At 37.3% G+C, this 57,671-nt stretch carries 50 protein-coding genes, 3 tRNA genes and 1 riboswitch (2 of these 54 only partly in view); of the genes, 6 read left to right on the top strand and 47 right to left on the bottom strand.

Annotation, left to right across the window (positions count from 1 at the left end; translation table 11 throughout):
• The 12 genes from IGL36_RS05655 to IGL36_RS05600 all read right to left on the bottom strand — a co-directional run.
• Nucleotides 1-550, bottom strand: partial view of a DUF4176 domain-containing protein gene (locus tag IGL36_RS05655; RefSeq protein ID WP_002398226.1) — the 5' portion only. It extends 95 nt beyond the left edge of the window; the window shows 550 of its 645 coding nt (coding positions 1-550); the start codon lies at nt 548-550; its stop codon lies off the left edge, out of view.
• A gap of 13 nt (nt 551-563) precedes the next feature.
• Nucleotides 564-836, bottom strand: coding sequence for a hypothetical protein (locus IGL36_RS05650; RefSeq protein ID WP_002398225.1), 273 nt, complete (start codon nt 834-836; stop codon nt 564-566).
• Nucleotides 837-855: 19 nt separating this feature from the next.
• Nucleotides 856-1,302, bottom strand: a complete 447-nt coding sequence (locus tag IGL36_RS05645) for a YwqH-like family protein (RefSeq protein ID WP_002357790.1) — start codon at nt 1,300-1,302, stop codon at nt 856-858.
• 12 nt (nt 1,303-1,314) lie between these two features.
• The gene (locus IGL36_RS05640) at nt 1,315-2,187 is read right to left on the bottom strand and encodes a DUF6232 family protein (protein WP_002385950.1); all 873 of its coding nucleotides are present in this window, start codon (nt 2,185-2,187) and stop codon (nt 1,315-1,317) included.
• Nucleotides 2,188-2,201: 14 nt separating this feature from the next.
• Complete coding sequence (essC, locus tag IGL36_RS05635; RefSeq protein WP_002398224.1) at nt 2,202-6,650, bottom strand: type VII secretion protein EssC; 4,449 nt, start codon at nt 6,648-6,650, stop codon at nt 2,202-2,204.
• Nucleotides 6,631-7,803, bottom strand: a complete 1,173-nt coding sequence (gene essB / locus IGL36_RS05630) for a type VII secretion protein EssB (RefSeq protein ID WP_002385952.1) — start codon at nt 7,801-7,803, stop codon at nt 6,631-6,633. Before essB ends, essC begins: the two co-directional genes overlap by 20 nt.
• Nucleotides 7,800-8,069: an EsaB/YukD family protein gene (locus tag IGL36_RS05625; protein WP_002357795.1), complete on the bottom strand. Its 270-nt coding sequence runs from the start codon at nt 8,067-8,069 to the stop codon at nt 7,800-7,802. Before IGL36_RS05625 ends, essB begins: the two co-directional genes overlap by 4 nt.
• Before the next feature lie 14 nt (nt 8,070-8,083).
• Complete coding sequence (locus IGL36_RS05620; RefSeq protein ID WP_002357796.1) at nt 8,084-8,581, bottom strand: hypothetical protein; 498 nt, start codon at nt 8,579-8,581, stop codon at nt 8,084-8,086.
• Between the two features lie 2 nt (nt 8,582-8,583).
• Nucleotides 8,584-12,060, bottom strand: coding sequence for a type VII secretion protein EsaA (esaA, locus tag IGL36_RS05615; RefSeq protein WP_002405190.1), 3,477 nt, complete (start codon nt 12,058-12,060; stop codon nt 8,584-8,586).
• A 27-nt stretch (nt 12,061-12,087) separates the two neighbouring features.
• Nucleotides 12,088-12,381, bottom strand: a complete 294-nt coding sequence (locus IGL36_RS05610; RefSeq protein WP_002357798.1) for a WXG100 family type VII secretion target — start codon at nt 12,379-12,381, stop codon at nt 12,088-12,090.
• Between the two features lie 405 nt (nt 12,382-12,786).
• Nucleotides 12,787-13,494, bottom strand: a complete 708-nt coding sequence (locus IGL36_RS05605; protein WP_002357800.1) for a GntR family transcriptional regulator — start codon at nt 13,492-13,494, stop codon at nt 12,787-12,789.
• Between the two features lie 206 nt (nt 13,495-13,700).
• Complete coding sequence (locus IGL36_RS05600; RefSeq protein WP_430609064.1) at nt 13,701-17,948, bottom strand: acyl-CoA dehydratase activase-related protein; 4,248 nt, start codon at nt 17,946-17,948, stop codon at nt 13,701-13,703.
• Between the two features lie 175 nt (nt 17,949-18,123).
• On the opposite strand from IGL36_RS05600, the gene IGL36_RS05595 reads away from it, so the two are divergent.
• Nucleotides 18,124-18,735: a TetR/AcrR family transcriptional regulator gene (locus tag IGL36_RS05595; protein WP_002357803.1), complete on the top strand. Its 612-nt coding sequence runs from the start codon at nt 18,124-18,126 to the stop codon at nt 18,733-18,735.
• A gap of 55 nt (nt 18,736-18,790) precedes the next feature.
• On the opposite strand, the gene IGL36_RS05590 is transcribed toward IGL36_RS05595, so the two are convergent.
• The 8 genes from IGL36_RS05590 to IGL36_RS05555 all read right to left on the bottom strand — a co-directional run bounded on the left by IGL36_RS05590 (nt 18,791) and on the right by IGL36_RS05555 (nt 25,314).
• The gene (locus IGL36_RS05590) at nt 18,791-18,970 is read right to left on the bottom strand and encodes a hypothetical protein (protein WP_002357804.1); all 180 of its coding nucleotides are present in this window, start codon (nt 18,968-18,970) and stop codon (nt 18,791-18,793) included.
• A 154-nt stretch (nt 18,971-19,124) separates the two neighbouring features.
• Nucleotides 19,125-19,196: transfer RNA gene (locus tag IGL36_RS05585), tRNA-Gln, on the bottom strand.
• 10 nt (nt 19,197-19,206) lie between these two features.
• Nucleotides 19,207-19,287: transfer RNA gene (locus IGL36_RS05580), tRNA-Tyr, on the bottom strand.
• Nucleotides 19,288-19,383: 96 nt separating this feature from the next.
• Nucleotides 19,384-19,617, bottom strand: a complete 234-nt coding sequence (locus IGL36_RS05575; RefSeq protein ID WP_002357806.1) for a DUF2969 domain-containing protein — start codon at nt 19,615-19,617, stop codon at nt 19,384-19,386.
• Nucleotides 19,618-19,763: 146 nt separating this feature from the next.
• The gene (locus IGL36_RS05570; RefSeq protein WP_002365565.1) at nt 19,764-21,233 is read right to left on the bottom strand and encodes a flotillin family protein; all 1,470 of its coding nucleotides are present in this window, start codon (nt 21,231-21,233) and stop codon (nt 19,764-19,766) included.
• Nucleotides 21,234-21,249: 16 nt separating this feature from the next.
• Nucleotides 21,250-21,783: a hypothetical protein gene (locus IGL36_RS05565; protein WP_002357809.1), complete on the bottom strand. Its 534-nt coding sequence runs from the start codon at nt 21,781-21,783 to the stop codon at nt 21,250-21,252.
• Between the two features lie 183 nt (nt 21,784-21,966).
• Nucleotides 21,967-24,603 (bottom strand): FtsX-like permease family protein, encoded by a 2,637-nt coding sequence (locus IGL36_RS05560; protein ID WP_010716967.1) that lies wholly within the window; start codon nt 24,601-24,603, stop codon nt 21,967-21,969.
• A gap of 9 nt (nt 24,604-24,612) precedes the next feature.
• Nucleotides 24,613-25,314: an ABC transporter ATP-binding protein gene (locus IGL36_RS05555; protein ID WP_002363831.1), complete on the bottom strand. Its 702-nt coding sequence runs from the start codon at nt 25,312-25,314 to the stop codon at nt 24,613-24,615.
• 160 nt (nt 25,315-25,474) lie between these two features.
• On the opposite strand from IGL36_RS05555, the gene IGL36_RS05550 reads away from it, so the two are divergent.
• Both IGL36_RS05550 and IGL36_RS05545 read left to right on the top strand, forming a co-directional pair.
• Nucleotides 25,475-26,134 (top strand): DNA/RNA non-specific endonuclease, encoded by a 660-nt coding sequence (locus IGL36_RS05550; RefSeq protein WP_002363828.1) that lies wholly within the window; start codon nt 25,475-25,477, stop codon nt 26,132-26,134.
• 13 nt (nt 26,135-26,147) lie between these two features.
• Entirely contained in the window at nt 26,148-26,534 is a 387-nt protein-coding gene (locus tag IGL36_RS05545) for a hypothetical protein (RefSeq protein WP_002357813.1), read from the top strand.
• 42 nt (nt 26,535-26,576) lie between these two features.
• Here IGL36_RS05545 and nagA read toward each other — a convergent pair whose 3' ends face one another.
• Together nagA and IGL36_RS05535 are read right to left on the bottom strand one after the other, a co-directional pair.
• The gene (gene nagA / locus IGL36_RS05540) at nt 26,577-27,725 is read right to left on the bottom strand and encodes an N-acetylglucosamine-6-phosphate deacetylase (protein WP_002357814.1); all 1,149 of its coding nucleotides are present in this window, start codon (nt 27,723-27,725) and stop codon (nt 26,577-26,579) included.
• A 100-nt stretch (nt 27,726-27,825) separates the two neighbouring features.
• Nucleotides 27,826-28,653, bottom strand: a complete 828-nt coding sequence (locus IGL36_RS05535) for a helix-turn-helix domain-containing protein (RefSeq protein WP_002381942.1) — start codon at nt 28,651-28,653, stop codon at nt 27,826-27,828.
• Nucleotides 28,654-28,830: 177 nt separating this feature from the next.
• On the opposite strand from IGL36_RS05535, the gene IGL36_RS05530 reads away from it, so the two are divergent.
• Nucleotides 28,831-29,007: a hypothetical protein gene (locus tag IGL36_RS05530; RefSeq protein ID WP_002357816.1), complete on the top strand. Its 177-nt coding sequence runs from the start codon at nt 28,831-28,833 to the stop codon at nt 29,005-29,007.
• Between the two features lie 65 nt (nt 29,008-29,072).
• On the opposite strand, the gene IGL36_RS05525 is transcribed toward IGL36_RS05530, so the two are convergent.
• The 12 genes from IGL36_RS05525 to mgtA all read right to left on the bottom strand — a co-directional run bounded on the left by IGL36_RS05525 (nt 29,073) and on the right by mgtA (nt 43,751).
• Nucleotides 29,073-30,290 carry a pyridoxal phosphate-dependent aminotransferase gene (locus IGL36_RS05525; RefSeq protein ID WP_430609062.1) on the bottom strand — a complete coding sequence of 406 codons (1,218 nt, stop codon included), beginning with the start codon at nt 30,288-30,290 and terminating at the stop codon, nt 29,073-29,075.
• A gap of 300 nt (nt 30,291-30,590) precedes the next feature.
• Nucleotides 30,591-30,674: transfer RNA gene (locus IGL36_RS05520), tRNA-Leu, on the bottom strand.
• Between the two features lie 68 nt (nt 30,675-30,742).
• Nucleotides 30,743-31,204 (bottom strand): SprT family protein, encoded by a 462-nt coding sequence (locus tag IGL36_RS05515; RefSeq protein ID WP_002365561.1) that lies wholly within the window; start codon nt 31,202-31,204, stop codon nt 30,743-30,745.
• 26 nt (nt 31,205-31,230) lie between these two features.
• Nucleotides 31,231-33,423 (bottom strand): Tex family protein, encoded by a 2,193-nt coding sequence (locus IGL36_RS05510; protein ID WP_002398219.1) that lies wholly within the window; start codon nt 33,421-33,423, stop codon nt 31,231-31,233.
• Between the two features lie 97 nt (nt 33,424-33,520).
• Entirely contained in the window at nt 33,521-34,255 is a 735-nt protein-coding gene (locus IGL36_RS05505; RefSeq protein WP_002360467.1) for a metallophosphoesterase family protein, read from the bottom strand.
• A 238-nt stretch (nt 34,256-34,493) separates the two neighbouring features.
• Entirely contained in the window at nt 34,494-35,663 is a 1,170-nt protein-coding gene (gene dnaJ / locus IGL36_RS05500) for a molecular chaperone DnaJ (protein WP_002357822.1), read from the bottom strand.
• 54 nt (nt 35,664-35,717) lie between these two features.
• Nucleotides 35,718-35,840: a hypothetical protein gene (locus IGL36_RS05495; protein WP_002357824.1), complete on the bottom strand. Its 123-nt coding sequence runs from the start codon at nt 35,838-35,840 to the stop codon at nt 35,718-35,720.
• 114 nt (nt 35,841-35,954) lie between these two features.
• Nucleotides 35,955-37,784, bottom strand: coding sequence for a molecular chaperone DnaK (gene dnaK, locus IGL36_RS05490; protein WP_002357825.1), 1,830 nt, complete (start codon nt 37,782-37,784; stop codon nt 35,955-35,957).
• 59 nt (nt 37,785-37,843) lie between these two features.
• The gene (grpE, locus tag IGL36_RS05485; protein ID WP_002357827.1) at nt 37,844-38,383 is read right to left on the bottom strand and encodes a nucleotide exchange factor GrpE; all 540 of its coding nucleotides are present in this window, start codon (nt 38,381-38,383) and stop codon (nt 37,844-37,846) included.
• A 54-nt stretch (nt 38,384-38,437) separates the two neighbouring features.
• Nucleotides 38,438-39,481 carry a heat-inducible transcriptional repressor HrcA gene (hrcA, locus tag IGL36_RS05480; RefSeq protein WP_002357828.1) on the bottom strand — a complete coding sequence of 348 codons (1,044 nt, stop codon included), beginning with the start codon at nt 39,479-39,481 and terminating at the stop codon, nt 38,438-38,440.
• Nucleotides 39,482-39,698: 217 nt separating this feature from the next.
• Complete coding sequence (hemW, locus tag IGL36_RS05475; protein WP_002398218.1) at nt 39,699-40,847, bottom strand: radical SAM family heme chaperone HemW; 1,149 nt, start codon at nt 40,845-40,847, stop codon at nt 39,699-39,701.
• A 243-nt stretch (nt 40,848-41,090) separates the two neighbouring features.
• The gene (mgtA, locus tag IGL36_RS05470) at nt 41,091-43,751 is read right to left on the bottom strand and encodes a magnesium-translocating P-type ATPase (RefSeq protein ID WP_002398217.1); all 2,661 of its coding nucleotides are present in this window, start codon (nt 43,749-43,751) and stop codon (nt 41,091-41,093) included.
• Between the two features lie 113 nt (nt 43,752-43,864).
• Nucleotides 43,865-44,035: riboswitch (M-box (ykoK) riboswitch) on the bottom strand.
• 252 nt (nt 44,036-44,287) lie between these two features.
• Here mgtA and IGL36_RS05465 point away from each other — a divergent pair.
• Together IGL36_RS05465 and IGL36_RS05460 are read left to right on the top strand one after the other, a co-directional pair.
• Nucleotides 44,288-45,163: a LysR family transcriptional regulator gene (locus IGL36_RS05465; protein ID WP_002382245.1), complete on the top strand. Its 876-nt coding sequence runs from the start codon at nt 44,288-44,290 to the stop codon at nt 45,161-45,163.
• A 23-nt stretch (nt 45,164-45,186) separates the two neighbouring features.
• The gene (locus IGL36_RS05460; protein WP_002357832.1) at nt 45,187-46,074 is read left to right on the top strand and encodes a LysR family transcriptional regulator; all 888 of its coding nucleotides are present in this window, start codon (nt 45,187-45,189) and stop codon (nt 46,072-46,074) included.
• Nucleotides 46,075-46,135: 61 nt separating this feature from the next.
• Here the strand turns inward: IGL36_RS05460 and IGL36_RS05455 are convergent, their stop codons facing one another.
• The 13 genes from IGL36_RS05455 to IGL36_RS05395 all read right to left on the bottom strand — a co-directional run.
• Nucleotides 46,136-47,284: an FtsW/RodA/SpoVE family cell cycle protein gene (locus tag IGL36_RS05455; protein ID WP_002357833.1), complete on the bottom strand. Its 1,149-nt coding sequence runs from the start codon at nt 47,282-47,284 to the stop codon at nt 46,136-46,138.
• Nucleotides 47,250-48,425, bottom strand: a complete 1,176-nt coding sequence (locus IGL36_RS05450; protein ID WP_010716963.1) for an FtsW/RodA/SpoVE family cell cycle protein — start codon at nt 48,423-48,425, stop codon at nt 47,250-47,252. The genes IGL36_RS05455 and IGL36_RS05450 overlap by 35 nt, the downstream gene beginning before the upstream one ends.
• A 158-nt stretch (nt 48,426-48,583) precedes the next feature.
• Nucleotides 48,584-48,844 (bottom strand): DUF2087 domain-containing protein, encoded by a 261-nt coding sequence (locus IGL36_RS05445; RefSeq protein WP_002360471.1) that lies wholly within the window; start codon nt 48,842-48,844, stop codon nt 48,584-48,586.
• A gap of 25 nt (nt 48,845-48,869) precedes the next feature.
• On the bottom strand, nt 48,870-49,211 hold the full coding sequence (locus IGL36_RS05440; protein WP_002357836.1) for a DUF1048 domain-containing protein: 342 nt from the start codon (nt 49,209-49,211) through the stop codon (nt 48,870-48,872).
• Nucleotides 49,212-49,214: 3 nt separating this feature from the next.
• On the bottom strand, nt 49,215-49,538 hold the full coding sequence (locus IGL36_RS05435; RefSeq protein WP_002357837.1) for a PadR family transcriptional regulator: 324 nt from the start codon (nt 49,536-49,538) through the stop codon (nt 49,215-49,217).
• Nucleotides 49,539-49,818: 280 nt separating this feature from the next.
• Nucleotides 49,819-50,415: a GNAT family N-acetyltransferase gene (locus IGL36_RS05430; RefSeq protein WP_430609061.1), complete on the bottom strand. Its 597-nt coding sequence runs from the start codon at nt 50,413-50,415 to the stop codon at nt 49,819-49,821.
• Nucleotides 50,415-51,365 carry a riboflavin biosynthesis protein RibF gene (gene ribF, locus IGL36_RS05425; protein WP_002363808.1) on the bottom strand — a complete coding sequence of 317 codons (951 nt, stop codon included), beginning with the start codon at nt 51,363-51,365 and terminating at the stop codon, nt 50,415-50,417. Before ribF ends, IGL36_RS05430 begins: the two co-directional genes overlap by 1 nt.
• A gap of 25 nt (nt 51,366-51,390) precedes the next feature.
• Nucleotides 51,391-52,311 carry a tRNA pseudouridine(55) synthase TruB gene (truB, locus tag IGL36_RS05420; RefSeq protein WP_002360476.1) on the bottom strand — a complete coding sequence of 307 codons (921 nt, stop codon included), beginning with the start codon at nt 52,309-52,311 and terminating at the stop codon, nt 51,391-51,393.
• A gap of 153 nt (nt 52,312-52,464) precedes the next feature.
• Nucleotides 52,465-53,589: an SH3 domain-containing protein gene (locus IGL36_RS05415; RefSeq protein WP_002398986.1), complete on the bottom strand. Its 1,125-nt coding sequence runs from the start codon at nt 53,587-53,589 to the stop codon at nt 52,465-52,467.
• 118 nt (nt 53,590-53,707) lie between these two features.
• Complete coding sequence (locus tag IGL36_RS05410) at nt 53,708-54,103, bottom strand: phage holin family protein (RefSeq protein ID WP_002357842.1); 396 nt, start codon at nt 54,101-54,103, stop codon at nt 53,708-53,710.
• Nucleotides 54,104-54,126: 23 nt separating this feature from the next.
• Nucleotides 54,127-55,896, bottom strand: coding sequence for a hypothetical protein (locus IGL36_RS05405; protein WP_002365555.1), 1,770 nt, complete (start codon nt 55,894-55,896; stop codon nt 54,127-54,129).
• Nucleotides 55,897-55,928: 32 nt separating this feature from the next.
• Nucleotides 55,929-57,386 carry a phage tail protein gene (locus IGL36_RS05400; protein ID WP_002365554.1) on the bottom strand — a complete coding sequence of 486 codons (1,458 nt, stop codon included), beginning with the start codon at nt 57,384-57,386 and terminating at the stop codon, nt 55,929-55,931.
• 12 nt (nt 57,387-57,398) lie between these two features.
• A protein-coding gene (locus IGL36_RS05395) for a distal tail protein Dit (RefSeq protein ID WP_002365553.1) crosses the window boundary here: on the bottom strand, nt 57,399-57,671 show its final stretch. 654 nt of this gene lie beyond the right edge of the window; 273 of the gene's 927 nt are visible here — the last part of the coding sequence; its start codon lies off the right edge, out of view; the stop codon is at nt 57,399-57,401.

Raw genomic sequence — 57,671 nt, 5'->3', positions numbered from 1 at the left:
CTGAAATAACTCGTTTTACCATGACCGAGTTAAAATAAATTGGCTCCACCTCTGCTTGTAATCCAAATGGCCATAAAGTTCCTACGTAATCAATCATCATTTGCGTTTCTGGAATGGTTAATTTTCTCCCTTGAACAGAAACAAATAAACCTAATTCATCTGTAGTAAAAAGCACTTTAACATCTTCGGTTAATAATTCTTCATCTAATTCGACAATGGTTCCAATTGGATAGATTTCTGTAAAAATTGTATCAACGAAACCCATAAATCGTTTAAATTGTGGCACGGTCAATACAACTTGTTTTTTTAACCAAGCAAAAGTGACTCTTTCCTCTTCATAATCAAAACTAATATGAATAATCGCGCCAATTCTTGGTTTATGTTCATAACTTGTGGTTTGATTGAGGAAACTTTGATAAATATTTTGAGCTAATTGGGGTTGACCGCCCAAAATTAAACCGAGTTCGTTTATGGTGTCCTTTGTTATTTCTCCAGTCAGGTTACTACTTTCTATAGTAGCCACCCACAACTCCTTTTGTTGTTGATTCATTTTTCTTCACTCCTTATTGACTAATTTTCATAGTAGCAGCTCCCGCTTTATCATCATTGACTTTATTTTTTCCGGCAGCAATCATTTTATTGGTGCTTCCTTTTGCAAATTCTTTGTAACTTTCTAGAGAAGAATTGATTTGCTCTATCATTGTTTTGAATTCTGTAAAAGGTCGAGCATTTGTTTGAGAAAAAGATACAGTTTTCATTTTGCCAATTCCTGAAATTGTGCTGTTTGCTTTATTGACAGATTGCGTCCATTCCGATAAATTTACACCGCTTTTCATTATTTTTTTCACTCCTTTATTAAGAATCCAAACTCATTGCTATTGATAATAGTGCCGAAATTTGTGAATTTAATGAACTGATTGTCATGGCTTCACGTTGCGCTTCTTCTTGTAAGTTAGATAATTTCCGTTGAAACGTTTGTAAATTTTCTTGATTTTTTGTGGCATATTTTGATAAATCACTATCTACTTTTCTAACTTTTTCATTATACTTATTCCGTCGTGTGCCTTTAAAATTACTTCCAGAAATACTCTTTAACTGACTAGAAACGGTTGATTTCAATTGATGAATACTAAGAATCTCTCGACTTAATTCACGAATTGCTTTTTCTAATTCTCGAATTTTCTGATCAATTTGATTTTTGTTGGCTTGTGCCATGTTGACCTGACTACTTAAATGACTGGCTTCAGCACGCTTTCCGGCTGCCAGTGCTCTTTTTTGCGCTTTTATTGCTTCATCACTCATGAGGTTCCTCCTTTACCGAATCCCTAAAATCGTTGAAATCACTTGAGCCAATACACCACTAGCGGTATTTAAAAATAGATTAGACGTAAAAATTTTCCGATTCATTTTAATGATTGTCTCAAATTGTTTTGCGTCTTTTTTTTCAACAGCTTTTAGCGCTTGCCTGTTGACTTGTTTTGTTTCGTCTTCATTTTTCAATGAAGTGATTACTGCTTTAAAATTAGCTTCAAGTACCGGCCAATCATAAACAGGTTGTTCATTTTTTTGATGATTCTGGTTGCCAAATGTCGAATGATGAATAGTACTATCTGTGATATCCCCAACAGTAGTTGACGAATGTTCTTCATGATTATTCGAATGCATTGTATTGCCTTGTTGAATCCCTGTGTTTAGGTTGGCCTGGTTGCCATGAATCACATGGTGATTTCCTTGAATAATTTTTTGTTCCGCAATATTGATTTCTGAATACATATTTTTGTGATTGAATGCTGCTTCAACTGCATTACGGACTTTGTTTAAAAATTCAGCATCTTGAAAATAAAGGGAGTAATTATCTCCAGAATTTAGTTGAAAGATTAAATATTCTTTATTACTTTGATGTCTTTGATAAACCATATAGATATACAATCCTGTCAATCCCATAATAATTAAACTAATCCAACGTAATCCTTCAAACCGAATAGTTCCAAAAGCTAAAACAAAAATGCTTATCGCCATCACAGGAATTCTCATCCGCTTAGTTCCAGCATATATTCTGGAAATGTTACTTAATTGTAAAGTTAAATGATCAAATCTTAAAATGTTATCTTTGATAATAAAATGATTTGTTTCAATTTCTTCTTCGCTCTTTTTCATATCAATTAATTTTGAGAATTCATTATTCATAATTCCACTCCTTTTTATTCACTTACTAACTTCACCCGCATTGCTGTTCGACCTTCAAAGAAATGAGATTCATCCAATTCCACGGCAGATTCATTATAATCACTTTTCGTTTTAACAAAGCTTTGGTCTGCGAGTCTGGTACCAACCATACCCGCTGGGATATTAGCACGTAATAATTTATCGGCATCATTAAAACTGTTTTCCAATAATTTTTGATTGGTTTGGAAAATAAAATACATCGCGACTTGGCTACCTTTTTTCAGTAGGATATTTAGGTTTTCAGCACTAATAAAGGATTTTTCAACAAATTGTTGTGCTTCGGGAATATAAATCAACATCGGTTCATACTCACTAATCATTTGTCGTTGTTCAATTTCCTGTAATAATTCATTGACAAAGCTTCCATATTCAGTTCCTGCAATCACCGTATCAAAGCTATCTGCATAACCGCCAAAACGGTCACTATGGTTAAAGATAATCCGTTCGGCACGCCCTCTAAAATGCTTCATGTCTTCGATAATCACTTTTTCAACAGATTCATTTTGTTGTGGTGTATCATCCCCAATCACAAAATAACCGTGTTCCGTTGGTTTGAAGCCCACTATGTTAGTCGTTTCTTTATCAAAGGCAATAGGAAACTCCATATTTTCCAGCATTTGTTGAGCGTGTGGATGATTGTATAGATTCGCCATAGCGATTGTTTTCGGTAACATTGGGATTGGTAGCGGTCGTTCACCGCCCCATTTTTGGCTCATCTTTTCAATTTCTTGTTCTAAACGGTTTAAACGAGCGATATCATTTTCCCCTTCTGTTGGTAGATAGATTTGAATTTCTTGCGGCTGTTCCAATTTCACTTGTGCACGTCCCATAATTTCTTGTGGAATCAAAGCTTCTCGTCCAACAACATCACGAATCGCATCTTCTTCTACTAAATACAAACCGATATGTGTTGGGATATTACTTGTCATACTCATTTTAAAGCTATTTGTTCTTAAGACCGTAATAATGGTATACAAGCCAACACTTGCTCCTTCTCGTAGCAATTGATTTAAAACAGATTCAATTGGATCTTCTAATGGGCTTTCTTTGACTGCATCAAACCCATCTACAATCGTAACAATCACTGGTAATTTCTGTCCTGATTTTTCTTCGTATTGATTTAAACTAGCAACACCGTATTCAGTAAAGGCCTCTTTACGCTCTTGAATTTCTTTACGAATTCGTTTTAAGAATTTAACTAATTTTTCCTCTTCTTCCAAACGGACTAAATCAGCAACGTGTGGTAATTTTTTCAATGGTAACAACCCATTTGTACCAAAATCAAACAAATTAAATTGAACTTGTTCTGGTGTATTTTTACGAGCAAAGTTCATTACTAGGGTTTGCAAAGCTGTTGATTTACCGAACCCCGGTGAACCATATAAGGCAGTATGATTTAATTCGTGCAAATCGAAATTGAAATTGACTTGTTCTTGTTTTGCTGGAATATCCATAAAACCAAAAGGAACAGAAAGTTCTCGTTGTTCTTGCCATTGCGTTTTAAAAAGTGGTGAAACAATTTCTGTTGCTAATGGAGGTAACCAAGGTTTCTCTGGTAAAGTTGCTTGACTTTCTTCCGCATGCTTGGCAATTTCTTCAACAATTGCGTCTAATTGTGTTAACTCTTCCTCCGTTTTAATAGAAACCTCTTCTTCTTCGGAAAGGTCGGTAGTTAATAATTCGTATTGTCCTAATTGATTAATTGACCAAATCCTTTCATCCACTTTTTCTTCTTTGGTAGCGAATGGATCATAGTTAGCACCACTCCAAGCAGATTGGAATAATTCGTAAATTTCATTATTCCCTACTTGCAAATAAGCACGACCCGGTTGAGTAATACTAGCAGCATCTGGGGTTTTAATAATCTCATTGGAATCATTGGCGTCAGCAACTTTTAAGGCCAGCTTAAACCGTGAGTTTGACCAGATTTGGTCATCCACTACGCCGCTTGGTTTTTGTGTCGCCAAAATTAAATGTACACCTAACGAACGACCAATCCGTGCAGTAGAGACAAGTTCTGCCATAAAATCTGGTTCATTAGCTTTTAATTCAGCGAATTCATCGCTGATTAAAAATAAATGGGGTAATGGCTCACTTGGATAGTTTTTCTTTTCTTCTGGGTCAGTAATTTCTTTTCCTTGTTTATATAATTTCGTATAACCATTGATGTGGTTAACCCCGTATTCTCCAAATTTTCGTTGCCGTTTTTGTAGTTCTGCACGAATACTTTGTAATGCTCTAGCTGAACTAGCTCCATCTAAGTTAGTAATCGAACCCAACAAATGAGGTAATTTTGCAAATAAGTTAGCCATTCCGCCTCCTTTAAAATCAATAGGTAAAAAACCTACATCTTCTGGAGCAAAATTAACAGCTAATGACAACATATAACTTTGAACGATTTCAGACTTACCAGAGCCAGTCGTTCCTGCGACAAGTCCATGCGGTCCATGGGCACGTTCATGTAGGTTCAAGTAAACAATGTCATCTTTGCCACGAACGCCAAGAGGAACTGCTAAAGACTTAGAAGTATCGGCTCTTTGCCAACGGTCTGTTACATTTAAATCCTTTATTTCCTTTACATCATATAATTCTAAAAAGTCAATTGCTTCAGGAATAGCATTTTTCTCCACTTCCACATGCTGCAAGTTCGCCAAGCGCTGAATCGCATAAGCAAGCGGATAAGCAGTCGGTAAATGATTAGGAACGAAGTTTTGGTTCACATATTTATTATTTTGATTGATTAAAGTCGCCGCTTCACTACTTTGATACTCAATCAGTGTAGTTGTCGTTTCTGGTAACATATTTAAAGCATCTTTTCCCCAAATAACTGTCACACCATATTGACTCATATCTTCAGCTAAAAATTCATTTAAGCCATGCCCTGACAACCAACTTTCCTCTAAAATCGACAGAATGTACTGTGGTTGAAAGTGAACTTTTTCATTACCGGCTTCGCGCACTTGTTGACGACGTTTCGTAATCATTTGATAGAAAGAATTTAAAACCATATCCCTTGTTTGAGGATCGTGAACAATCCCACGCAAATTCAGACTGCGGATTTTGACGTGTGGCAACCAACGCCAAGAATGCCAATCTTTCTGATAATCTTCCTCTGGTACTAAAGTAACAAACTCTACGTCACGATAGGAATGTAAAACAGACACTTGAAATAACAACGTTTGAATGGCTGTCCTTAAAACAGCAGGTGTTCCCGCCAATCCTAAGGTTTGTCCCATTAGTGGCACAACAATCGGCGCCTTTTCTAATTGCTTATATGGCCATACTAATTGTTCTTCAGCTTCTTGACTTAGTGAATCATCTTCCGTTGACTGATAATTTGTCGTAAAACTTGAAGAAATTTCACCAACTCCTAAGCGAACTGTCAAAAAATCTTCATTAGTCATCATGCGTTCATATATCCGCGCATGATACTCTTTTGTCATTAAGGCTAATTCATTCATGGCAGGATTCATATATTCCAAGGCCTCTTTTTGTTCTTGTTGCAGTATACTTAAACGAGCTTTCTCTTGTATTAAATATTGTTCGTAGCTATTTGTCCGTTCGATATTCTTTTGCTTTGTTTCTTTTTTATTGGTGAAATAACTAGAGACTGAAAAACCAGCCGTCAATAAACTCGCTCCGCCCATACTAAGCATCATAATTGGATTGCCCCCACTTAAAAAGCTTGTTGCGCCACTCAAAACGACCATTCCTAAAGGTGGGACAATCGTCCGTAACAGTTCATTTTTCCCTTCTGTTTGCTTGGCTTTTGGGGCAGCAATTTCTATTTGTTTTTTTGGCTCCTTCAAGTGAATCCGTGGGCTTCGTCGAAATGACGGGAAATCGACAGGATATTCTGGAATAACCTCCTCTTCTACAATTTGCCAAGGATTCAGGGAATATGTAGCTCCTAGACTTGTTAACTTTAATTGTTTTTCCCGGACTTCAATGATTAAGCCATTGACAACTAATTGATCACCGACTGTAAAAGCATAGCTTCCTTTTTCAACTAAATAATGATTGTAGTAAATCGTATCTTCTCCGGGATAAATCGTTGCTGTATATTCCCCAGTTTCTGGTGCCAGTGTAATATTGATGATGGCATCTGTTTCTAATGAAATCGCAGCATTTTTGGCAGAGGCAATTAAAAAATCTTTCTGCGGTTTATTGGTGGTGACAGTAATTAATTCTTCGTGGGGAAAAACAGAAAAATTTTCAGCAGAATCAAAGGTTTCACCATTACAGAATAATTCTTCATTTTCGTAAAAAAATAATTGTTGATTGATTGAAACACTTGGGTTTTTAGCCGTAATTTGACGGTGAAGAAGTTGGGGACCAAAATAAAAAATGTCAAAATAAATCATGCTAGATGTATGAATTTGATCATTCACAGAGACCAATTTTTTACTGATTTTCGTTGTCATCCGTTTTTCCTCCCAAGATTTTCATGTATTTATCAATTGCTTCTTCATATTTTGTTAACAATGCTTGTTTTTTCTCGCCGTTCATTTTGTTATTGGCTTTGGTTGCATCATATAATTTTGTATAGGCATGTAATATATATTGGTTATCGCCTAAATTTTGGGCAATATCTAATGATTTTTCAAAGTCTCCTTTGCCAATATAAATCCAATAAAGTAAGGTATTTTCACTAGATTTTTGAGATAAATTATTTAAAATTGCTGTTTTTTGTTCATTTGATAAATTATCTAGTTGGACAGAACTAACAGCAGCAACATACTTAGCTCCTATCGGCAATTCTTCTGGTGTATCTTCTTTTAATGTTTTCGTAACACTTGCATAGTCATTAGAAATATACTGCGCTTCTGCCAAACTCACTCGCTCTTGGGCTGGTAATTTTTTTAAGACATAAATCCCTGTTGTAGTTGCAAAAAGTAGCGTTAAAGCCAATAACACTAAGCTGGCCCATTTAAAGGTTAAATAACTTTTTTTACTCACTAATTTGGTTTCTGCTTCGCGCTTGGCTTTTTGACGAATGATTTGTTCACCAATGATTTGCTCAATTTCATTGATTGTTTTCGCCTCTTGTAATTGTTTAGATAGCGTATCTTTCAGGGTGCCATTCCCTTGAATCAATTGTTCATACTCATACTTTGGATGTAAGATTGCTAAAATCAGCGCTCGATATTGTTTAAAAAATTCTCTTTCATCTGCTGAATAAGGCACAATGACCTGCATAAAACCACGATGAGCAATTAATAATTCTTCTCCCAAGATATAGATGTTTTCTGGATGAATAAAGGGTTGGACCGGCGTACCTAAGAAATCAACCAAATAATGAACTCTTTGCGCTAACAATAATCGCTCATATTGATCCATTTTTTTTATCGCTTGTAAAATGGATTGCATATATTGATCCTTATGGTATTGAATCACTAACGCTTCTTCCGTTGCTTGTATTATTTTTCCCGATAAAAATCCACGACTTGATTTTAAAAATTGTTGAAACTGTTCTAGTCTTTCTAACTGATATTGATTTGCTTGTAATGTCACTTGAACATATTCTTTTGTTGCTTCTAACGTGATTGTCTCTGAAATATCCTTTAACTCGCTCATCCATGTGTCTCCTTTACAATTTCTTTTACTACTAGTTGGTCGCCATTCCCTAATGGATAATCTGCAATTAATTGATTGTCAGCTAAATGAATTGGTTTATTCAAAACAACCAATTCAAATGATGCTGGCAAACGGTTTGGCAACATCTCAAACGATTCGAGTAACAATTCTTTTAAACGTGCAACTGATACCTGATTAGGGATTTGCAAATCAATAATTTGATTCGACACATGTAAGCCGATACCAATCGATGTTCTTTTGTTCATGTTTCTTTCACTCCTTAATTTCCGCTTTGCGCACGATGATATGAAAAACGGTTTCCTAGAAAAACACCAACGAATAAAATAACTATACTTCCTAAAAAAATACCACTGTACAACCAAAAGTTTATGGATATTTCTCGTTGAACCTCAAGAGATTCAACGCTTTCAGGAGAAGTGACCGTTGCCGTCTCTTTGAACAGAAAAGGCCTTACCTTTTTATCAACTGCTAATGTTTTTGCATTCTGTTCTGTCCTAAATACATCATTTTTTGCTTCGTTGACAACCCTCGCTTTACTTTGATTGACTTCTTTTTCTCTCTCTGCTTTTATCGGTAAAAACAAATCTGGAATAATGAAATTCACTTCTACGTTTTTTTTCTGCTGATTATCTTGGTAGATCACTTGATTATTTATTTTTAAAGCGCCTACTTCTTCTGCTTTTGTTTTTGTTGATGACAATGACAAATAGAGCATATTAACACTTAAAACAATCACTATTTTTATTAATTTTCTCATGGCTATTCCTCCGGTCGTACAAATAAATTAAGGACAACACCTAAAACAAGTAAAACGATTAAAATAAGGTAACTAACCCAACTAATTTGTACGCCATTTACTAAAGCAGTAAAGCCATTTTGGATATTTTGAAGCGGCGATAAACGATAGAGCCAATTGCTTAATGAGCCTACCTTTGTTGCAATACCTAATAAAGGTGTCAACATGAAAAATAACCCCAGCATAGCTCCATAAACATATAAAGTAAGTTTTTTAAATTGGCGTAAACAAGCACAAACCAAAAGTGCACCGCTAGCAAATACTAAGAAACTATAGCTAAACCAAGCGAATCGATTTATTTGAGATACATTGAACACCAGTAGAAGTGAAAAGACACTCCCAAACAAAATAACCGTAATCAAGAGTAATAACAGATTTGGTATATTTTGCCAAACTCTGGTTGGTTCAACCAACGCATCCGCTACAGTAACTGTTCTTTTCTTCATAAAGCCTTGGAAAGTTAGCGCAATAACGAATGTCAAAATACTAACAATCAAGGTAGCGTAATAGGGAATTAAAGAGACTTGTCGGGTTTCGCCAAAGATCCCTTCTCCTTGAATTGGGCTCGCAAGGAAACTAAATACCCGTGGATTATCAGCACCGCCGTCTCTTGTATTAGCCAATACTTTTTCAAATGTTTTGGCATACTCTTCATTTTCTTTGGTTGTTTTCTTTGACTCATCAATTGAATCATTTAAGTTTGCTAAGATATTTTGCGCATGATCTTGAACTTTGGTTGTTGAGGCTTTCAATTCTTTGATAGTCTGGGCAACATCTTTGACTTTGGCTGCTGAATCAGCTGTTGTTAGACTAGTTTCTTTCGTTGTTTGCATTAACGTTTGCATCATTTTAACTAAATTTTCTGTTTCTACATCTAAAGTGCTGGTTTGACTTTCTTCTGGATGTGGATTTCTTTCATCAATTACAGAAGTAGCTCCCACTTTTCCAGCTTCTTGCCAAGTAGCATATGTCGCATTGACTTGTTTTGTTGCTTCATCAAACCATGTATTTAATTTCTCCGCTTCTCGTAATAATTTTTCAGGGACCGTCATTAAATTTAATGTTCCGTAAAGTGTTGTAGGTCGTCCGTCTGTATTTTGATCTGTCTCAGTACCAATTAATTGTTTTAATTGATTAATTTGTTCATCTGTTTCTCGATATAATTGATTTCCTGTTTTTTTATATTCGTCTAATAATTTATCTGTAATCATCATGGTTTGCTCGTTTTCAGTGATATTGTCGTACATCCAGTAAATGGATGTCTCACCTGCTAACTCTTCAATTGTTTTATCCTGATTTTCAGGAGCGGTTAACATTGCTGCATACTCTTGAATAGATAGACTTTGATTAGGCGTACCATATAAAGTCACAATTTGTTGTGATACAGTATCTAAAAGTTGAAATTGCTTCATGATTTCAGGAATATCGGTTACTAATGGTTGGTCCATTGCAATATACACAGCGAACGAACGTGCATTTTGAAGCTCATTATTTACCCACCAAGAATAATCAATCTGATTAAATGCTGTTTTTTGTTGTTCTGGTGTCAGTTGCCAAGACATTGGTAAGTCAATCGTTAAGGAAAGTTTTTCTGGAAGTGAGAGCAAATCATTTACTGGCTCAGTTACTTTTTCAGATTCATCTTCGGATTCTTCTGCCAACTCTTCTTGCGTATTTTCTTCGTCCACTTCATCATTCTCAGGAATCTCAGCTTGTATTTTGACTGGTTTGGTAATTGTTAGCTGTGTTGGGGTAATTGCTGAAATATCAATGCTGTAACCTGTACCTGCTAACTGCTGATTCAAAGATGTTTTAATTGTTTGAACTTTTGAATCATCTAAAAGAAATGACAATTCGCCATTTTGTGTATTGGTTTGTCGTAATGAAATAACCGACTCTTGATTTGTCGCTAGTGAAAAAGTTACTTTTTCTTGTGGAATCGCTATAGTATCTTCATGAAGTTGTTTAGGTTCCAAATACATAAAGCGGCTTGAATTGGTGAAATCAAGTTCATGTTGTTCTGCATATCGCTGAATAATTTGTAACTCATCACGGAAAAGATTGCCTTGTTCAACTGAAATCCTATTATTCATTTCTAATTCACTAACGAGTCTTTCTAAACTTACAAAAGAAATTTCACTTAGTGATTCTTCCAATCTTTCCTGATAATTTTTATCTAAGTTAGGTATATTTTCTTTTTCGTTCGTAATTAACTGAATAATCGCTTGCTTAATTTGAGTGTCTGTTGCTATCTCAGGTGTTGCTTCAAGATCATTATAATATGTAGCCGCAATTTGCTTTTTTAACTCAGTTAATTGTTCTACTTGCATATGTAGTTCTGCGATTTCTTTTTGTAGTTCGCCAATGCGATTACTTTGTGTTTCTTGAAATAATTTAGATTCTGATAAAAAGTCAGCATAAATCCCTGAGCTTCCTTGTTCACTTGGTGTGTAGAAGGAGCTAAACTGATTGATTACCATTCCATTTAGTTGATCGAATTGTTGTTTGTATACTGTCGTGTCACTTTCCCATTGATTAGTCAATTCTTGTTTTTGTCTCTCAAACTGTTCATTAAATTGTGCAATTGATTTTTTTATTTTTTCATTTGCTTCTTTCGAATACTCGTCCACTGATTTTTTCGTATCTTCCGTTGTCTTACTAGTTGATTCTAAGCTCCGACTGTTGCTTTCTAATAAGGTTTGTACTGATTTTACAAACGCTTCTTGCTCGTTTGTAAATAATTTATTGTCCTCATCTAAAATACTAGCCGTACTTAATACTGTCGTATAATTCATGGGAATTTCTTTAAATGGTTGCTGAATTGTTTCTTCTAATTGATTTTGATACAGCAACTGCGTATCAGTAATTTGGTTAACGTTTTGTTGTGCGATAACTAAATTTCCAACAATACTGGAAAAATACATCTGAATTACGCGTTGGTTAAAATCTTTCAAAATAGTATTTACTTTGTCTTGAATTGCTTGATTGGTCAATTCATTTTGTCCGTCTCGCACTTGGTATTCAACAGAAGCCTGCTCTGGACTAACAGCTTGTAGTGACAATAATTTCTCCGAAAAATCTTGCGGAATAATAATTTGAGCATCGAATTGTCCATTTTCAACCCCAGATGTTGCGATATTCCGAGTCGTTGTTTCCCATCGATTAGCTGTATCTTTGTTAATTAATGTGACAAAATCAGAACCTAATGCATAACGTTTTCCTTCAAAACTTGCGCCTTTATCTTCATTAACTAATGCGTACTGCATCTTTGTTGTCTGATCTTTGCTACTTCGAGTCACGTTCTCATCTTTAAACCCTAAATGAATGAAAAAAAGTAATAACAAGAAAGTTGCTCCAATTGCTAAGGCAAAAGGGATACCTTTTTTTATTTTCCCTTCCATTATCTTCTCTCCTTTAGAAAAAGCGCTAGTGCAATTCATTGCGCTAGCGCTTCAATCTTTGATCAATTAAAAGCCAAATGATCCTGCATCTTGACGGTCACGTTCTGCGACAGTGTCTGCATATTTGTTTAATTGTTGATTAATACTAATCAATAATTCTTCCATCTGTTTGACATTACCTTCCAATTGATTGTACTGTTCCAGATACGCTTGAAATGCTTGCCCTTTCCATTGTTGTGAAATTTGTTGGTTCATTGAATTCACTTTACGAATTGCATCTTGAATTTGAGACGATGCTTGCGAATATACTTTCGCTTGTGATTTCAGTTGTTCTGGTGTTACAGCAATTGATCCTGCCATAAGTAATCCCTCCACATTTTTTATAGTTTTATTACCTGTTACAAATATTATAACTATATATAAAAAATATAGTCAACAACTATTTAAAAATATACGTATTCGCATAAAAATAATTATAACAATAAAATAAACAAATAAAAACTCTTAAAAACAACATTACAAAACCATCCAAATCAATATTTATCAAAATAAAAACAAAAAATAACTGATAAATAAAAATTATTTAAAAAATATTTAAAAAATAAATAAATTCCATTAAATCGTTATTTTTTAACGTCAGATAAATTAATAAGTAAATATACATTTTATTAAAAAAACAATTTATTTCTTTAGCAAAAAAAAATTAAAAGATAGGAAAACTTATCACATTGATAAGTTTTCCTATCTTTTATTCATTCTTTTTCTCTACTTCTCTAAATAAAACTCAAATCGACTTCCTGCATACTGCGTACGAACATATTCAAAAGGTAGTCCGTTTTCAAAATAGGATACTTGGCGCACACGCAGAATCGCATCGCCTCGTTTAATCTCTAAATATTCTGCGATCTGTTCCGATGCTTGAACAGCAGAGATTGTTTGGTTAGAATGGCCAATTTTATGGCCAGATTTGGCTTCAAGTGTTTTATAAAAAGAGTTCGTGATTTCAGATTTGCCATATTGCGAGACCAATGAATAAGGAATGCTCGCCACCTCAAAACAAATCGGAATGTCATCCGCAAAACGAATTCTTTCCATTCGTAAAATTGAATCTTCTGGACCTAGTTGTAATTTTTCCATCTCACTAGAACTAGGTTTCGCTACAAAATAAGACACCGTCCGACTAGAAGGAACGCGATTTTGAGACAAGGTAATTTCTGTAAAACTAGTGGTACCTGTCATTGTTTCTTGAACTTTCTTACGTGCTACATATGTTCCTGAACCAATTTTTCGTTCTAAAATCCCTTCGTCTGCTAAAGTCTGAATGGCTTGGCGTAAGGTCATTCGACTAACATCAAATTTCAAGGCTAATTCTCGCTCAGAGGGCAAACGATCCCCGATACTCCAGACACCTTTTTCAATATCTTCTTTGATTTTATCGTGAATTTGAATATAAATTGGTATATTTTGAACCATTTACGCTTCCTCCTCTTCGTTCATCTCCTCTTCTATTATAACTGGTATAGACCGTGTAAACAACCAAAAAATGATAAATAAAAGAGGAATTGGAATTTTTATCAAAGTTGGTCTAGTTGCATGCTTTCTTTTTATAACAAAAACATTTGGCTTAGTCAGTAAAAAGTGACCAAGTCAAATGTTTTTAAACGAATTGCTATTAGTTATTATCTTTTTACATTTTCTTCTTTCAACAACTTGTTCGCTGTGGCCATCATCAAACGGATTCGGTTCAACTGATTGACCAAAGATACCCCTGGATCATAATCCACCGCCGCAATATTTGCTTGCGGATATTGACGTCGTAGCTCTTTCACGACCCCTTTTCCAACAATATGGTTTGGTAAACATCCAAACGGCTGCATACAAACGATGTTATTCACCTCGTGTTTTAAGAGCTCAATCATTTCAGCTGTTAAAAACCAACCTTCACCTGTATGATTACCAATTGATAAAATTTTACTTGCATCTGCTGCCATATCATAAATGGAATGAATACCATCAAAACGGACCGATTTTCTCAATGCCTTATCCATTGGTTTTTCTACCAATTCAATGATTTTTATCGCAAATTCTGCTAAACGTTTGCTTTGTTTTGACATGCCCATATTTTCGTATTTCCAAATTTGATTGTACAAAGAATAGTTCATAAAGCCAACAATATCTGGCACAACTGCTTCAGCACCTTCTTCTTCTAGCAAACGCACAATATCATTATTCGCTGTCGGCGAATATTTCACTAAAATTTCCCCGACCACACCGACTTTTGGTTTTTTTATCTCTTGTAAAGGAATTTCATCAAACGTCCGAATAATTTTTTTCATGAAGTGATTAAATTGTGTCAGCGAACCATTCCGGACATTGGCTTCCACTCTTTTTAGCCAATCTTGGTGCAGTTGATCCACCATTCCTTTTTCTGTTTCATAAGGTCTTGTTCGATAAACTACTCGTTCGAATAAGTCACCATATAAAAAGGCAACTACTAAGCGCTTGATCATTGGCAACGTAAATTTAAATCCTGGATTGGATTCGACTCCTTTATTGCCCATCGAAACTGAAACTACAGGAACTTGAGAAAAACCAGCATCATTTAAGGCTTTTCGTAATAATGGAATGTAATTCGTTGCGCGGCAACCGCCCCCTGTTTGCGTCATTAAGACACTGACATTATCCAAATCATATTGACCACTTTCCAAAGCTTCGACTAGTTGTCCGATAGAAATAATCGCTGGGTAACACGCATCATTATTGACATATTTTAACCCGACATTCACGGCTTCTTTATCCTGCGCAGGCAAACAGACAACATGATAGCCAGAAGCTTGTAATGCTACATCGACTAATCCAGATTGATGAATCGGGCTAAGCATTGGTAACAGTAAGGTATGTGTTTTTTTCATTTGTTTTGTAAACACAATTTTCTCTGGCTCTTCCATTTGCATATGCGGAACAAACTGTTGCTTCTCCCGCTCATTGACAGCCGCCTTCAAGGAGCGCAACCGAATACGAATTGCGCCCAAATTCGCGCCTTCATCGATTTTGAGGACTGTATAAATTTTGCCAGACCGATCCATGATTTCTTCTACTTGATCGGTTGTCACAGCATCTAAGCCGCAACCAAAGGAATTCAGTTGGACAAGTTCTAAATTTTTCGTCTTAGCCACTACTTTAGCCGCCGCATATAAGCGAGAATGATAGACCCATTGATTCACCACACGTAAATTCTGCACGTCTCCAAGATGCGAGATACTGTCTTCTGTCAAGACATGGAATCCTTCCTGTGTAATGACTTCGGCAATGCCGTGATTAATTTCTGGATCCAAGTGATACGGTCGTCCCGATAAGACAATTCCTCTCTGGCCTTTTTCAGTTAACATGGCTAACGTTTCTTCGCCTTTTTCTTGAATTTCTTTTTTAAAGGCTGCTAATTCTTGATAACCATGATGCAGCGCTGTTTGAATTTCTTCTAAGGAAATCCCTAAATCAGCAAAATTTTCAGCTAAAACTTTGGCAACTGCTGCTTCATTCGCTAAATTAAGATAGGGATTTCGATAATCTACTTGGCCCTCTCTGATGGCATCCACATTATTTCGAATGACATCTGGGTAGCTTTGCACAATTGGACAATTAAAATGATTATCCGCTTCCACTGTTTCTTGCTGTTCAAAAACGACACCAGGATAAAAGATAATTGGCACTTGCGCATCAATTAATGCTTGAATATGTCCATGCGCCATTTTCGCTGGGTAACAAACCGTATCACTGGGAATCGTTTCAAGGCCTTGTTCATAGATTTGCTTATTAGAACGTGGCGATAATTCGACCCGAAAGCCCAAGTCAGTAAAAAATGTATGCCACAAAGGATAATTTTCATACATGTTTAGGACTCTAGGGATACCCAAGCGCCCACGAAACGCTTTATTTTCCCGCAAAGGTCGGTACTTAAATAACTTGCGGTACTTATAATCAACCAAATTCGCTTTGCGTTCTTCTCGTTTAATTTTAATTCGTGCACCACGTTCACAGCGATTTCCCGTAATAAATTGGCGCCCATCTGAAAACACTGTGACCGTTAATTGACAATTGTTTTCACACAAGCCGCAATGAGTAAATTCCTTTTCAGAGGTAAATGCCGCTAACTCTTCTAAAGAAAGAAGCGTGGTTTCTTCCCCAATTTCATAAGCGTCCAAAGCAATCAGCGCTGCTCCATAGGCCCCCATCAAACCAGCAATAGATGGACGAACCACTTCACGACCGCTAATTTTTTCAAAAGCTCTCAAGACCGCTTCATTGTAAAATGTTCCTCCCTGGCAGACAATCTTTTCTCCCAACTCTTCAGGTCGGCGAACCTTAATGACTTTATAAATGGCATTTTTGATGACTGAATAAGATAGTCCAGCAGAAATATCGCCGACAGAGGCCCCTTCTTTTTGAACCTGTTTCACTTTTGAGTTCATAAAAACAGTACACCGAGAACCTAAATCAACAGGCGCTTGCGATTCTAAAGCCGCCAAAGCAAAATCCTTCACATTATATTTTAAAGATTGCGCAAAGGTTTCGATAAAAGAACCGCACCCAGAAGAACAAGCTTCATTTAATTGAATGGAGGAAAGCACGCCATTTTTAATGGTCATCGCTTTCATATCTTGTCCTCCGATATCCAAAATAAAATACACACCTGGCTGAAAATGGTTGGCTGCTTTGTAATGGGCCATCGTTTCAACTTCACCAATATCGACTTTTAACGCATTTTTTATTAGCTGTTCTCCATATCCTGTAACAGCCGCTTTTCCGATAAAAACTTCTTCAGGCAGTTGTTGATAAAGTGATTTCAGTACTGTCATGGTGGTTTCTAAAGGTTGCCCTTGGTTATTACCATAAAAAGAAAACAACAAATGACCATCTTCATCAATCAATGTGACTTTTGTCGTTGTGGAGCCTGCATCAATCCCTAAAAAGGTCACGCCAGTATGTTGAGATAAAGGTTTCTCCGTTGCTTGGGCTTGCGCATGTCTTTCTCGAAAATCTGCCAAATCTTCTGCGCTGTTAAATAACGGTGGTAACGTGTCGCTCGGCTGTAAATCAGTAGCCTGGCTGTTCACTAAGCGCTGAATTAATTCTTCCAATGTACATTCGGCTGCATCTTCTGAATAAAGTGCTGCACCCATTGCTACAAACAGTTGCGGTTGTTCTGGAAAAATAACATCTTCTGGCTGAATTGCTAAGGTTTCAACAAACCGTTTTCTCAATTCTGACATGAAAAATAAAGGTCCCCCTAAAAATGCTACTTTACCTTTAATTTTTCGACCAGCAGCTAACCCGGCGATTGTTTGATTAACTACCGCTTGAAAAATACTCGCCGCGATATCTTCTTTCGCTGCTCCTTCATTGATTAAAGGTTGAACATCCGTTTTGGCAAAAACCCCACAGCGGGAAGCAATCGGATAAATAGTTTGATAATTCTTCGCCAATTCATTCACTCCATTGGCATCCGTTTTAAGTAAAACAGCCATTTGATCGATGAAGGCGCCTGTCCCACCTGCACAACTACCATTCATTCGTTGCTCTAAAGCACCATCAAAAAAAGTGATTTTTGCATCTTCTCCGCCAAGTTCAATAGCAACATCCGTTTCTGGTATTATTGTTTCAACAGTTCGTGTACACGCGATAACCTCTTGAACAAAGGGAATCCCTAATACCTCAGCCAGCCCCATACCACCAGAGCCAGTTATGCTCATTGTCACAGGTTGGTCTGCACCGATCCTTGCTAGCCCTTCTTTTAAAATGCGTTCCGTTGCTGCTTTGACATCTGAAAAATGGCGTTCATATTTTGTAAAAATAGGCTGATTTTGCTTATTTAAAAATACTAATTTTACTGTCGTTGACCCAACATCAATCCCTGCTCTCATAACCATCAATTAAAATACCCCTTCATTTTTCAACAGTTTGTTGATTATTATACAAACTGTTTGTTATAATAGATATACCTATTTTAGAAAGGTTCTAAATGATTTGCAACAAGCAATTTACCCTATTTTGTGAGATAAACAACAAAGTTTCCGCGAATGTTGACTATCTCGAAAGGAATTTATGATGGCAAAGAAAACAGACCTTAGAGTACAACGAACCAGAAAAATGATTATTGAAGCTTTTTTTAAACTTGTAGAAACGAAAGGCTACGAAGCGGTGACGATTCAGGATATTGCTGATGAAGCTATGATTAATCGTGCGACTTTTTATGCTCATTTTAAAGACAAACAGCATTTATATGATGCAATCTTCACCTTTACGCTTAGTGCTTTTACCGCTATTCTTGATTCGCAACAACTGGTTAATGGCAACCGTGTCCGCGTGAAGCACATTGAAGAACTTCTGACGCAACTCTATATTAATATTCAAGAGAACAAATCTTTCTTCTTAACTATCATGGACAATAATTTCAACGAACACTTTCGAAAACGCTTAGCTGAAATTATCGAAGAAAAATATGCGACGATTTTTTCGCAGTTGCGTATTACCGAAAATGATATTGATGTACCGATAGATTTTGTTATTGAATACATGACCTCTATCTTCATCGGTACCCTTCATTGGTGGATTACTAGCGAGACGGATATGACACCCAACCACTTAGCCCAATTAGTTATCAAATTAGTTGGTAATGGTCATTTAACTGTCTTAGGCATCGAATTAGAAAAATAAAAACACCGGAGTAGACAATAATGTTGTCTGCTCCGGTGTTTCTGTTAAAGACGAGTTAGTTTTTTGAACGCCATTTGATATTGTGGGCTGTATTTCTTGAAGAAGTGACTTTAACACCACTTTTGATGTTACCTTTTTTACGAGGAATTAAGTCAACTTTGACATCATACTTACCATCGCGTGCTAAATCGTAAACATTTTCAACCATTTCTGTAATTTTTTCTTTAAAGTTCATTCTTATCAACTCCAGACTATTCTTTCTTAATACTTTAGCATATTCTTATATAAATGAAAACTTTTCTAGCCTGTACATGAGGAAAATCTTACCTCATTTTTGTTATATAATTATACAAAAAAAGAACATCTCTCTACCAGAAATGTTCTGAAAACTGGGGTAGCTGGATTCGAACCAACGCATGACGGAGTCAAAGTCCGTTGCCTTACCGCTTGGCTATACCCCAAAAAAGAAAATGGAGGAAAGTGGATTCGAACCACTGAACCCTAAGGAACGGATTTACAGTCCGTCGCGTTTAGCCACTTCGCTATTCCTCCAAAAAGTCATTGTCGCTGTAACGACCTGACTTAGTTATAATACAATCTTTTCCAGAAAAAAGCAACCCTTTTTTTAAAAAAATTGTTATTTATTTTTTATTCACTTAAATTCCATTGACGAATAATTGTTTCAAAGGCTTCGTCCAGATTTTTTGCTGTACCTTCTTGCTTGCCATCAATTTCAATGATGAATTTTTTATCATTTTGCGGAATGACACGACCGATTTCTTTTTTACCAATAAATAATTTGTTCATTAAAACATTTGCTCCATTGTATTGGGCTTTTTCTTCTTCAACACGTACTTCAATATCTTTATTCTTTTTTGACATCTCTATCCCTCCAAGAACTCTATGTTATCAGAATCTTTAAAACAAAACAAGCACCCGCTATTTCTCTGTCAGCTTGTTCGTTTATCGTTTCAATACAGCATTAAGGAGTAACGAAATGCGATTCGCTACTCCTTAAAGGCTGATTTCTATTCTTTTTCTGAACCTTCTGCTGCATGATAGTTCACGCTATTTGAGGTACCTTTTTTAGAAAAGTTTTCAATTAGCTCTTTCACGTCGAGGCCCGTTGTTTCTTTTAGTGTTTCTTGTGTACCAGCCAACAAGTTTGTTGCATAATTGGTAATACGGTTGGCGCCAGAATTTTCGCCACCTGCGCCTGTATCTACCACTGAAATCTTGTCGATGTTGCCCAGTGGTTGTGCTGCTTCTTTCATTAATTGTGGCAACATTTCCATCACCATACTTAACACAGCTGCTTCACCATATTCTTTGAAGGCATCAGCAATCTTTTGTTTGGCTTCGGCTTCCGCTGCACCACGAGCTAAAATAGCTTCGGCTTGCGCTTGGCCTGTTAAACGCGTTTTGTTGGCTTCCGCTTCGGCTAATGCTTCAACTTTGAAACGTTCTGCTTCGGCTTCTGCCACTTCGCGTGCTTTTTGAGCAAGAGCTTCTTGTTCGCGTGCATAACGATCTGCATCGGCTTTTTTCTTCACTTCTGAGTCGTATTGTTTTTCACGACGCGTAATTTCTTTTTCTTCTAACTCAATTTGTTTTTGACGTTCAACGACTTTGACTTCCATTTCTTGTTCCACCACGTGTTGTTGTGCACGCGCGCTTTCCAAGTTATAGGCTTGGTCTGCTTTGGCTTTGGCAATATCTTGTTCTTGTTTGTATAACGCTAATTTCAATTCTTTTTCTTTTGAAGCTTCTGCAATTTCTGTTTGACGTTGCAATTCCGCTTGTTGTGATTCTTTTTCTGCTTCCGCTTTTTTGATGCGAGTTTCTTTCAAGGCTTCTGCTTCTGCAATATCTGCATCACGTTTAACTTGAGCGATTCTTGGTTTTCCTAATGAATCCAAGTATCCATTTTTATCACGAACTTCTTTAATTGTGAACGACACAATAACTAAGCCCATTTTAGCTAAGTCAACACTGGCAACTTCTTGTACACTTTGGCTAAATTTATCACGGTTTTGGTAAATTTCTTCCACTGTCATTGAACCTAAAATCGAACGTAAATGTCCTTCTAATACTTCACGTGCTTCATTTTCTAATTCTTCCGTTGTTTTTCCTAAAAATTGTTCCGCTGCTGTCGCAATTTCTTCAACTGACGAACCAATTTTAATGATTGATGTCCCATCACACATCACAGGAACCCCTTGTTCTGTGTATACTTCTGGTGTAGAAACATCTAATTTACTTGAAAGCAAACTAATTCGATTTGAGCGTTGGAACACTGGTAAGACAAACGCACCACCGCCACGAACGATTTTAATTTTGTTGCCACCTTCGTCTACATGAACATTTTTAGAGCCTAGATAGCTCCCGCTGATAATTAACGCTTCATCAGGTTTGGCTGTCTGATATTTAGAAACAAACACAATTAATAACATTAATAATACTAAAACTGCAATAATAATCGGTAACAAAATCCCCATTTCCTTCTCTCCTACTCTATATTTTTAGACTGCCTTCGTAAGGAATGACATAACAAACCCGTTCTTTCAATTCAATAATCAATACCTCACTACCTCTTGGCGCAGCCACTTCTTGTGGCACATAAAATGCTGCTGGTCGACTTAACGAACCTGTGACACTCTTCAATTGAATCTCGCCCATTCCCCGGACAGGAATTGGGGTAATCACAGTAGCAACACGACCCTCCATGTCTTTTTCCGAAATAGAAATTGTGGCCTCCGAATTTTTCAAAGGGACCAACACATAAAAATTCAGGAAGAAAACAATAATGGTTGAAAGAATACCACTGACAATTAAAATAAGCCAACTATTCACCGCTGTTAATTCTTCCCCAAGGTACCCAAACAGCGAGGTAAAAGCAATCCATGGAATAATCAGCATTGGGTCCACCGGTCCATCAAAATTAAAAACATCCCCAAAAATAATTAGTAAAAAAGCGAGGACCGCGCTCCCCACTAATGCATAAAAATAAACCGTTTCCAATGGTAGACCTTCTAACACTTTTCCCACACTCCTTTCTGTGCTATAACCTAGTAATAGTGTACCAATTTTTAAATAAAAAGAGTAGTAATTTCCAAATAAATCTCAAAAGATACATCTTAAGACCTATTTTTTCTTAATAAAAGAAGCAACAATAAACGAGCAGCCCTAGAATTATCGAACTTCTACGGACTCCTCGTTTTTTAAAATGTGCTATTCATTTGATTTTAACGCTTCAATCATATTGATTTTCTTCAATTTTCGATGCATAATGACCATCACAAACAACGTGAAACACATGGTGATGACTGCGGAATATAGATAACTTGGCCAATGAATAATTGGCGAAAACATAATTAAATCAACTTCAACGGTTGCTAAAATATATTGATGCAAAATTTTCCCAAAGAAGCAGCCAACAATAATACCAATGAACGTTAAAATAATGTTTTCACGGTAAACATAGGTGGTGACTTCACGATCGTAAAACCCTAAAACCTTAATCGTGGAAAGTTCTCGAATCCGTTCAGAAACATTAATGTTGGTTAAATTATATAACACAATTAACGCTAAAGAACCAGAAACAGCAATTAGTACCCAAATGACAATATCAAGGCTTTTCAGCATATCATCAAACGAACCTTTCATCGCAGTTAAAAACGTAATGTTCAACACTTTCGGCTGTTTTGTCAACGCCTCTCCGATTGAGGTTTCTTGTTTTGAGGATAACTTTTTGTCAAAAAGTAGGAATTCTGTATTATACTCCGGCTTCTGTTTGGTCATCGTCTGGTAGAGTTTCGGCGTCATATAGACAAAATGACCCGTGTAGTTTTCTGCAATCGCGGCAATTTCCACGTGATAGGTTTGATTATCACTATTTTCTAAATTTAATTGATCTCCGACTTTATAGCCAAATAATTTAGCTAATTTTTCATTAATGATTACACCATCATCGTTGAGGGAATATTTTTCTCCAGTGACTCGATCATTAAATAATTGAAACTCAGCCATTTTCGAAGGATCTTGTGGCACATAAAGAGTAATATTTTGAGTTGGTGCGCCTTTGCCCTTCGTTTTAAAGATTTCTGAATATAACGGAATTGTTTTATTCAAACCATCCAGTTTGCGCAACGTTTCTTGATACTCTTTTGTCTCTTCAGGTGTTGTTTGCTCTTTAAAAGTCACGACTGCTTGGTAATGCCAGATTTTATTAAATTGAATTGTAGCGACATCCACAATTGAATCGCGTAAACCAAAACCAACAATTAACAGCCCCATACAACCAGCTATTCCGATAACGGTCATCAGCATCCGTCGTTTATAGCGGAACAGATTTCTAGCGGTCACTTTTTGAATAAAGCTCATGCGTTGCCATAAAGGGCGGATTCGTTCTAGTAAAATCCGTTGGCCTGCTTTCGGCGCTTTGGGTCTTAGCAAGGTAGCTGGGGTACTTAATAAATCGATTCTTAATGTCACTAAGGCCGCTCCCACAGTACAAGCTAAGGCTACAATGATGCCCCATAAACTGTAATTTAAGTACCACGGTGTAACTAAATCAGGAATATTGTACATTTGACCGTAGGCATCAAAAATTATTTTAGGGAATAGATAATAGCCAACTGCCAATCCTAATAATGCACCTGTTAGGCTAGCAACCGTTGCATAGGTAATAAAAATCGAAGCAATTTCACGATTACGATAACCTAAAGCTTTCAAACTACCAATTTCCATTCTTTTTTCTTCCACCATACGTGTCATGGTAGTTAAGCTGACTAATGCCGCAATTAGGAAAAAGAACAACGGGAACAGCGTGGCTAAAGAAGAAATCCGATCAGCGTTATCTTGATATTCAGAAAATCCTGGATTGTCTTCCCTGGTAAAATAATAATACGTTGGGGCTTTCAAATTGGCTAGCTCTGTTTCTTTTTCAGCCAACAGTTGTTCCTGTTTAGCCAATTCGTCTTTTTGCTTTTCAAGCATCTCAGCTGGAATTCCTGGTTGTTGCTCCAACTGCGCAAGCGCTTGTTTTCCCGTTTCCAGCGCTTGCCGACCTTGGTTAATGTCCGGCCGAGCCGAATCACGCAGAGCCGCAATCTGTTCTTCTGGCCGATTTTTCAGTGCCTCTTTTACCTGATTTAAGGCCTGCTCTCTTTTCTTTTCATAATCAGAGAAATACGTATTTTGATGTTTTAATGAACGAAATGAGATTAGCAATTCTGGATACCGTTGACTGTCAAAGGCTTTTTCCGAAACCACGCCAAAAAAGTTTAACGTTCCAGACCCGACCGTTGTGGTTCCCCTGGATGTATTATCAATATATTCTGGTGAATTGATAAATCCAACAACAGTAAAATGAGTTTGTTTCAGCCCTTTTTCTTTAATCGCTGCATCGTTTAAAGTGATTTTATCACCCATTTTATAGTCATATCTAGTTTTCGCTAATGTATCTAATGCAATTTCATTTGTTTGTTTAGGTAACCGACCGTCAACTACTTGATAGTTAACCGATCCTGCTTGATTTTTTCGATAGCCAAACAATTTTACTGCATTATTTTGCGGCCCAATCGTGGCATCTATTGTATAGCGCGGCACAACTGTTTCGACATCTTTTAAAGACTGTAGAGTTGTTAAATCTTTCTTTTCCAGTCCCATTGTAGAAATTATTCGCGCATCTGGAAGCTGCTCTTTCTGGTAATAATTATTCGCGGTTTTAATCATATCTGGTCCAGTAGCTTTCAAACCAACAAAAACCATTACACCAAGGAAAATAATCCCCATAATCGATAAAAATCGTGTAGTAGATTGTCTAATTTCACGTAAGCTTGTTTTAATTAGCGCTGTTTTCTTCATTTTAGGCACCTACCATTCAATTTCAGCAACCAATTTAGGCTGATCATTCACAGTCATTTCGCGAACTTTTGCATCATTAATTCGAATTACCCGATCGGCCATTTCTGCAATGGCTGAATTGTGGGTAATAATTAAGACGGTCGTTCCAGTTTCACGAGCAGTATTTTGCAAAATAGTTAAAATTTGTTTCCCTGTTTCATAATCCAGTGCTCCTGTCGGTTCATCACATAAAAGTAACTTGGGCTTTTTAGCAATCGCACGGGCGATGGTTACTCGTTGTTGTTCACCACCAGAAAGTTGCGCTGGAAAATTATCTAAACGTTCCCCTAAACCCACCGATTGTAAAACATTGGTCGAATCCAACGCATCCGCAACGATTTGCGAAGCCAATTCGACATTTTCTTTTGCCGTTAAATTTGGGACTAAATTGTAAAATTGGAAAACAAACCCGACATCATTGCGTCGATAAGTGGTTAATTGTTTCTCTGAAAACTGAGCGATATCTGTTCCATCAATAATAATTTCCCCTTCATCACAGCTGTCCATTCCACCAAGAATATTTAAAACAGTTGATTTTCCAGCACCGCTGGGGCCTAAAATAACCGCTACTTCTCCTTTTTCCACTTCAAAAGAAATGCCGTCATTCGCAGTAATAGTTGTCTCTCCCATTTGGTAACGCTTGTATTCATTTTTGACTTCAATATAGGCCATCCACTATCCCTTCCCTTCTACATTAAAATAGTAACATATCTGAGAATACAAGTCTTTCAAAGAAAAGCCTTTTTTGATTTTTTAGCAAATTTACGTATAATAGAAAAGATGGTCCACTTAAATTTGGACTATTGCAAGTATAAAATTAGAGGAGCACGTTATGGCAAACAGAAAGAAGAAACCACCATTTAATTCAACCATCATGCTGATTGGCGCATTAATCATTTTAATTTTAGGCGCGGTTGGCGTTAAAGTTCCTGATGCTTTACAAGATTTATTTAATGTTCAACCACAAACAACCACCCCCTCAAGCACACCAGCACCAAAAGGAGATAATCCTGGACCCATTGAAAATGGTAAAGCCACATTTTCAGCAGAGGAATTAAAGGATAGCTCAAACGGCTGGATTACTTATCATTCTCTAGATCGTCTAAAACGAGCGACAGGCGCTGATGCGCTATTAAAACCCGCAATGGTCAATACAGGAACTTCCGCTAATAAAGATATTCGACCAGCTGGTTTCATTTCAGGAAAAGCTAATCATTCGCGTGGCCACCTAATCGGCCGTCAAATGGGAGGCAGTGGTGATGATCCACGTAACTTAACCACCTTGTATCAGAATCCTGTCAACACTCCTTATATGACGAAATATGAAAATCAGATTCGGGCAGCTCTTGATCGCGGCGAAACCGTTCGTTATCGCGTGACACCTGTATATAACGGAAACGATTTGTTGGCTGAAAAAATCATCTTAGAAGCCAAAAGCCTTAAAACAAATTCACCCATTGATTTTTCAGTAACTATTTTAAACAAACAATAAGGAGGAACTTTCATTGGATTTTGAACAGCTAAAAGAAACATTACCCGATGCAAAACCACAAACATTTTTGCAAGCAATCCTCTCTCAACCTCAAGAAGAGGATGCTGAATTAACTTTCAGTGAAGAAATTGATGAACAGTTTGTCGAAAATTGTAAATTTTTAGCCTCTCCGGAAACCATTTCTGAAACAGATGTGGAACATTGGCGCGAACAAGAATTTTTAGTTGTCGCCCAAAGTTTAGATGGCGATTATCTAGCAGGCACCCTAGAGCAAACCTTTGTGATTCCTAGCTCCCTTTACAAAGAGGATATTGAGCAATTTGACAAGCAATTAATCGATTTTTTTATTGCCTATGAAAACAAAGAAATCACTTCTGCGATTTTACCAAAAGAATTATAAAAAAAGCTTGCGGATAAATTTCCGCAAGCTTTTTCTTGTGTCTTATGCTCGATAACGTTCTACGCCATCTAAATAAGTGGCTGCTAATTCCATGGTTGGTTCTAATACGATAAAGTCAGCATCACGACCATTTGCAATCATGCCGCATTGATCATCAATTTTACAGCTGATCGCAGGAACTAATGAAGCCATCATAATTGCTTGTGCAGGTGTTGCAATACCCCAATCAACTACATTTTTAATTGCTTCTTTTAGTTTTAAAATACTACCTGCTAAGTTCCCAGTATCCAAACGAGCCGTTCCTTCTGCTACCACAACAGGAAATTCACCTAAATTGTAGTTGCCATCTGGCATACCGCCAGCCATCATGCAGTCTGTAATTAACGCAACGTGATCATGGCCCGCTTTTTCCATCAATACTTCAGCCGCTTGCGGATGTACATGGTGTCCATCACAAATTAATTCAGAGAAAACGTGTTGTAACGTTAACAATGCACCAACCATCCCTGGTTCACGGTGATTTAAGCCACGCATCCCATTATATGCATGAACAAAAACGCTAGCGCCTGCTTCAACTGCCACATCAGCTTCTTCTAAGGTCGCATTACTATGGCCTAAAGCAACAACGACACCTTCATCTGTAACGGTTTCAACAAATTCTTTCACACCATTACGTTCTGGTGCCAACGCAATTTTCTTAATAATTCCGCCTGAAGCTTCTTGCCATTCGTGGAATGTATCAAGGTCTGGATCTCCAAAATAACTTGGATTTTGTGCGCCTTTATGTTCTTCAGTAAAGAAAGGTCCTTCAAAGTAAATCCCTTGAATTTTTGCACCAGGTACTTCTTGGTAGACTTGACCAATCGTACGTGCAACGTCTGTTAAACGTTCTTTACTTGAAGTTAATGTTGTTGGTAAAAATGAAGTTACACCACAAGATAATAAGCCTTCAGACATCACTTTAATGCCTTCTGCATCGTTATCCATTACGTCATGATTCATGTAACCATGAATATGAGTATCGACTAAACCTGGGGCAATCCATTTGCCTTCCTCACGAATAATTTTTACGTCCCCTTGCGGTTCATCTTTTGTATAATTACCAAAGATACCATCCGTGATTTCTAAATAACCAGGTCCTTTAACATCGCTTTTTAAAAAGAACTTGTCTGCAAAGATAAATGTTTTCATCTTCATCCTTCTTTCTTTATTTTACTTACTTCAAAAGTACTCTTAATCAGTACAAAAGTCAAGAAATGGTGTAGACCTTTTAAGCAATTCTGAGGATTTTTTAAAGATTGCCACTTTCCACATTTTTCATTTGTTGTGCTAAGTTCAGATAACGTTCTGCTTCTTCATGTTTATTCTTTCTCATTAAAACTAAATATTTTAGATTTAATAATTCACTTAAATAATAATAACTATTTTTTTTGCGGGCCCAAGTAATTCCTTGATCCACATAAATTTCGGCATCTTTTTCTGTATAATTTTTGAATAAGAAATCAGCATAATTAAAAAATATTTTCGTTAATTCTGCATTACTGCGTTCATTTGGCAATTGATTAAAATAATGAATACTCAAACTTAAAAATCGTTCTGCTTCTACTCGATTGCCCATGTAACCATAAGTGGCACCTAGACAACTAATTAATTGAATCTCTAAATCAGAAACATTTAACTTATCAGCTTTATAGGTGAAAGATAACCCTTTACGCAAGCTAGCAATAGCTTTTTCATAATCATTTAGAACAAACAATTCACAACTACCTAAATAATAATAATATTTTTGCCAGTCCGTATCTAAATACAATTGTTCTTCAATACGATTTTCCTTTAAATAATTTAATAATAATTGATATTTTTTATGGCGAAAATATTCAGCCATTTTTTCAAATGAATACGTAACAACGTGCACATCACCAGATTTATAACGCATAATCTGGTCAACAGTCACACCTAAACGATCACAAAGTTGTTGCATTACGAGAACGTTTGGCAACTCTTCATTGTTTTCAATGCGACTTAAAACACTTTGCGAACAGATGTCTTCTGATAACATTTTCTGTGTCAATTTTCTATTTTTTCTAATTTCTTTAATAACTGCACCTAAAGAATTCATCACAATAGCTCCTATTTATATCGGCCATTTTCCTTGCAAAATGGGGATTTTGTCAAAATATGCGAATTCGCATTATGCTTTTATTGTACTTTATTGCATAATATACTGCAAGAACATTATCTAAGGTTTTCTTAGAAAATAAATAGGTTCATTTTTATTAAAAAGGAGTGTTATTGTATGGCCGAAGAGAAAAAGGTTCACTTCATTTGGGAAAAAACAAATTATTCAGGCTTTGTGGAGAAGGAGTATGAAAATTCTTATCTCATCGTAGTAGCAAATCCTAGTCCTGATATGGAAGAAAAATATACCAACCGAATGATTATTAGTAAAAAAGCATGTGAAACCGCAGAATAGTATTGTTGATAAAACAAGAACTACCAAAAAATAGCTTCGTTAGAGGCTATTTTTTGGTAGTTCTTTTATTTTTGTTTGTAGGTACTTAAAAATTCACGCATTTTATCTGCTGTAGTTTTTAAGTCTTCCATCTTCGGTAAATAAACAATACGGAAGTGATCTGGTTGTTGCCAGTTGAAGCCACCACCATGGACTAATAAAATATGATGTTTGTGTAAGAAATCTAAAACAAATTTTTCATCATCATAAATGTCGAATTTGGCCGTATCAATTTTCGGGAAAATATAGAAAGCTGCTTTAGGCTTCACGGCTGATAAACCAGGAATATCATTTATCGCATTGTAAATAAATTCTCGTTGTTCGTAAATTCTGCCACCTGGTAAAAGTAAATCATCGACACTTTGATAGCCGCCTAATGCGGTTTGAATGATTTGTTGTGACAACACATTCGAGCATAACCGCATGGAAGCAAGCATATTTAGCCCTTCGATATACCCTTTTACTCGTGATTTATCTCCACTTAACACCATCCAACCGCATCGGAAGCCTGCCACTCGATGTGATTTTGACAAACCATTCAATGTTACGACAAATAAATCAGGTGCTAATGTAGCAATCGGTACATGAACCAAACCGTCCATGACCAAACGATCATAAATTTCATCGGAGTAAATAATTAAATCATTTTGACGTGCCACTTCGACAATTTCTAGTAATAACTCTTTCGGATATAAAGCACCAGTCGGATTATTGGGATTGATAATAACGATTGCTTTTGTATTCGAAGTTATTTTTGATTTTATATCATCAATGTCTGGATACCATTCTGCTTGCTCATCACAAATATAATGAACGGGCGTACCGCCCGCCAAAGAAACAGATGCAGTCCATAAAGGATAGTCTGGCATTGGCACAAGTACTTCATCGCAGTTATTTAACAAGCCTTGCATACACATGGTAATTAGTTCACTCACGCCATTACCAGTGTAAATATCATTAATCGTTACATTAGGAAATTTTTTTAATTGGCAATATTGTTCAATCGCTTTTCTTGCAGAAAAAATACCTTTTGAATCGGAATAACCTTCTGAATCGCGAACATTTACAATCATGTCGCGCACAATTTCATTTGGGGCATCAAAACCAAATGGCGCTGGATTCCCTGTATTTAATTTCAAAATACGTATGCCCTCTTCTTGCATGCGTTCTGCTTCTTCTAAAACAGGACCACGGACATCGTAACTTACGTTATTTAATTTATCAGATTTTTTAAAATTTCTCACACGGACTCCCTCGCTTCACAAATTTATACTCTAAAGTTACGCCAACTATAATGAAAAAGCAATAATAAATATCAGAATTTAATAAAAAATTGATGGTTTTTCCGTAATAAACAAGAGCGTGGGACAAAAATCACTTTGGATTTTCGCTCCACGCTCAAAAACTGATAAACGGCGGGAACAGAAGCAACTTCTTCGGAAATAAGCCGAAATTCTCCAAAAATTATAGAACAATTTTCGGAAATTCCTTCTTATTTCTCGGAGTTAAACACTTCTGTCCCGACCTCTTGTTATACTAGTTGATGCAGATGATGGGACTCGAACCCACACGGACATCTGTCCACATGACCCTCAATCATGCTTGTCTGCCAATTCCAACACATCTGCATTTTAAGAGCACTTATTTATCCTAAAATAATTACTGGTCTTTGTCAAGATAACAAAGACCAGAATCGTTAGATTTGTTCTTTTTTCGCTTGCCAGGACAAACGCCCATGACATTTTCCGCAGACATATCGTGTCGTATCAATTCGTCGTTTTCTGAGGATGACTTCTCCACAAGACTGACATTGGTACTGATGAAAAACTGCTTTTTTCCGTTCTACTAGAGGCGGTGCGTAACGGGCACCGCCAGTCTTAGCCAATAACTCTTTAAAGTCCTTATCTTTATGCTGATAGCCTTTGCCAGCTAAATGTAAATGATAGTGACATAACTCATGCTTAATGACTTTTTCCAGTTCCTCTTGTCCATACTTTAAAAAGACAGTTGGATTAAAATCCAGGTGATGCGAAGCTAAATGATAGCGACCGCCCGTAGTTTTTAACCGCCGATTAAATGTAGCTTGATGCAGAAAAGGTTTCTGAAAAAATACGATTGAAATTTTTTCCACTAGCGTTTGAAGCGCTTGATCTGTCATCAAGACTGGTTGAGACTCTTTCATTGCTACTCTTTTCTATCAGCCCGAGGCAACATAGTTAAACTAATACGCCCCTTTTTCAAGTCAACATCTTCTACCCAAACTGTGACTACATCCCCCACCGCAACAACATCCGTTGGGTGCTTAACAAATTTAGTACTTAACTTAGAAATGTGGACTAAGCCATCTTGCTTCACACCAATATCGACAAACGCGCCAAAGTCAATTACGTTTCGAACAGTCCCTTGCATTTCCATTCCTGGTTTCAAATCTTCCATTGTCAACACGTCTTTACGTAAAAGTGGTGCTGACATCTCATCGCGCATATCACGACCTGGTTGGATTAAACTAGCAATAATATCCGTGAGTGTTTCTGAACCTACTTCTAACTCAGTAGCTAATTGATTCACTGGTAACTGTTTCAATTTTTCGATAGCTTCTGCTGTCCCTAATTCTTTAGAAGCAATCTCTGCTTTTTCTAAAATTGCTTGTGCTACTGGATAACTTTCTGGGTGAATGCCAGTGTTATCTAACACATTTTTGCCATTAGGAATTCGTAAAAAGCCAATTGCTTGTTCAAATGCTTTTGGTCCTAAACGAGGTACTTTTTTGACTTGATTTCGTGCTGTAAAGACACCATTTTCATCACGATAAGTGACTAAGTTTTGCGCCGTTGTTTTATTTAAGCCAGAAATATGTTGTAAAAGTTGAGCACTCGCTGTATTCACATCAACACCAACTTGGTTTACCGCAGTTTCTACAACAAAATCCAATTGCTCGGCAAGACGTTTTTGCGATACGTCATGCTGATATTGACCGACCCCGACTGCTTTGGGATCAATTTTTACTAATTCTGCCAACGGATCTTGTAAACGACGTGCAATGCTGACCGCACTTCGTTCTTCGACTTGTAAATCAGGAAACTCTTTACGAGCCACTTCACTCGCAGAGTAAACGGAAGCCCCTGCTTCATTAACAATCACGTAAAAGACGTCCCGCTTCACCGCTTTTAATTGCTCTGCCACAAACAATTCAGATTCACGACTTGCCGTTCCGTTTCCAATAGCTACCATGTCCACTTGATAGTCTTCAATGATCTTTTTAAAGGCTGGACCAGCGGCTTCACGTTTCGCAGCAGTCGCTGGTTTATGTGGATAAATCACTTGAATTGCTAAAACTTTACCAGTTTCATCGACAACTGCTAATTTACAGCCTGTCCGATAAGCCGGGTCAAATCCTAGAACAACTTTTCCTTTAAGTGGTGACTGTAATAATAAATTACGTAAATTTTCACCGAAAATTGCAATCGCTTGTTCATCAGCTTTTTCTGTTAATTCATTGCGGATCTCCCGTTCAATCGCTGGTCCAATAAATCGTTTATAGCTATCTAAATAAGCAGCCTCAATGTATGGAGCAGCAAAACTTGTTGCTTGTTTGCCGATTAGTTGACGTTGGAAATGATCATTAATTTTTGTTTCATCAGCGACAAGGGAAACCTTTAAAATGTCTTCTTTTTCACCACGATTCGTTGCTAAGACACGGTGCGGCACCATTTTGCTAACTGGTTCTGCAAAATCGTAATACATTTCATAGGTCCGCTTTTCGTCTTTTTCTTCGTCCTTAACTACGCTAACGTATTGCGCATGTTTAACCATATAATCACGTAACCATGTTCGGTATTTTGGTTCATCGCTAATACGTTCTGCTAAAATTTCATGAGCACCTTGCAAGGCTATTTCAGCGGTTGCAACTTCTTTTTCTTCATTAATAAAAGTAGCCGCTTTAGCTAAGATATCCGCGTTTTCAGGTAAAGAGAGCAACCAATCTGCTAATGGTTCCAACCCTTTTTCTTTCGCGATAGTCGCTTTAGTCCGACGTTTTTGTTTATATGGTCGATATAAATCTTCCACTTGTTGCATTTTTACTGCTTTTTGAATATCTGTTTTGAGTTCTTTTGTTAGTTTTCCTTGCTCTTCAATTAAACGGAGAACTTCTTCTTTCCGCTTTTTCAAGTTTTGTAAATAATGATAACGTTCTTCTATTTCACGGATTTGGACTTCATCTAAACTTCCAGTCATTTCTTTCCGGTAACGGGCAATAAAAGGAACTGTATTTCCTTCATTTAATAAAGTTAAAACCGTTGTTATTTGTTTTGAACGATACGTTGTCAATTCTTTTTGAAGTAGCGCTACTACTTCTTCGTTATAAGCTTCTGCCATTAACTAGATACCTCTTTTCTTATGCATACTTATCTATTTTAGCATATTTTTGCTTCTAAATATAGAAGTGAGGTAACTGATTCATGCGATTAAGGAATCAAAATTCTGGTTGCCACGCAGGGGTGCGTTTTTGATATTCGATATCTTGGACAATGCCTTTTTCATTAAAAATCACACCATGTACAGAGCCGCCAAAAATAGCACCACCATCTATCCCAATTTTTCCATCACTTTGCCAAAGGTCCGTGGTCTGCATATCACCATGTAACATCGGAGTAATGGTATGACCAAAAACAATGGTCTTGCCTGTATTATTTTTCCCTTGATGAAAGGGTTCGCGAATCCACAAAAAATCCTTAGGTGCTGTTTGCCGCCAATCTTCCATCGTTAAATCAACCCCAGCATGCACAAATAAGTAATGCTGCCATTCAAAATAAAGTGGTCGTTTTGTTAAAAAATCAATTAACTCTGGATAGCGACTACGGATCATTAAGGCCATTTCTGTTGGTGAGTATTCTGCAGTAGCTCCTGGATGCAAGAGGCTTTCAATTGTTTCCTTGCCACCATTGCGAATATATCCTGCAAACCAGTCCTCTGGATTTTGAAGAAACTGCAAAAAATATTCTTCATGATTGCCTCGTAAATAAACAGCGCCGTGTTGCTCGACAAGTTCTTTTCCTTTGAGAAAACAGGCTTTAGAATCCGGACCACGGTCGTTTAAATCACCAATTAAAACTAGCTGATGCTCAACTGGGTCATAGTCTGTAAGTAAGGCATCAAACAAATCTGCTTGTCCATGAATATCACTGATTACATAAACATATGGTTTCATAAATAAGCCCTCCTAACTTGCTTATATTAAGTATACGCTAAATTTTAAAATATTCTCGTAAAATGTTTGGAAATAAAAAACGAAAATAGGACATAAGTCAAAACGACTTATGTCCCACTCTCTAAATCTTAAAATAATCAGCTAAACAAAAGCAGTATCTGCAATTACTCGTTGCAATTTAGCTTTCAAGAGTGATGAACACTTGGAGCTAACTACTTTTGTCTCTGACTCGATTGGTTTATTTTTTCTTCTTACCGCCAAACGCATCTTTCATTTTATCAAAGAAGCCTTCTTCTTGTTGTTCAGTTACATTTTGTCCGCCAGCTTTTGCAAAAGCTCGTAGGGCATCCTTTTGTTCTTCATTAAGATTTTTTGGTGTTATTAATTTCACTTTCACGTGTTGATCACCATTGCCCCCACCACGTAAACGTGGCGCACCTTTGCCTCTTAAGCGGAAGTTTGTGCCAGTTTGTGTTCCAGCCGGAATTTTTAATTTCACGTCACCATGAACAGTTGGGACAGTTACTTCGTCCCCTAGAGCCGCTTGGACGAAACTTACTGGTAAATCGTAGTAGATTTCTGCGCCATCTCGATCGAAAATATCACTATCTTCAACACGAAAGACTACATATAAATCACCATATGGTCCACCATTGGTACCCGCTTCTCCTTGGTTAGCTAAGCGCATTTGTTGGCCGTCTTCTACTCCAGCAGGCACATTTACTTTGACAGTATGTGCTTTTTTCTCATGACCTGTGCCATGACAAGTTGGACATGGTTCTTTAATTTCTTTCCCTGTGCCATGACACACATCACAAGTTTGACGACTCATCATACGACCTAATGGCGTTTGACGTTCAACATTGATTGTTCCAGAGCCATGACATTTATGACAAGTTTCTGGGTGTGTGCCTGGTTTGGCGCCATTACCGCCACAGGTTGCACAAGTATCTTCTCGATTGTACTTAATCTCTTTTTCGACACCGAAAATAGCTTCTTCAAATTTCAATTGAATTGTATATTGTAAATCGGCGCCTTGTCTTGGTGCATTTGGATCAACAGAACGGCCACCGCCGCCACCAAAGAATGAATCGAAAATATCTTCGAATCCACCAAAACCACTACTGCTAAATCCGCCGCCACCGAAACCGCCAAAGCCACCAGCGCCGCCACCGTAATTAGGATCAGTTCCTGCATGGCCATATTGGTCATAGGCCGCTTTTTTCTGTGGATCACTTAATACTTCATACGCTTCAGAAACTTCTTTAAATTTTTCTTCCGCATCGGCTTCTTTGTTAATATCTGGATGGTACTTTTTGGAAAGTTTGCGGTATGCTTTTTTAATTTCATCATCTGAAGCACCTTTTGCTAATCCTAGCACTTCATAATAATCTCGTTTCGTCGCCATTGACTTCCCTCCAACTTTCTTCAAACTTTACAATGTGTTTAGAACCAGCCAAATTCATCGATTGCTTTCGGTCTCTCTGGTTGGATTATCTGTCACACCTTGAATCAGTGTTACTAGCTGTGAATAGGTATTTTCAGCTTGTTTAACATCGTTGTAATCATACCACAGTTCTTTCAAAACCTAAATAGTTTCTTGCTAACTTGATTGTGGTTGATTTTCTCACAAAAGACAAGGGACTGGGACATTAGTCATTGTACTAATGATCCAGTCCCTAAAATCAATTGTTATTGATTATTTGTCATCACCATTTACTTCTTCAAAATCAGCATCAACAACATCATCAGCGCCACCTTGGGCAGCTTCAGGATTTTCTTGTGCTTGTTGTTGCGCAGCTTGTTCGTAAAGTTTTACTGTTAAGTTTTGGACGATTTCATTCAATGAATCACGTTTTGCTTTCATTTGTTCGATATCGTTTGCTTCGATGGCTGCTTTTAATTCATCACGCGCATCTTCTGCTTTTTTCACTTCTTCAGCGTCTACTTTGCCTTCTAATTCTTTCAATGTTTTATCAACAGTGAATAATAAAGCATCTGCATCGTTACGTAAGTCAACTTCTTCTTTACGTTGTTTATCTGCTTCAGCGTTTGCTTCAGCATCTTTCACCATACGTTCGATTTCATCATCAGATAAACCTGAAGAAGATTTAATCGTGATTGTTTGTTCTTTTTGAGTGCCTAAGTCTTTCGCACGAACATTTACAATCCCGTTTTTATCAATGTCAAAGCTTACTTCAATTTGTGGCACACCACGAGGAGCTGCAGGAATATCTGTTAATTGGAAACGACCTAATGTTTTATTATCAGCGGCCATTGGACGTTCACCTTGTAAAACGTGAATATCAACAGCTGGTTGATTGTCAGCAGCAGTTGAGAAGACTTGTGATTTACTTGTTGGAATCGTAGTGTTACGATCAATTAATTTTGTAAATACGCCACCCATTGTTTCAATCCCTAATGACAACGGTGTTACGTCTAATAAGACAACGTCTTTAACATCACCAGTGATTACGCCACCTTGGATTGCAGCACCCATTGCTACTACTTCGTCAGGGTTAACTGATTTGTTTGGTTCTTTGTTTGTTTCTTTGCGAACAGCTTCAACTACAGCTGGAATACGTGTTGAACCACCAACTAGGATAACTTCGTCGATTTCAGAAGGATTTAAACCAGCATCTTTCAAGGCTTGACGTACTGGTACTTTTGTACGTTCAACTAAATCACTTGTTAATTCATCAAATTTTGCACGAGTTAAGTTCATTTCTAAGTGCAATGGTCCTGCTTCGCCAGCAGTAATAAATGGCAAGCTGATTTGTGTGCTTGTTACACCTGATAAGTCTTTTTTCGCTTTTTCAGCAGCATCTTTCAAACGTTGTAATGCCATTTTATCGTTAGCTAAGTCAATGCCATTTTCTTTTTTAAATTCTGCAACCATGTAGTCAATGATTTTATTATCAAAGTCATCCCCACCTAGGTTGTTATCACCGGCTGTTGATAATACATCGAAAACGCCATCGCCTAATTCAAGGATTGACACGTCGAATGTACCACCACCAAGGTCAAAGACAAGAATTTTTTCATCTTTGTCTGTTTTATCTAAGCCATAAGCTAAAGCTGCTGCTGTTGGTTCGTTAACGATCCGTTCTACTTCTAAACCAGCAATTTTACCAGCATCTTTTGTTGCTTGACGTTGCGCATCGTTGAAATATGCAGGAACTGTAATAACTGCTTTTTCAACTTTTTCACCTAAATAGTCTTCAGCAAAACCTTTTAAATATTGTAAGATCATTGCAGAAACTTCTTGTGGTGTATATGATTTTCCTTCAACATCAACTTTGTAGCCAGCTTCACCCATGTGACGTTTAATAGATGAAATCGTGTTAGGATTTGTAACAGCTTGACGTTTTGCTACTTCGCCCACTTGAATTTCACCGTTTTTGAATGAAACGACCGAAGGAGTTGTGCGGTTACCTTCTGGGTTTGCAATAATTTTCGCTTCGCCGCCTTCTAGCACTGCGACAGCTGAGTTTGTTGTTCCTAAGTCAATACCAATAATTTTACTCATAGTGAATATCTCCAATCTGTATTAGTTTTCTATAATAATATATTTTTAATTAACGTTTGTTATTGTGCAACAATGACCATTGATGGTCGTAACACACGATCTTGTAATTTGTACCCTTTTTGTAGAACTTCAACAATGGTATCTGCTGGGGTTTCTTCAGAAGCAGGGACTGTTTGAACGGCTTGATGTAAATTTGGATCAAAGGTTTCACCCATTGCTGGGATTTCTTCAATTCCTTCTTCTTTTAAAGCCACAGTAATACTTTCTAGCACCATCGAAATACCTTTTTTCAAGCTTTCGCCTTGTTCATCTGATACTTCAATGGCCATTGCTCGTTCTAAATTATCAATGGATGGTAAAATCTTTTTACCTAAATCTTGTGAGCGGTAACGAACTAATAATTCTCGTTCGTTTTTATTTCGATTGCTCATATTAGCAATTTCGGCTCTTGCCCGCAAGAACTTGTCTTCCATTTCGGAAAGCTCTGCTTTAAGATTTTCAATCTCTGTTGCTTCAACTTCTACTTCAGAAACGCCAGCAGCATCAACAGCTTCCATTTCTTCTTGTAATTCTTCTTGCTTCTCTTCTTTTTTACTCACTTCAGCAACTTCCTTTCTCTTTATGCATCTACTTCTTATCCTAACAAGGTTTGCTTAATTACCTAAAAAACGGTAATAGTCACCTAGTTGTGAAGCTAGCTCATGTCGAAACGTGTCTACCAAACCGAATATTTTTGAATACGGCATACTGGTTGGTCCTAGCAGGGCAATTGTTCCTTTGCCATGTCCTGATACTTCATACGTAGCAGTGATCATGCTCATATCTTCTAAGAGATTGTTGCCAATTTCTGAGCCGATACGAAAAACAATTGGATTTTCTGTTGTTGCAGAACCATTTAATAAATGCGTCAGCTCATCAGAATTTTGCATAAAGGAATAGACAGATTTCAATTGTTCAATATCTTGTTTGATGCCAAAATCTAACAAATTCATGCGACCACCGACAAAGACTTTTTCTTCAAAGGCATGTCCTAACATCTCATCGAATAAGTTCATCATTCCTTCTGGCGTTTGGAAATAGCGATGTAAAATCATCGGAATCTCCGTCCGCAAACGATGATAAACGGTCAACAAAGGTTGTCCAACCAACTTATCATTGATGATTTGTGTCATTTTTTCAAGATCTTGGCTAGAAACAGCGGCAGGAATGGCAAATACTTGGTTTTCAACATTGCCTTTATCTGTCACTATAATAGCAAGGACTTGCCGATCATTCAAAGGAACCATTCGAAAGCCGGTTAATTTCCGTTCTTTCACTTCAGGTCCTAATGAAAAAGCAGTATAACTTGTCAATTCTGATAGAATTTCAGCTGATTGTCGAATAATATCATTAATCTCATGAAATTCTTTTCCAAAAGATTGACGGATTCTTCTAAGTTCGTTCTCTTCTACTTGTGTTGGTTGTAAAAGATGATCCACGTAGTAACGATAACCAGCCATTGAGGGAATTCGCCCTGAAGAAGAATGAGTCTTAGCTAATAAGCCGTATTCTTCTAATGCTTTCATATCATTACGAATTGTGGCAGAACTAGAGGCAATGCCATCCTCCATCAATTTCTTAGAACCGACAGGTAAGCCCGTGTTCGTGTAATTTTGGATGATAAGTCTCAAGATATTTTGTTGTCTTTCTGTAATCATCGTTATTACCACCCTTCATTAGCACTCTTAACATCTAAGTGCTAACTACATATACTAATATAACAAGTCCTTACCTTTTTGTCAAGGGAAATACGCAACTTTTTAGCACTCTTCACGCAAGAGTGCTAATCGCTGCAAATCACCTTCAAAAACCATCAATACCAACTTTTGCAATAAAAAAATCATCGAAATGCTTTGTCACACTTCGATGATTTTTTTACTCTTTTTCACTTAACAAAAATGCTTCAAAAACATTATTCCCCACAAATAGTCCTTTTTTCGTTAAGCGTAAGATATCTGCTTCTTCAATTAATAATTCTTCTTTGATTAAGCGTTGAATGACCTCTCCATAAATTGCTTCAATTGGTTCCTGAAATTTATGTTGGAATTTTTGTTTAGAAATGCCTACTTTTTTACGTAAGCCTAAAAATAACTCCTCTTCTATTTGATTTAGACGAGTTAATTCTTCGGTCTCCACAATTGGCAATTGATTTTCTCGCAAGGGTTTCAAATAATGTTGGATTGGGCCATGATTTTTGTAACGAGTTTGCCCAAGATAGCCGCTGGCACCTGCGCCAAATCCATAGTAGTGGTCATTATTCCAATAAGCCAGATTATGCTGGCTTTCTTTTCCTGTTAAAGCAAAATTACTGACTTCATATTGATGACGTCCTTTTTTATCCATTGCTTCAATCGTTTCGTCAAACATCTGTGCTTCGATTTCTTCTTCAGGCAGCTGTAACCGTCCTTGACGAACCCAGTTCATGAACATTGTTTTATTTTCAAGAATTAATGAATAAAGCGAATAGTGCGGCAAGTCCAATGCTAAGGCTCTTGTCAAAGTATCGCGAAAACTTTCCAATGTTTGTCCAGGTAAAGCATAGATTAAGTCAATACTGACATTGGTAAAATTTTCTTTCTCTAAAAATTTCATTGTTTCATAAACATCTGCGGCGGTGTGCTTGCGACCGATTTTTTTGAGCAAACGATCATCAAATGTCTGAACGCCCATCGAAAGACGATTGACGCCATAGTTTTTCATGACTTGTAATTTTTCTTGGGTTAAATCACCAGGGTTTGCTTCCACCGTAAATTCATTTCGGTCATCAAACGTTAGCTGTTCGCGAACCCCTTTTAGTAGCACATCTAACTGTTTCGCTGATAATGAAGTTGGCGTGCCTCCGCCAATATAGATGGTTTTCATTTCTTGTTCTGGATACAATGCTTGCGTAAGTTGAATTTCTTTTAATAAACTCTGAATATATTCATCAACTGGTTGTCCTTCTAAAAAGACCTTGTTAAAATCGCAATAATAACAAATATGCTCACAAAATGGAATATGAATATAGGCCGACCGATCGAACATCGGCGTTGAAGTTGAAAGTTGGTTTGTTTTGGTCATTAGCTCGTTTTATCTCCTTATTACCAAAAAGCTCGTTCTTTTTGGAAAGTCTCTACTAGCCATACTAACTGTAAATGACAAATAAATCCATAAAAAAATTCGCACAGTCACTTAAAACAACAACGAGGAGCTGTCATAAAAACCGACACCTCCTCAACCTTGAAAGAAAAGTAAAAAAATTTTTCTATATATAATAGTACAAATCAGTTACAGTAATTGACCGTAACGTTTGACGTATAAAACTTTAATGAACGCAACCAGTGCTAAATAAGCAACAATTGTCGGGATTAAATACAAGAAATAGCTTGGTGATAAACCGACAAATCCTAGTTCTGCACCGAAAGCGGTAAAGGGTAAAACAGTTCCGAGAACAATCCCTGCTGTAGTCACTAACGCCATAATTCCAGAAGCACTACTTTGAAGGAAAGGCATTTTTTCTGTTCGTAGGAAATGCAAGACGAGCATTTGGGACCATAAGGACTCAATGAACCACCCTGCATGGAAAATACCGATAAAGAGCAATTGATCTGCTCCATTTAATTCAAAGAATGAGCCACCTAGGATAGCCGGACACACAATGAAATACATAAATAAATAGGTAACAATATCAAAAATAGAACTCGTTGGGCCAAACCAACGCATAAAATTACCAATTGATTTTGGTTCCCATTTTTTTGGTTTTTCTACGTATTCTTCATCTACTTTGTCCCAAGGAACTGACATACACGAAGTATCGTAAATTAGATTTAATAATAGCGATTGAATCGGAGCAATCGGTAAAAATGGTAAAAAGATACTTGCTGGGATCACGGAAAAAACATTGCCAAAATTAGAACTTGCTGTTAATTTGACGTACTTCATCGTGTTCGTAAACACGCGCCGTCCAGATAAAATCCCTTTTTCCAAAACCATTAAATCTTTTCTCAATAAAATTACATCCGCCGATTCTTTCGCCACATCGACAGCTGTATCAACAGAGATTCCTACATCAGCAGCACGCATTGCTCCAGCATCATTTATTCCATCACCTAAAAAGCCAACAGTTTGACCATTTTCAGTTAACGCATTTACAATACGAACTTTTTGGTCAGGCGTAATTTTGGCGAAAATATTATACGCTTGAACGGTTTTTCTTAATTCTTCTTGGTTTAATTGTTGAAGTTCATTTCCTGTAATAATTTTTTCGCCAGCCAGACCAACTTCTTTACAAACAGAATGCGTCACATACTGATTGTCCCCCGTTAATACTTTCACAGCTACATTATGTTGATGCAAGGCGTGAATAGCTGCCGCTGCTGTTTCTTTTGGCGGATCCAAGAAGGCAAGATAACCTTGTAAAATTAACTCTGATTCATCTTTAGTTGTATACTCCCATTCAGCCGTTTCGACTTTTTTATCGGCAATTGCTAGAACGCGCAAACCATCTCGATTTAAAGCTTCAACGTCTTTGGTAATTTTTTGACGCAGCGTCTCTGTTAAGGGCACAATTTCGCCATCTAAAAGTACCTGTGTGCAGACCAAGAGCATTTCTTCAACCGCACCTTTGGTAATTAAGCGTGTTTCTCGCGTTTTAAACTCTTTGATAATCACGCTCATTCGACGTCGATTGAAATCGAAAGGAATTTCATCTACTTTATAAAAATCATCTGATTGTATATCACTTTCTTGTGTCGCCGCTTGAATAACGGCGTTATCCATTAAATTACGCAAACCTGTTTGAAAATAACTGTTTAGAAATGCTAAATCCAAGACTTTTTGATCTTCTTGGCACCCAATATTATAGTGGTATTCTAAAATTACTTTATCTTGTGTTAAGGTACCTGTTTTATCCGTACAAAGTACATCCATCCCGCCAAAATTTTGAATGGCATTGACATTTTTCATAATCGTGCCTTCTTTAGCCATTTCTCGAGAACCTTTGACTAAATTGGTTGTTACAATCATAGGTAACATTTCTGGTGTCAAGCCGACAGCTGTGGCAATCGCAAACATTAACGCTTCCACCCAATCACCTTTTGTTAACCCATTAATTAGAAAAACAGTTGGCGTAATGACCAACATAAAGCGAATCAGCACCCACGTTGTTTTATTAATTCCTGTTTCAAAACTCGTCTGCTGCTGCTCTTCTCCGTTATCAGAAGCCATCCTTCCGAATAAAGTTTGATTACCAACTTTAATGACAATGCCCAAACCAGTGCCACTAATGACATTTGTTCCTAAAAACAAAAGATTGTCATATTCTGTATCAATTTGATCACTATCTTTTTGATGAGTCGCGTGTTTTTCAATGGGAAAACTCTCTCCAGTCAAGGATGATTGGGAAACAAATAAGTCCTTAGATTGGATTAAACGTAAATCGGCTGGAATCATATCGCCAGCGGATAGTTGGACCAAGTCGCCACACACAACTTCCTCAATAGGAATTTCCATTTGCTTCTTGTCACGAATGACTGTCGCTGTAACTTTAATCATATTTTGTAATTTTTCAACTGCATTGCTTGATTTGACTGATTGAACAAAACTCATCGTGCCGCTTAAGATGACCATCGCTAACATAATTAACACGCCAGTAACATCTTTTTCCTCTGGCGCAGCATAGACATATTCTGTAAAAAATGAAATCGTGGCTAGTGCTAATAACACCAAAGTAAACGGCGTGATATACGATTTTATAAAAAGTCGCAGCCGTGAAGCTTTTTTTTCATTCATAATTTTATTGCGGCCATAACGTTCTTGTAATTCTTCAATATCTTGGTGTTTAATGCCATCCCAAGTTGAGCCGAAACGTTGTAAAACTTTTTCTACTTCTGAATGGGCAAACTTTTTGTAACTATAGTCATGGCCCAAGTGACGCATTTTCTTTTCCATTTTCTTTCACCTCATTTATCTGTTGTTGACTTGAATTGACGATCGGTTCATCTTCCATTTTCCTCACCCTTTCCACAAAAAAAGACACGCTGAAAACTCAACGTGTCAAAGAATAATCGTTCTTATCGTTGAGCTTTAGCACTATACAACGTAAAAAGCGATTGCTTTTAGCTACCTTAAGAAAAGCCTTCATTCGACAGTTCCTGTTCTACCCATTGGCGTCTCTCGACATTTTTGGGCAGTAGCCTATGTTTGTATAGGAGCCTCACCTAACAAATCTTATTTAATTACAACAGCAAGTATAATTCTTCCTTGAAAAAATAACGATATAGAAAAAGTTTTTAGCAGATAACTTTTTGTCCATTCAGTAACAAAAAGAAAAATAATCCGCTTATTTACTATGGTTTTCTGGTATGATTCGTATTTATTCATAGAATCATAACTGGTTAAATTAATCTAAAGACCGTCAGATAGCCTTGTCGAGAAGCTTTTCTTCTGCTATTTTTTGTATAGTTAAAGAAACGGCGGTGAGGAAAATGAAATTACAACAACTAGAATATTTTATGGCAGTTTCAAAGTATGCGAGTTTTACTTTAGCTTCTCAAAAGCTCCATACGAGTCAACCTTATTTAAGTACCCAGCTCAAGGAGTTGGAACGTGAATTAGGTGCTTCATTAATTTTAAGAGACAAGAAACATTGTCGGCTTTCTCCAGCAGGCGAAGTCGTCGCCAAGCGAACAGAGATGATTTTTGCACTCATTAAGGAAGCACAAGAAGAGATTAATGAATTAGTGACCCAAGGATCGACAACGACCATTCGGATTGGAACAAACTTAATTGATATAGATAAAGCATTTGGAGAAGTCTTGTTGTTATTTAATCAATCCTATCCGTATGTAAGTATTGATTTTAAGTATTATTACGATCTTGAAACAGCCTTGGAAACAGATTTAATTGACATTGGGATTGGGATATTTTTGGATACCTCGATTCCATTAGAGAAAGAATTAATTTATACAGAAAGCTATCTCCTTTGTGTCAATAAAAATCATCCTTTAGCCCATGCCGATAGCGTAACGATTGACGAAATTCGTTCTTTACCTTTTGCTGCATATTCCGATCAAGTATATGAAAAAAAAGTGTTTAAACGTTGGGAACGTAAAATCAATTGGGAAAATCGGCAAATCGTCATCGAACTCCCTTCTCTTCATTTAGTCTTAGACATGGTCCAACGAGAAAAAGCCTGTAGCATCCTTCCCTATTCACTCACTGATGAACTAAACAGACGTAACTTAGTTGGTATTCCTCTGGAAGATAGTCCAGAACGAGCCATCTATTTAGTTCAGAATAATCATCACGGACATTGTGAAGCACACCGTTATTTATTCGAACAATTACGTTATTTATTCTAGGAATAGAAAAAGGAGGAATTTCCATGGAACTATTTCGTTTGCATTATTTTTTAGAGTTATGCAAAGTGAAACAATTTACTAAAGCAGCCGAAAATTTAGCAATTTCTCAAGCTGCCCTAAGTAAGCAAATAAAAATTCTTGAAGCAACGTTAGGCGCTGAACTTTTTAATCGCCAAGGTCAAACTACCACCTTAACACCGGCTGGATTAATTTTAGAAAAATATTGTTGGCGCATCACCAATGAGTTGGTCTCAATTGAAGAAGAGCTAAAAGAAATTAATCATTCTTCCAACCATATTTATGTAGCCACTTATCTCTGTGATTTAGAATATAAATTGAATGACTTACTAATGACAACATTAACGGATCGTTCATCCAACTTACAAGTCCACACTATTATTACAGAAAATATTCTTCAATCCTTGGAAACAATGGATGCAGATTTTGGTATTTCCTTTGCTGACTTACCATTACCTGAACATATTGGTAAAATTGATTTATTTACAGCAAATTATCAATTCATTTTAAGAAATGATCATCCAGCTTTGGCCAAAGCCACGACGGAAGAAATTTTAAAAGAACTAACAATGTACCCCTTCGTCCGTTTAAATACCGAATTTTCCGAGCAAAACAAATTAACCAATTGGCTAGATACTACGTTTTCTAATTTTTCTCCAGAGAAAGTCATTCAAGTGGATACTCTTTCACTTATTACTCACTTGGTGTCTCATTCCGATAGTTTCGCTATTGTCCCCGAATACACAAATATTCAACTTTTAGACAATTCGATTCATACACTGACTTACCAAGAACTACCTAAACGAAACATGGCAGTTTATTATTTAAAAGAACGTTACATGAGTCGACAACTTCAACAACTTTTGGCTGAATGCCAAAAACAATTCCAATAGTAAAAACCAAGACTAGAGCTTGTCGGCAAGCGAGTTCCAGTCTTGGTTTTTATTTGTGTTTTCAGGTAGCGGCTTCTCTTCCTTTAACAAATCCTAAAGAAGTGATAGCCATCACTAACGAAGTGCCTCCTTGACTTAAAAACGGAAGAGGAATACCTTTTAACGGCAACAGTCCAATCACCGCACCGATATTCTCCACCGTTTGAAAGACCAGCGAAAAAATGAGGGCGACACAGATGTACATACAAAAACGCGAATTGCTCCGCAAGCCAGCTACTAAAACTTGATAAAACAAGTAAAAATAGAGAAAAACAACGGTGGCACTGCCCACAAAGCCCCAGGCTTCCCCGATAAAAGTAAAAACCATATCAGACTCACGAACAGGGACATACACTTCAATCCCATGTACACCCTTACCAAATAAACCACCCGAACCGATTGCCAATAAGCCTTGCACTTGTTGATAGGAGATTTTATCGACATAATCATAGGGATGAATCCATGCTAAAATTCGATCCAATTGATATTGTTTAAAATGTAAAAAGAAGAGTACTTTGTGCCCCCACTCTGTAAAGACTAACAGAATCAAGACCACGCCTAACGTTGCTAAAGCACTGAAAATAATGATTAAAATTTTGCGATCAATTCCTGAAATAACTAAAAGAGATAGAATAATCGTTACGAAAACAAGGGATGTTCCAAAATCTTTTTGTACCGCCATCAAGAAAAAAACAGGGACACTAACCGCAACGATTTTTTTTAGAAGTTGCTTGTCTGAACGCCATTTATCGGACCAGTCTTGTTGCTCGTGTTGGACAATAATTTTTGCCAACATTAAAATAAACGCAATTTTCGCAATTTCTGATGGCTGAAATTTAATAAACCCTAAATCTAACCAGCGCTTTGTGCCCGTCAATAAATACATTCCTTTGTCATAGGAAAAATACAAAGCACTCATTAAGATTAATGAAAACCCATAGAAAAAAGGAGCTACTTTCCAAATAAATTTCTGTGACAGCCGACTAGCTAAAAACATGCCTGCATAGCCAACAAAAATAAAGAAAAGTTGTTTTAATGCTGGCACAGTTCCGTCTTTTCCTTCATTAACGGCAATCCAATATTGCACACCAGAAGATAAAAGTGTGAGTAAAAAAATGGGCAATAATAAATCATAATTAAGATGTAAGTTGAATTTTTTTGTATTGACCATTTAACTGCCGCCTTTCGTTTGCAATAATTTTAATGACGATTCCTAATGCCACTGAAAAGATTAAATAACTTGTCCCACCGTAACTAACAAACGGTAAAGGAATTCCCGTCATTGGAATCAAACCCAAAACGCCACCAATGTTAATCGCCGTTTGAGCTAAAATCAAGGTCCCAACTCCTAACAAAAACAAGCCGTAACAATGATTTTTTATTACACAACTACTCCGCAAAATCGAGGCCGCTAAAAATAACAAAAGAAATAGTAATAGTAAGCCGCCAATCAAACCAAGTTCTTCCACAATCACCGCAAAAATAAAATCGGTTTGACCTTCTGGCAAGCCACCTTTTTTTACCATGCCATTGGCTAATCCAGTGCCCCAAAACCCACCGTTATACATTGCTAAATAGGCCATTGAAGGCTGAAATCCGCGATCATGAAAGGATAAAAACGGATTTTTCAAAACAACTAAGCGGTCATACACATGCGCAAAAAAATGTGGTAAGTAGCGGTGATCGCCTAGAAAAATAATTATTTTAGAAAGAAACGCCGCGCTAGCAACGACAATCCCCGCAGCAATTACACTAAATTTTGCATGAATACTTGCTGAGAAAATCAAGACACTGCCAATAACTAAAATAAGAATAGCCCCACCAACTTTGGGTTGAATCAAAACTAAAAATGCAACGACCAAAACAAACAGCCATTGTTTCCTTAACTGCTTCGTTGTCAAGCCATTTTCTTTTTCACCTAAATAACAGCTCAAGTAATAAATAATCGCAAAATTACAAAGTTCTGATGGCTGAAATTGGATTCCAAAGAGAGAAATCCAACGTTGTGCGCCATTCGCTGCTACACCAAAAAAGGGTAGTCGAACCATTAACAGTAATAGTACCGAAACTAAAAGCAGACCAATCGCAATTTTTTTATTAAATAACACTTCTAATCGAACTTTGTAGATCACGAACATTAGCACCCAGCTCAGACACATAATAATGCCTTGTTTAATAAAAACAGCAATGGGCTTCACGCCTTGCATCAGCAAGTCATAGCTACTGGCGCTATAAATCATTAACGCGCCAATAATACTTAATATAATAAAGGTCAAAAGAATTTTTGTTAGACCTAAAGTACGTAGATTCATTCTCTCACCTCTATCTTTTTCTAATTAAATCAATCTTACCAGTATGAGTTAGAAAACAAATAGAGAGTTTTTTATAGAACTATTACTAAGCTTACATAACAAAAAGTAGCTAGACTTGGTTCATTTCACCTAGTTTCGCTACTTTTAAAAAAAGACATTTATATAATTTTTGTGTGTTGCTCACATTTCTGATAAATTTTTCCAAACTTATCTCTTTCTAAATACTGATAATCTACTAAATACCGTCTCAAAAGTGCATAATCTTCATAGATTTCTCTAAGTCGCTGATTGACTTCTTTTTCCGTATATTCTTTCCCAAATTCAAATTGGTTGGCCACACGTTGAAACACTTGGACTTTTTTCGCATTTTTCTTGGGAATAACCAGCAACTTTCCTTCTTTAAAAAAATTTTCAACCATATTTATTCTCCTTTTTTTGTTTTGACTATTGTTTAGAAAATTGATGATTCAGTTTTTCTTTCTGTTTATCAGTCCATTTGCCAGCGACTTCATTGACAATTGTTTCAGCAAAATCGCCTACTTTTTCTCCCGTAATATTTTTGATAGGTGTTCCGTTTGCAGCTCCTTCTTCAAACAAATCAAGTAAATCAGTCAACGCATTGAACATATTGGCTCCGCTATGATCTGAAAAATGCCATGCATATTTTTCAATTTCTTGAAATACTTGTCGATACTCTGCTGGTAATGCTGCAATCCGTCGTTTATATTCTTTGTACTCTTTTTTATCCCCAACAACTTTTTTGATCAACGCTTTAAAATTTGACATGCTCTATCCCTCCATTTTTTTCATCTTGTTTACTTGTTTTGAAAGCAACGTCCACCGCTGCCAAAAATCAGCGAGTTCTGCTTCTCCTGATGAGGTTAAGCGATAGAACTTCCGCATTGGTCCTTTTTCTGAAGGCTTTTTTTCAGCTATAACCCATTGATTTTTTTCTAAACGCAGTAAAATCGTATAAACGGTTCCTTCAACAATTTCAGTAAACCCTTGGTCATTTAAAATTTTTGTAATTTCATAACCATATGTTTCTTTCCTTTGGATGATGGCTAAAACTAAACCTTCTAAAATGCCTTTTAGCAACTCTGTCTGCTTCACTGCTTTTCCTCCCTGAACTACTCTTTATTACTATGTACCACTACATAATAATACTGAGTACCGATTCTGTCAACTACTTTGTAATAAAAAGTAGTAAAGGAGCGTGGGACAAAAATCACTTTGGATTTTTGCTCCACGCTCAAAAACTAATAAACGGCGGGAACAGAAGCAACTCCTTCGGAAATAAGCCGAAATTCTCCAAAAATTATAGAACAATTTTCGGAAATTCCTTCTTATTTCTCGGAGTTAAACACTTCTGTCCCGACCTCCTTATTATTCTTTATTCATTTATTCCGAGGTCTGCTTCAAAGGCTTCTAATTCTGCAAGGTGTGTTTCTGGATAAGCAAAGCATGTTGAAAAATGCCACTCCCCACCACTTGTGCCAAAATAACCTGGCAGTAATTCCAAAGCCAATAATGCTTCTGATGTTTCTTTTTCCGGTAACGTAATCTGAAAAGTAGTCGCTGAAACAAAACCGAACTTCGTATAGTAAGTTGGATGGCCCAAGATAATCAATCCGCCGATGCCTAATTCTTTGGCCTTCTGCACAGAATGCTTAATTAACGCTGAGCCTACGCCCGTGTTCTGTGCTTCTGGATGGACACTTAGCGGCCCAATGGTCAAAACAGCCTTTTCTGTATGATCAGGTAATTGTAGTTTGGCTTTTGAAGACATAATATGACCCGTTAATTTTCCTTGATCAGTTTCTGAAACTAAGGACAACTCCGGAATAAAGTCGGCACTTTCTCTTAATAAATGCACGATAAAATGTTCTGTGGGACGCCAGTTTTCGGTCAAGTTTAATTCCTTAAACGCTTGATATGTTAAACGCTCTACAGCTTGGTACTCTGAAGGTTTTTCTTGACGAATCTTCATTATTTGTCCTCAGATTGTTGGAAATAGTCAGCCGTATCTCGTTCATCTTGTTTTAATTGGTCGATCAAGGCTTCAGCCCCATTGAATTTCACTTGGTCACGTAAATAATGATTCCAACGAACCACCACTTGCTCACCATAGATGTCTTGATGGAAGTCCAAAATATAGACTTCCACGGTTAAATCGCGGCCTTCTCCAAAGGTGTCATTATGACCAATTGAGCCCATGCCAACATACCATTTGCCACCGACTTCGATTTGCACAGCATAGACGCCAATTCTTGGTAAGCGCACGGTGCTTTTCACTTTGACATTAGCGGTCGGGAAACCCAATAAACGGCCCCGAGCATCGCCATGGACAACTGTTCCTTCTGTTTCATAAATATATCCTAACAACTCCGTGACCTCCTCCATTTCGCCGGCTTCCATTTTTTCGCGAATTCTTGTTGAGCTAATTTTGGCACCAGTCATTTCTTCTTTTGGTACTGTCACCACTTCAAAACGGCCTTGCGCATAAGTTGGTAACTGTTTGACTCCAGCGATTTCTTTAGGACCATACGTATAATCAAACCCAGAGACTGCCACTGCACTATTTAAATTAACGATATACTGGTCGACAAAATCTTGCGGTTTTAATTGAGCAAACGCTGAAGTAAATTCGACAATATATAAAATATCAACGCCCAAGTTGGCCATTAGGCGTTCTTTTTGTTCCAAGCTAGTTAAATATTTCATATTTTCTGGTAAAACTTTTTGAAAAACGATTGATGGGTGTTGGTTGAAGGTCATCACAGCTAACTTCAAGCCTTTTTCCTCCGCAATCTTTTTGCCTGTTTCAATTACTTTTTGGTGGCCTTTGTGAACACCGTCAAAAAAGCCTAGGACCATCACGACTTCTTCATTAGGAATTTGATTGGGTTCATAGGGATGATGTAGTTGAATAACTTGCATGTGCAAAAACTTCCTTCTTTTTTATTTAATTGTTCCGTAGAACTTTACTTGGTTTCAATAATTTATCATGCGTTGGGTGTGGCATGTATAAACTAACCACTTGATTTTGGTAAAATAAGGCAACTAAGGATTCTGGCATTGCCTTTATTCCTAATTCTTTTTTGTGCAAACGCATGCCATTTTTTACTTTTTGATACAATTCATCTGATAAATCAATTCGTGGGAATTGTTCTACTGCTGTTTCAATGGGCAACAGGCATTGATCGATTGTTTCAGCAGCCATTTGTTTGGCTACTTCTTCTAACGTTAAGCATTGCGCAGCTTGCAAACCGCCACTTGCCGTTCTCGTTAAATCCGACATATGGGCAGGATAGCCTAATTTTTTGCCAGTATCCACGGATAGTGTCCGCACATAGGTTCCTTTGCCACAGACCACTTTAAACCGCCAACTTTGTGTTTGAGCGGATTCATTAAAAATTGGTTCACTAGTACGTTCAAATGAATAAATCGTAGCTTTTCGTTGGGGCCGTTCAACTTCTTCCCCATTCCGCGCATATTCATATAAACGTTTACCATTGACTTTCACCGCAGAAAACATCGGTGGGATTTGTGTGATTTCACCTGTCATTTCGGCCATTGCTTGATCAATTTGTTCAGTTGACAGAGGTGTTGTAACTGGTTTTTTTTCAACAATTTCGCCACTAACATCTTCGGTTGTCGTAGCAAATCCAAGTGTAATTTCACCTTCATAGGTTTTACCAGAATCTACCATGTATTCGATCACTTTCGTTCCTTTACCAACGCAGATGGGTAAGACTCCTTCGACATCTGGATCTAACGTACCACCATGACCAATTTTTTTGGTATGTAAAATTTTTCTCAATTTAAATACGCAGTCATGACTTGTCATGCCACGTTCTTTCCATAACGGTAAAATGCCGTCCATTATAGTTCCTCCAGTTCCGATAATACTAACTTTGTCATTATAGCATAAAAGTACCTACCTTCGCAGTCTCCGTTGCTTATTCCCTTTGGCAAAATCTCTGCTAAATGCAAAAAAAGCCACAAACTCTGCTTTTATCAGAGTTTGTGGCTTTTTTTAGCTAGTAAATGATCCCCATGTATTCTGTGCGTTGCCATCGTTTGGTCCGATTGGCAAATAAATTCTCGCGCCTGTTGTATCTGTTCCACCAATAAAAACATACCCATCTGCAATATAAAACGCATCGTAATAAAAGCGAGTATTTTTAGGCCAAATACCATAAATTGGGGCTGACAGGCTAGGTTGTCCTGCTCTTAAAACAATGCCTTCGTTCACACTAATTAGAAATGATTTCTTCTTTTGCGGGCGCCAAAGTTCAGCAATGTCGCCGTCGTTCACATAACCTAACAAATGTCCGCTATTTTCAATACGGTAAAGGTTTTGTCGGTCGGGTAATTTCGCTGTAATTGTTCCTACTTGTGTCCAAAGTGCCTCTGCTGATAGATGTTCATTGATTAAAGCATCTGGTGTTGGATAGATTGAAGTGAAACGAATTGCTTGTCCTACTTGATATTTTGGCGCATTAGGTTTACCAGGCTGAATAATGACAGTCTCACCTGTTTCAGAAACGCCCGTTTGTAAATCTTGTGCCAACTGCGCTTTACTAATCCCCCAACGCGCTAAATAACCATAAGGATCTGTATGATCTCCCCACCAATTTTTTGTAATCCAATCATGAGTGACTATTCCATAACCTGTTCCATCGTCCAGCGAAAAATCAGCACCAATGTTCTGAGCCAAATCACGGGCCAAATTAACATAGGCAGCATAATCTTTTTTAAACGTCGCCGCATTATTTGTGCGAGCCAATTCGATTTGCGCATAGGCTTTTTGATTAGCTAAAGAACCTGCGCCATATTGAATTTGGCCAGCAGGAGCTAATTGTTTCACTCGTCCACCAGATCCGACAAAATATGAGACATAAGCATTTGACCAATTTCGTTTCATATAGGCCACTTCATTGTCTAAACTGTGTGGTCCTAGGTTCCGCTCGTTTCCTGATTCATGTAAAACAATTAATTCATTGCTTGAAGAGCCTGTAAAATAAGTAAAGTTGATTGGATCCGCTTCGATGGTGTAAGCGCAAGCCGTCATCGGAATCGTTAAACTTAAGCCAATCACTAAAGCAAGTTGAATCATTAATTTTTTAAACATAGCATACTCCTTTCTAAAAAAAGCCATGAAAGGAAAGTCAAAATAACTTCCCTTTCATGGCTTAAACCTGCAGATAAATGGCGGGACAGAAGTAATTTCTTCGGCAATCAGCCGAAAGTTCTACGTTTGTCCCGACCACTTCTACTTAATCATCTTTATTTTTTAACTGAATAAATAACTCTTTTAACTTTTTCGGCATAGGAATAAAGGTCGCAATGTTTTCAAAAAAAGAAAGTCCTTCGTTCGCAATGTAAAAAATCAGAACCATTTCCCGAATTGGCAAATTGTTCCCCACAACTTTTTCAACACGAACCGCTACAGCAACCACAAATAACATCGTCACTTTTTTCGCAATTCCGAGCATACCAATCCGACTGGACAATTCTTTTGTGGCGATTGCCTTAATCCAACCTGTGATGAAATCGACAATAATTAAAAAGAGGAAGACATCCAACAATTGATCTAATCCGCCTAATAAACGTACGACAATCCCACCGAAAATGCTTAAAAGCATTGTTATTGTGTTGAGATAACGTTCCATAAAAAGTCTCCTAAACTAGCTTGTTATTTTGTCGGAAACGGATCGTCCGTGTACCAACTTCCTTGTAGGTAAACATTTCCGGCTCTGCTTGAGGCAAAAATTATCCCTTGATTTCCAATTTCATATAGTGCATTACAATTAGGATACGGAAAAACGTAAGGTGCAACTGAGAGCGGAATATTCCAGACACTAGCACTTATTTTTGAGGACATTTTGTACCCAGTTGGTATGTTAAATACTTTAGGCATGTGGTTATTCAATTTCGTTGGATCACTCAAATTACATCTTACAAATGCATCGACACGATTTCCCACCCTAATTAATACAAATTTCATATTATCCTTATTAAAGGCCGCCTGATATTTTGCCTCGACTTCACCGACTCCACTAGCTTCATAAATGGCCATTCTAGAAGATTCCAAAGGCACACCATTGACGGTTGGCATAGTTACAAAATTCTTCACCCCAGCAATCTCTTGATCACCTGTTTGTGTCACAGCTTGACCTTTAATCGCTTCCGCAACGTTTTTCGGGTGCATATATTTACTCGTTAAAGTTCCCGCGACTGCTTCGCTGTCTGATGCGAAGCCATAATTTTCTACATTGCCTAGCCCCACTTGTTCAGCGGTTACTTGGTGCGGATTATCCTGATTTTCCACATGGGTATTGAGTTGCTCTGCTTGAACAAAACCACTCTTCGCTAAAACCGCTTGGGCATCAACAGACAGACCAATATGAAGCCCCACGTAATCAACTTCTAAGCTAGCTGGCGTTACCCCATTCGATGAATCTGTATAGCTCATTAAATAAATGAAACCTTCATCTGTGATAAAATTCTGATCATTGATTTGAATTGAAAAATCGCTGAACTCTTTTGCTGATTCTTGGATTTGAGTTACCCAATTATCCGTAGTTGGTAAATACGTAGCGATTTTAATCGTTTGATTATTGGGCGCAGCGGCTTTCACACGTTGATTAATCGTAAAAAATTGAACGTTCTGGCGAATAAATGCCACCGCCTCGTCAGTTGTGACTGTTTCAAACATTTGTGGAATTAATTTTTTAGCGGCTTCAACGAGATTGAAGGCCGCTAATTGTTGCGGAATCACACCGCTTTGGGTGGAACCTGTTTTCACGCCCTCATCATCACGGCTGGCCATTTTATTGTAGTCCGCTTGGGAAACTTCCTCCCAAACGTCTGTTGGCTTCTTAAGAATTTTAGCCGTAAAATCAGTGGAATAACTGTTTGCATTGGTGGCTGTATTGCCGGCCGTTTTACCGTTAAAGTCTAACTTCAATTTGACAGTGGTTGGCTTAGCCAATAAAGAAATACCGTCTGCTTTTGTCATACGGTCATTCAAATCAATTTGAAGACGATTCGCTAAGGTAGCTTGTTTGATGCCTTGTGTATCTGTGCGTGCTTGGACAATTTCTGGATTACTATCACCCGCTTCTGCTACTAATTGATCAAAATCATTTCGTAAAGTATCAAATTCTTGTTTATTATTATTTGCCGTTGAAACTGCATTTCCTGCAATCGTGATGGCTGTTTTGGCATTGTTCATCGCTTGGTTGGCTGTTTCATTTGCTTGATTGCCTGCATCAGTGGCAATTTGTACGGCTTCTTTGCCAGCTTCATCTGCGATGTTTTTCGCTTCAGAAATTCCATTCGTTAACTGGACTTGGTAAGCATCTACTTTCTCAGCTGATGCATTCGACTGATCCAAGATTGCATTGATTTTAAGGCGACCTTGATTCAGGGTATCTAATTCTTCAATATGTTCTACTGACATTTCGTCACACTCCTCTAGTTTTCATTATTTTATTAAAACTGGCCACCCAATTGGGATTGAATATACACACGACAGATGACCGAAGCATCCAACCATAGTGGCTGATGAGAGAAAAATTGAAGCGTGTGATTGCCGCGTTCGATTTTTCCATCTGTTGTTTTTCGTAAATAACTCAAAATGTTTAGCCGTTGTTGTTGCAATGATAGTTGGGGTAATTTTTTACCATCCACTACCAAATCAATGTTCGTTACAGAATGCGAAGGTCCTTTAGCAGTTGCCTTGAACGTTAATTCTGCGGTGTTTACATAAAGAATGTCCTCGTCAAAGTATAAATTTAGCTCCACTGGCTGTGTCTTGTTAAGTTCTACTTGTATTGAACGATTTAAAAGTGTCGTCGCCCCTTGTGCGTAAGTTTCGTTAATCTCTTGTTTCCGACTGAAAGCTGTCATGGTACTATGAATTGTTTCTTGCAGGTTTCCCAACTCTAGCTGAATGTCTTGGGGGGCACCAAAGACATCTTTTTTGCTTTCTTTTTTAATACGAAGGTTGACACTCCCAAATTCATTCGTATTAATCATGATAACCGTGCCCAACCGCAAACGATCGATTGCCAAAGGTTGATCTGTTAATTTAATTAAATCAGCTGCAGTCACTACCCAAGAAACTTGTGGCTTGGTCCATTCTTCTAACATTCGCAAAGCATTTTCCTTTAATGCCTTGGGATCAGAAAAACGCTGTTCCACCCAAATTGATTCCAATAAACCATAGCGGTCAATTGCGGCCTTGTTCTCTAAATACGGAACCCCTTGATTGACCGAGCGAATATTGACTTTGTTAACACCTTCGCCTGAACCTAATGGATAAATCCGATTGATTAGCATCTTGGGATTACGTTCTATTTCAAATCCTTGCATGTTGTAACCTTCTTGAATTCGCGCAACTGGTTCTGTTGGCGGTTTGACTAATGAAAGTTCAAAAGGATAGACCTCTGTATTCCATTGCCAAAGATATTCCTCTTCGAAATCGGCTGGGATGCTAAATAAAGGCTCAACTAACCCATTTTCATTCTCCCATTTATAGGTTAATCTCCTTGAAAAATCACATTTTTTTAGGACCCAATGCTTTGTTTTTTGTTTATTCAATAGAAATTGAATGGCCTCTTTCGTTGTTTTGTTTTTAATTTCGTGACAACCAAATAGGACAGTATCGCCTAAGGTACATAATGCTTCTGTGGCAGAGTAGTGAATTTGATTATTGTTCGCATCTTTCTTAATTGTGGTTGGCATCACGCGATATAAACCAATATATTCATTCTCATTGTCGGTTAGTTCCACCCATTGCATTTCTGCAATAAATTCATTTTTAGGATCATCTAGTGGCATGGTAAAATCTAAACTGCCAATTTTGTTCTCTATTTTTTCATAACTGACTTGATAGGCATTGTCCAAAATTGCCGTATATGTTCTTTTCAAATCCAGCGCCATTAACATTTAATCACCCTCCTACACAAATCGGTTAGGATAGCGAATCGTCAAGCGGAAGTCGCTATCTTTGGCTTGAATATACAGCGGTTCATTGGGATATAGATAAAAATCGTTCATTGGTCGAATCATCGGTGCACCATTTTTTGTCAGATAAAAATTTTCAGTATCAATGATAATTTCCGAACGATCAAAGTCTCCTAAGTTAATTGTATCGTTCCGTGTTTTAATCCAAACACCACGTCCGGTTCCTGTTAAAATAATGGTCGGTTTGACTTTTAATCCTTCGACCGT

The sequence above is a fragment of the Enterococcus sp. AZ011 genome, from assembly GCF_050548355.1.
Lineage (GTDB): Bacteria > Bacillota > Bacilli > Lactobacillales > Enterococcaceae > Enterococcus > Enterococcus faecalis.
The sequence above is the reverse complement of the archived record's forward strand: the minus strand, read 5'-3'. Positions and strand labels throughout refer to the sequence as shown.

What these genes read in the sequence shown, in the direction of transcription:
- IGL36_RS05535 (WP_002381942.1), bottom strand. Translation starts at nt 28,653, where the DNA reads ATGAATTCTTTAGGTGCAGTTATTAAAGAAATTAGAAAAAATAGAAAA.
- IGL36_RS05450 (WP_010716963.1), bottom strand. Translation starts at nt 48,425, where the DNA reads ATGAATCTACGTACTTTAGGTCTAACAAAAATTCTTTTGACCTTTATT.
- IGL36_RS05445 (WP_002360471.1), bottom strand. Translation starts at nt 48,844, where the DNA reads ATGGTTGAAAATTTTTTTAAAGAAGGAAAGTTGCTGGTTATTCCCAAG.
- IGL36_RS05415 (WP_002398986.1), bottom strand. Translation starts at nt 53,589, where the DNA reads ATGGCTTTTTTTAGAAAGGAGTATGCTATGTTTAAAAAATTAATGATT.
- essB (WP_002385952.1), bottom strand. Translation starts at nt 7,803, where the DNA reads ATGAGCGAGTTAAAGGATATTTCAGAGACAATCACGTTAGAAGCAACA.
- IGL36_RS05575 (WP_002357806.1), bottom strand. Translation starts at nt 19,617, where the DNA reads ATGTCAAAAAAGAATAAAGATATTGAAGTACGTGTTGAAGAAGAAAAA.
- IGL36_RS05530 (WP_002357816.1), top strand. Translation starts at nt 28,831, where the DNA reads ATGGCCGAAGAGAAAAAGGTTCACTTCATTTGGGAAAAAACAAATTAT.
- IGL36_RS05560 (WP_010716967.1), bottom strand. Translation starts at nt 24,603, where the DNA reads ATGAAGAAAACAGCGCTAATTAAAACAAGCTTACGTGAAATTAGACAA.
- IGL36_RS05610 (WP_002357798.1), bottom strand. Translation starts at nt 12,381, where the DNA reads ATGGCAGGATCAATTGCTGTAACACCAGAACAACTGAAATCACAAGCG.
- IGL36_RS05555 (WP_002363831.1), bottom strand. Translation starts at nt 25,314, where the DNA reads ATGGCCTATATTGAAGTCAAAAATGAATACAAGCGTTACCAAATGGGA.
- IGL36_RS05515 (WP_002365561.1), bottom strand. Translation starts at nt 31,204, where the DNA reads ATGACAGATCAAGCGCTTCAAACGCTAGTGGAAAAAATTTCAATCGTA.
- ribF (WP_002363808.1), bottom strand. Translation starts at nt 51,365, where the DNA reads ATGCAAGTTATTCAACTACATCATCCCTATGAACCCAATCAAATTCCT.
- IGL36_RS05410 (WP_002357842.1), bottom strand. Translation starts at nt 54,103, where the DNA reads ATGGAACGTTATCTCAACACAATAACAATGCTTTTAAGCATTTTCGGT.
- IGL36_RS05605 (WP_002357800.1), bottom strand. Translation starts at nt 13,494, where the DNA reads ATGGTTCAAAATATACCAATTTATATTCAAATTCACGATAAAATCAAA.
- truB (WP_002360476.1), bottom strand. Translation starts at nt 52,311, where the DNA reads ATGGACGGCATTTTACCGTTATGGAAAGAACGTGGCATGACAAGTCAT.
- IGL36_RS05440 (WP_002357836.1), bottom strand. Translation starts at nt 49,211, where the DNA reads ATGTCAAATTTTAAAGCGTTGATCAAAAAAGTTGTTGGGGATAAAAAA.
- IGL36_RS05645 (WP_002357790.1), bottom strand. Translation starts at nt 1,302, where the DNA reads ATGAGTGATGAAGCAATAAAAGCGCAAAAAAGAGCACTGGCAGCCGGA.
- hrcA (WP_002357828.1), bottom strand. Translation starts at nt 39,481, where the DNA reads ATGATTACAGAAAGACAACAAAATATCTTGAGACTTATCATCCAAAAT.
- IGL36_RS05400 (WP_002365554.1), bottom strand. Translation starts at nt 57,386, where the DNA reads ATGTTAATGGCGCTGGATTTGAAAAGAACATATACGGCAATTTTGGAC.
- IGL36_RS05570 (WP_002365565.1), bottom strand. Translation starts at nt 21,233, where the DNA reads ATGGGGATTTTGTTACCGATTATTATTGCAGTTTTAGTATTATTAATG.
- dnaK (WP_002357825.1), bottom strand. Translation starts at nt 37,784, where the DNA reads ATGAGTAAAATTATTGGTATTGACTTAGGAACAACAAACTCAGCTGTC.
- IGL36_RS05430 (WP_430609061.1), bottom strand. Translation starts at nt 50,415, where the DNA reads ATGAAGATTCGTCAAGAAAAACCTTCAGAGTACCAAGCTGTAGAGCGT.
- IGL36_RS05465 (WP_002382245.1), top strand. Translation starts at nt 44,288, where the DNA reads ATGAAATTACAACAACTAGAATATTTTATGGCAGTTTCAAAGTATGCG.
- dnaJ (WP_002357822.1), bottom strand. Translation starts at nt 35,663, where the DNA reads ATGGCGACGAAACGAGATTATTATGAAGTGCTAGGATTAGCAAAAGGT.
- hemW (WP_002398218.1), bottom strand. Translation starts at nt 40,847, where the DNA reads ATGTTCGATCGGTCGGCCTATATTCATATTCCATTTTGTGAGCATATT.
- nagA (WP_002357814.1), bottom strand. Translation starts at nt 27,725, where the DNA reads ATGAAAACATTTATCTTTGCAGACAAGTTCTTTTTAAAAAGCGATGTT.
- IGL36_RS05590 (WP_002357804.1), bottom strand. Translation starts at nt 18,970, where the DNA reads ATGAACTTTAAAGAAAAAATTACAGAAATGGTTGAAAATGTTTACGAT.
- IGL36_RS05455 (WP_002357833.1), bottom strand. Translation starts at nt 47,284, where the DNA reads ATGGTCAATACAAAAAAATTCAACTTACATCTTAATTATGATTTATTA.
- IGL36_RS05460 (WP_002357832.1), top strand. Translation starts at nt 45,187, where the DNA reads ATGGAACTATTTCGTTTGCATTATTTTTTAGAGTTATGCAAAGTGAAA.
- IGL36_RS05625 (WP_002357795.1), bottom strand. Translation starts at nt 8,069, where the DNA reads ATGAACAAAAGAACATCGATTGGTATCGGCTTACATGTGTCGAATCAA.
- essC (WP_002398224.1), bottom strand. Translation starts at nt 6,650, where the DNA reads ATGACAACGAAAATCAGTAAAAAATTGGTCTCTGTGAATGATCAAATT.
- IGL36_RS05640 (WP_002385950.1), bottom strand. Translation starts at nt 2,187, where the DNA reads ATGAATAATGAATTCTCAAAATTAATTGATATGAAAAAGAGCGAAGAA.
- IGL36_RS05510 (WP_002398219.1), bottom strand. Translation starts at nt 33,423, where the DNA reads ATGGCAGAAGCTTATAACGAAGAAGTAGTAGCGCTACTTCAAAAAGAA.
- IGL36_RS05550 (WP_002363828.1), top strand. Translation starts at nt 25,475, where the DNA reads ATGGCAAACAGAAAGAAGAAACCACCATTTAATTCAACCATCATGCTG.
- IGL36_RS05505 (WP_002360467.1), bottom strand. Translation starts at nt 34,255, where the DNA reads ATGAAACCATATGTTTATGTAATCAGTGATATTCATGGACAAGCAGAT.
- IGL36_RS05600 (WP_430609064.1), bottom strand. Translation starts at nt 17,948, where the DNA reads ATGGTTATGAGAGCAGGGATTGATGTTGGGTCAACGACAGTAAAATTA.
- IGL36_RS05405 (WP_002365555.1), bottom strand. Translation starts at nt 55,896, where the DNA reads ATGTCAGTAGAACATATTGAAGAATTAGATACCCTGAATCAAGGTCGC.
- IGL36_RS05650 (WP_002398225.1), bottom strand. Translation starts at nt 836, where the DNA reads ATGAAAAGCGGTGTAAATTTATCGGAATGGACGCAATCTGTCAATAAA.
- mgtA (WP_002398217.1), bottom strand. Translation starts at nt 43,751, where the DNA reads ATGGAAAAGAAAATGCGTCACTTGGGCCATGACTATAGTTACAAAAAG.
- esaA (WP_002405190.1), bottom strand. Translation starts at nt 12,060, where the DNA reads ATGAATTGCACTAGCGCTTTTTCTAAAGGAGAGAAGATAATGGAAGGG.
- IGL36_RS05595 (WP_002357803.1), top strand. Translation starts at nt 18,124, where the DNA reads ATGATGGCAAAGAAAACAGACCTTAGAGTACAACGAACCAGAAAAATG.
- IGL36_RS05620 (WP_002357796.1), bottom strand. Translation starts at nt 8,581, where the DNA reads ATGAGAAAATTAATAAAAATAGTGATTGTTTTAAGTGTTAATATGCTC.